Origin of the sequence: Mesorhizobium sp. M0239 (assembly GCF_040321815.1) — a bacterium.
GTDB lineage: Bacteria > Pseudomonadota > Alphaproteobacteria > Rhizobiales > Rhizobiaceae > Mesorhizobium.
In genome coordinates, this window is record NZ_JAMYSG010000010.1 from 166,859 (window position 1) to 213,780 (window position 46,922).

Consider the following 46,922-nt stretch of genomic DNA (forward strand, 5'->3'; position numbering starts at 1 on the left):
TTGTCGCCCTTCTTCACCGTGTAAAAGGTGGGCTCCTTGGCCGGGGCGGCGGCCGTGCCAGACGCTGGCGCGACCTGCAATTCGTCCGCCTGCACCTTGGAGACGCCGAGCGTGTTGCCGACGGCGATGACTGCCTTTTCGAAGATCGATTGATCCTTGACCACGCCCTTCAGCACCGCCGTGTCACCCTTGACGACGACCTCGACGCCATCGGTGCCGAGTTTGTGCGAATCGAGCTCCTTCTTGAGTGTGTCGGCCGAGGGTGCGGCTTCGTCGTCACCGCCGATGCCCAGTTTCTTGCCGACGCTCTTGACGAAATCGAACATGCCCATCCTTGGGTCTCCCTTGCTAATGGCAATGGTTGAACCTTGCATCTGCGGTCCAAAATGGGAAGTCGTTTTGTGCGCGTGCCTAGATCCAAGAGATAGAGCATGATGTCGCCCGAAACCGCTTCACACTTTTCGGCATCATGCTCTGGTGTGGTGCTTAATCGTTCTCCACCCGGCCGCGCAGCTTCTTGATCGTGCCGCGCCCGGCCTTGCTCTTCAGCCGCCGCTCCACGGCGCCCTTCGATGGCCGTGTCTTCTTGCGCGGCGGCGGTGGCGGTTCGGCGGCCTTGGCGACCAATGCCGTCAGCCGTGCCCGCGCATCCGCCCGGTTCTGTTCCTGGGTGCGGAAGCGGCCTGCCTCGATGACGATGACACCGTCCTTGGTGGCACGCTGGCCGGCAAGTTTGATCGTCCGCTCGCGCACGCGCTCCGACAGACCCGTTGCGTTGGCCGCGTCGAAGCGCAGCTGCACCGCCGTCGCCACCTTGTTGACGTTCTGGCCGCCGGGGCCGGACGAGCGGATGAAATCCTCGTGCAGGTCGCCCGGATGGATAACCGCATCGCCTGATATGATGATGTTGTCGTCGCTCGCCATGCCGCAGTCATGGCGCGGCGGATCGAAAAAGAAAAGGCCCGATCGAACCGGGCCTTTCAACGAAAGCTGAACCCTGTGGCGCGATTACTCCGCCGCTTCCTGCATGCGCGGCGCGGCGCCCAGCACCACGGCGTCGACATGGCTTTCGAATTTCTCGAAATTGACGGCGAACATGCCGACCAGCCTTGCCGCCTGCCGGTCATAGCCGGACTTGTCGGCCCAGGTCGCCCGGGGGTCCAGAATCATCGGGTCGAGAATGCCGCTGTCGACGCCCGCGACAGCCACCGGCACCTCGAAACCGAAATGAGGGTCGGTGCGGAACTCGGCCGTCTTCAGCGAGCCGTCAAGTGCGGCGGCAAGCAAGGCGCGCGTCGCCTTGATCGGCATGCGCTTGCCGGTGCCGTAGGCGCCGCCGGTCCAGCCGGTATTGACCAGCCAGCAATCGGCGCCGTGGCCTGCAATCAGCTCGCGCAGCAGATTGCCGTATTCAGAGGGATGGCGCGGCATGAACGGCGCACCGAAACAGGTCGAAAACGTCGCTTCGGGCTCGGTTACCCCCTTTTCGGTTCCGGCCACCTTGGCGGTGTAGCCGGAGAGGAAGTGATACATCGCCTGCGCCGGGGTCAGCCGCGCGATCGGCGGCATCACGCCGAAGGCGTCGGCGGTCAGCATGATGATGTTGTTGGGATGGTTGGCGCGGCCGGTCTTGCTGGCATTGGGGATGAAGTCCAGCGGGTACGCGCAGCGTGTGTTTTCGGTTAGCCTTCCGTCGTTCAAATCCGGCACGCCATCGGCGTCGAGCACGACATTTTCCAGCACCGTGCCGAAGCGCTGCGTGGTGGCGAAGATTTCCGGCTCGGCTTCCGCCGACAGCTTGATCGTCTTGGCGTAGCAGCCGCCTTCGAAATTGAAGATGCCGTGCGGTCCCCAGCCATGCTCGTCGTCGCCGATCAACGTGCGCGAGGGATCGGCCGAGAGCGTCGTCTTGCCGGTGCCCGACAGGCCGAAGAAGATGGCGGCGTCGCCGGCCGCACCCTCATTGGCCGAGCAATGCATCGGCATCACGCCTTTCGCCGGCAGGAGATAGTTGAGCATGGTGAACACCGACTTCTTCATCTCGCCGGCATAGGAGGTGCCGCCGATCAGCACGATCTTGCGCGAAAGATCGACGGCGATCACCGTTTCGGTGCGGCTGCCGTGACGGAGGGGATCGGCGCGGAAGGACGGCAGGTCGATGATCGTCATCTCGGGCACGAACTGCTCGAGTTCGGTGGCACCGGGACGAATGAGCAGATTGCGGATGAACAGCGAGTGCCAGGCAAATTCGGTGATCACCCTGGTCGGCAGCCTCGACTCCGCATCGGCGCCGCCGACCAGATCCTGGACGTATAGATCCTTGTCCGCGGCATGCGCCTGGAAATCGGCGAGCAGCGTGTCGAACTGGGCCGGCGAGATCGCCTTGTTGTTCTCCCACCAGACATGTGGTTCGGTGTCACCGTTGCGGACGACGAACTTGTCCTTGGGCGAGCGGCCGGTGTGCTGGCCGGTCTCGGCGACCAGCGCGCCATGGGCGGTCAAGCGGGCCTCGCCGCGCCGGATCGATTCCTCATAAAGGGTAGCCGCACCGAAATTATAGTGCACCACGCCGGTGGTTTTCAGGCCGATATGATCGATCGCGCAGGCGGAATTGCGTTTGCCGACTTCCGACATCGAGTGTCCCTCTTGGATTTGCCGCATCTTTGCCGGCACGTTTCCAGCACGCCCACTACGCGGGCTGAGATGGTCAGAACCAGAAAAGGCAAATGATATCAAATCATTAATCGATTTAAATATTTTGAAAGTTGTTTAAATCGTTTATATGTGCAAAAAGTTTCGCGGTTGCCCAAAGGATTGGCGATGTACGTTCGTCCAACCCATGTCGAGGTAGGATTGTGGCCGCCGGCATGCCGCGCGTGACAGCGGACAAGGCCTATGCCACATTTTGTACCTAATTTGTCCTGCAAAAGCCCCTTCTCTACGACAGAAGGGACAGCTCATGAGGGAGCCGCTTGAAATGGCAACAATCGCGCTTGTCGATGACGACCGCAACATTCTGACATCGGTGTCGATCGCCTTGGAATCCGAGGGGTATCGCGTCGAGACCTACACGGATGGTGCGTCGGCGCTGGAAGGCCTGGCGGCACGCCCGCCGAACCTTGCCATCCTCGACATCAAGATGCCGCGCATGGACGGCATGGAACTGCTGCGCCGGATGCGCCAGAAGTCCGACCTGCCGGTGATCTTCCTGACCTCCAAGGACGATGAGATCGACGAGTTGTTCGGTCTCAAGATGGGCGCCGACGACTTCATCCGCAAACCCTTCTCGCAGCGCCTGCTGGTCGAGCGCGTGCGCGCCGTGCTGCGCCGCGCCAGTGCCCGCGAGGCTGCCGCCAAGACGCCAAGCCAGCAGGCCCGCTCGCTCGAGCGCGGCCAGCTCGTCATGGACCAGGAGCGCCACACTTGCACCTGGAAAGGCGAGCCGGTGACGCTCACCGTCACCGAGTTCCTGATCCTGCATTCGCTGGCGCAGCGTCCAGGCGTCGTAAAAAGCCGTGATGCGCTGATGGATTCGGCCTATGATGAACAGGTCTATGTCGACGACCGCACCATCGACAGCCACATCAAGCGGCTGCGCAAGAAGTTCAAGGCCGTCGACGACGACTTCGAGATGATCGAAACCCTTTACGGAGTCGGATACCGGTTCCGCGAAGCGTAAGTAGCAGGGCCTGCTATTCGATGGCAGTGGAAGCACAGCGAACAAGACCGGCGGGCGCCTCCAGGCGGCCGTCGCGGATCATGCCGTCCTTCGTCTCGAAGATCACGGTGCCGATGCGCCGCTTCCTTGGTCATCATATCTTTTCCAGCCTGACGCGGCGTATCCTGTTCCTCAACCTTGCCGGCCTCGCCGTCCTGGTGACCGGCATCCTCTATCTCAACACCTTCCGCGACGGACTGATCGACGCCCGCGTCGAAAGCCTGATGACCCAGGGCGAGATCATCGCCGGCGCCATTGCCGCGTCGGCGACCGTCGAGACGGATTCGATCAGCATCGACCCGGAAAAGCTGCTTGAGCTGCAGGCCGGCGAAAGCCTGGGACCCGGCTCCGACCAGCTCGACAATCTCGACTTCCCGATCAACCCGGAGCGGGTCGCGCCGGTGCTGAGAAGGCTGATCTCGCCGACCAGGACCCGCGCACGCATCTATGACCGCGACGCCAATCTGCTGCTCGATTCGCGCCACCTCTATTCGCGCGGCCAGATCCTGCGCTACGATCTGCCGCCGGTTGAAGAGGAAGAGCCCGATCTTGTCGAGCGCATCCAGAAATTCGTCTTCGACTTCTTCCGCAACACCGAGCTGCCGGTCTATCACGAGCAGCCGGGCGGCAATGGCGCCGCTTTCCCGGAAGTGGTCAAGGCTCTCACCGGCAGTCCGTCGACCATCGTGCGCGTCAGCGAGCAAGGCGAGCAGATCGTTTCGGTGGCGGTGCCGATCCAGCGCTTTCGTGCCGTCCTGGGCGTGCTGATGCTGTCGACCGAAGGCGGCGACATCGACAAGATCGTCGCCGCCGAGCGCAAGGCGATCCTGCGCGTCTTCGGTATCGCGGCCCTTGTCACCGCCATCCTGTCGATGCTGCTTGCCTCCACCATCGCCAATCCGCTGCGCCGGCTGTCGGCGGCGGCGGTGCGGGTGCGGCGCGGCGTCAAGAGTCGTGAAGAGATCCCCGACTTTTCCGACCGTCAGGACGAGATCGGCAATCTGTCGATCGCCATACGCGACATGACCAACGCGCTCTACGCCCGCATCGAGGCGATCGAAAGCTTCGCGGCCGATGTCTCGCACGAGTTGAAGAACCCGCTGACGTCGCTGCGCAGCGCGGTGGAAACCTTGCCGCTGGCCAAGAACGACGATTCGCGCGGCCGGCTGATGGATATCATCCAGCACGATGTCAGGCGGCTGGACCGGCTCATCACCGATATTTCCGACGCATCGCGCCTGGACGCGGAGCTCGCGCGTGAAGATGCCGGGACGGTCGACCTGAAGAAATTCATCACCGATCTCGTCGCCGTTTCGCGCGAAGCGACGCGTAACAAGAAGGCGGTCGAGATCGAGTTCAAGGCCGCCAAACTGCCGCAAGGCGTCAAAGGCTACGTCGTCGTCGGGCATGATCTGCGCATCGGCCAGGTCATCACCAATTTGATCGAGAACGCCCGTTCCTTCGTTCCCGAGGACCATGGCCACATCAGCCTCTCGCTGGCGCGTGCCGGCAAGTTCAACATCGTCACCGTCGACGACAATGGCCCCGGCATCCGGGCCGACAACATCGACCGCATCTTCGAACGCTTCTACACGGATCGGCCGGCCGGCGAGGCATTCGGCCAGAATTCGGGCCTTGGCCTGTCGATATCCAGGCAAATCGTCGAGGCCCATGGCGGCACGCTGACCGCCGAGAACATCCCCGGCACCAAACCCGGCGAGATCAAGGGCGCACGCTTTGTGGTGACATTGCCGGCCGAAGGCTGAGAGCATGAATTCCAACCACGCTTGGTCCAGCCGTGCAGCCTGAAAACATTCACGCGACAATGGTTTTGATCGGCGAGCGCGGCATTCTCGTCACCGGAGCATCCGGCTCGGGCAAGACGACGCTGGCACTGGCGCTCATCGACCATTGTCGCCATCGCGGCCTGTTCTCGCGGCTCGTTGGCGACGATCAGCTCTTCGTCGAGGCGCATGCCGGGCGGCTGCTGTGCCGCGCTCCCGCCGCCATAGAAGGCCTCGCCGAGGTGCCGGGGCTCGGCCCCCGACCTCTGCCATTCGAGCCGGCAGGCCTCGTCGACCTCCATGTCCGCCTGGTGCCGGCCGGCGAAGCGGTGCGCTTCCAGGAGGATACCGCAAGCAGCATTGCGGGCTGTCTGGTGCCGCGGGTCGACGTGGTCGAACGCAATGTCCCAGCGGTCTTGCCGGTCGTGATGGCGCGGCTGTCGATCGCGCCTTTTCTATGATCCGTTCCGGGTTTTTTGCTGCAATGCGTCAAAATGGCATGTGCCTGCGCAATTTTGGGCTTGTCAACGGGCCGTGCGTCGACAAGATAGCGCTCCCGCCGCCTGGATTGGCTGGCGAGCATAAAATGCGCCTGTGAAGCGGCGATGACGGGAGCCACCAAAGAATGATCGGACTCGTGCTTGTAACGCACGGTCAACTGGCCACCGAGTTCCGACATGCCGTCGAACATGTCGTCGGGCCACAAGACAATTTCGAAACCGTGGCGATCGGTGCCGACGACGATATGGAGCAGCGTCGCCGCGACATCGTCGACGCTGTTGCCCGTGTCGATACCGGGGCGGGCGTCATCGTGCTGACCGACATGTTCGGCGGCACGCCCTCCAACCTTGCCATTTCGGTGATGGAATCCGGCCGCACCGAGGTGATCGCCGGCATGAACCTGCCGATGCTGATCAAGCTCTCCTCGATCCGCAAGGGCGACAATATGGCCGCCGCGCTCGATGAGGCTCAGGCCGCCGGTCGCAAATACATCAACGTCGCCAGCCAGCTCCTGAGCAGCAAATGAACGCCCTGTCCCCGGAAAAAGATCAGATTGTCCGGGACTTTCCCATCATCAACCAGCGTGGCCTTCATGCCCGCGCTTCGGCGAAGTTCGTCCAGCTGGCCAGCGGCTTCGATGCCTCGGTGCATGTCGAGAAGGATGGCGTCAAGGTCGGCGGCACCTCGATCATGGGCCTGATGATGCTGGCGGCAAGCCCCGGCTATTCGATCCGCGTCACCGCCAGCGGGCCGGAGGCCCGGCAGGTCATCGACGCCCTGGAGCAGCTGGTGGCGTCCCGCTTTGGCGAGGAATGCTGAGTGCAGATGCGCGCCTGAGAGACATGCAGGGATAAAGATTTCTTTATATCCCATTGTCGACCCTGCTCCGATCTGCTAGTCAGGCCGGCAATTCGCGCCCTTCGACGCGCCGACCGGCGCGGGCGTGTCCGCAACAAATTCGCAAGCACAACATTCGCATCGGAGTACTGCCATGACGGGTAGCAAGGACTATGTGGTCGCCGACATCTCGCTTGCCGGCTGGGGCCGCAAGGAACTCGAGATCGCCGAAACCGAAATGCCGGGCCTGATGGCCTGCCGTGAGGAATTCGGTCCCAAGCAGCCGCTCAAGGGCGCGCGCATCACCGGTTCGCTGCACATGACGATCCAGACGGCGGTGCTGATCGAGACGCTGAAGGAGTTGGGCGCCGATATCCGCTGGGCCTCCTGCAACATCTTCTCGACCCAGGACCATGCGGCCGCGGCCATCGCCGAAGCCGGCATCCCGGTGTTCGCCGTCAAGGGCGAGTCGCTCGAGGAGTATTGGGACTACACCGACAAGATCTTCCAGTGGGCCGACGGCGGCCTCTCCAACATGATCCTCGATGATGGCGGCGACGCCACCATGTACATCCTGATCGGCGCCCGCGCCGAGGCCGGCGAGGATGTGCTGTCCAACCCGCAGAGCGAGGAAGAGGAATACTTCTACGCCCAGGTCAAGAAGCGCCTGAAGGCTTCGCCCGGCTTCTTCACCAAGCAGAAGGCGGCGATCCGCGGCGTCACCGAAGAGACGACCACCGGCGTCAACCGGCTCTACCAACTGCAGAAGAAGGGCCTGCTGCCCTTCCCCGCCATCAACGTCAACGACTCGGTCACCAAGTCGAAGTTCGACAACAAATATGGCTGCAAGGAATCGCTGGTCGACGGCATCCGCCGCGGCACCGACACGATGATGGCCGGCAAGGTCGCTGTCGTGTGCGGTTATGGCGACGTCGGCAAGGGCTCGTCGGCCTCGCTCAAGGGCGCCGGCGCCCGCGTCAAGGTCACCGAGGTCGATCCGATATGCGCCCTGCAGGCGGCGATGGACGGTTTTGAAGTCGTCACGCTGGAAGATGCGGCCCCCACCGCCGACATCGTCATCACCACCACCGGCAACAAGGATGTCGTCACCCTCGACCATATGCGCTCGATGAAGGACATGGTCATCGTCGGCAACATCGGCCACTTCGACAATGAGATCCAGGTCGCCGCGCTGCGCAATTTGAAATGGACAAACGTCAAGCCGCAGGTCGACATGATCACCTTCGCGGACGGCAAGCGGATGATCCTTTTGTCGGAAGGGCGGCTGCTCAATCTCGGCAACGCCACCGGCCACCCGAGCTTCGTCATGTCGGCATCCTTCACCAACCAGGTGCTGGCCCAGATCGAGCTCTACACCAAGCCCGGCCAGTACGAGAACCAGGTCTATGTCCTGCCCAAGCATCTCGACGAAAAGGTCGCGCGCCTGCATCTCGACAAGCTCGGCGCCCGTCTGACCGAACTGTCCGGTGAACAAGCCGCCTATATCGGCGTCACGCCGCAGGGTCCGTTCAAGCCGGAACACTACCGCTATTAACCAAAGCTAAAATTACTACCAGATATTGAGGCCGGGCGATTGACTTTTCGCCCGGCCATATTTTTGCGCGCCATCAGCCTTCACGGCGATTCGGCGAGGGGTTATTGTCAGGTGATTCGGCGATGCTTCCAGCCCAAGAGGGTCAAGAGAAGCACGCATCAGGGCGGTCTTGCATTCAGGCGGCGGAGAGGACCAAGACATGCCGGGGCAACACCCGCACAGAGCGGGACGGGCCGTTTCCGGCGGCCATGACGATTCGGGGATTGCTGGCTCCGCCCTGGAAGGCGGGAGCCTGTCCTGGCGCGCCCGCGCGTCGACATTTCTTGCCACCTCCGCGCTCACGGTCCCCTTGGCTGGCGCCGTCGCGCATGCCGAAACCGCTGCTGCCAGCGTGGCTGGACTGTCGCTGAGCGCCATCGAGGTCATGCAGCTTGCCGTGTTCGTCGGCGTGACTGGTGCCGCGCTGATATCGGCCATCGTTCTCATCCGCGAAAGAGCCCGCACCTCGGCGGAGAATGTCGAACTCAGGAGCCGCTTGGCCGACATCAACGCGGCGCTCCGCCGTTCGGAGGCGCTGCTCAATCTGCGCGACCAGCGCGTCGTCGTCTGGGCCGCGGAAAACAAGAAGCCCGAGCTCATCGGCACATTGCCCGTCGAAAGCGGCGCTCCCGAGGATAGGGCCGCTTTTCTTGCTTTCGGCCGCTGGCTGATGCCGCGTTCGGCGGCGGCACTCGAACATGCCGTCGCGGGATTGCGCGAAAAGGCCAGACCCTTCGACCTCGTCATCGAATCGCAGGCCGGCGCGCCGCTCGAAGTGCATGGCCGCAAGAGTGCCGCGCATGTGCTCGTGCGTTTTGTCTCGCTCTCGGAGACGCAGCGCAGCCAGGCCAGGCTGAAGATCGAGAACCAGCGGCTGGCCGCCGACCACGACACGATGATCGGCCTGCTCGACGCGCTGAACATGCCGGCATGGCTCCGCGGCGAGGATGGCGGGTTGAAGTGGGTCAACCGCGCCTATGCCGATGCCGTCGAAGCCGAAAATGCCGAAGCCGCGGTTCGGGAGAAAAAGGAGTTCCTCGGCGGCCAGGCGCGCGATGCTATTGCCGCCCAGCACAAGACGCATCCGGTTTTCGAGCAGTCGCTGTCCACCGTGATCGAAGGTGACCGCCGTGTGTTCGCGGTCACCGATTTCGCCGGCAGCGATGGCTCGGCCGGCCTTGCCTGCGACACCAGTGCCATCGAGACCGTTCGCGGCGAATACGAACGGACCGTGCGAAGCCACGCCGACACGCTCGACCAGCTCAACACGGCGGTCGCCATTTTCGACACCGACGAGAAGCTGCGGTTCTTCAATCAGGCCTTCCAGAAGCTTTGGGGGCTGGACGCCGGCTTCTTGCACAGCGCACCCGACAATGCCTTGCTGCTCGACCGGCTGCGCAGCGAGGGCAAGATCGCCGAACAGCCTGAATGGCGCCGCTGGAAGGAAGGCCTGCTCGGCGCCTATCGCGCCGTCGAATCCCAGGAACATTGGTGGCATCTGCCGGATGGCAAGACCATTCGCGTCGTCGCCAATCCGCAGCCCAAGGGCGGCGTGACCTGGGTGTTCGAGAACCTGACCGAGAAGATGGACCTCGAAAGCCGCTACCAGACAGCGGTGCGGGTTCAGGGCGAGACGCTCGACAATCTTGCCGAAGGCGTGGCGGTGTTCGGACCCGACGGCAGGCTCCGGCTGTCGAATCCTGCCTTTGCCACTCTCTGGGGATTGAGCGGTGAAGCGGCCAAGCCCAGCGTCCATGTGTCGGCGATACGTGACCTCTGCGACCGGCAGGCCGCGGACAGCCCCTGGCCCAGCTTCGTTGCCGCCATCACCGGCTTTGACGACGAGCGCCGCGACCGCCACGGACAGACCGAGCTCAACAATGGCAATGTGCTGAGTTACGCCATGATCCCGCTGCCCAACGGGCAGGTGATGATGACCTTCGTCGACGTTACCGACAGCGTCCATGTCGAGCGGGCGCTGAAGGACAAGAACGAGGCGCTGCAAAAATCCGACCAGCTCAAGAACGAATTCGTCCAGCACGTCTCCTATGAACTGCGCTCGCCGCTGACCAACATCATCGGCTTCACCGAACTCCTGTCGCAGCCCACGACCGGTCCGCTGACGCAGAAGCAGCGCGAATATGTCGAGCATGTCAGCTCGTCCTCCTCGGTCCTGCTCACCATCGTCAACGATATCCTCGACTTGGCGACGGTGGACGCCGGCATCATGCAGCTCGACATTTCCGAGGTGCAGGTCGATCGCACCATCGCCGCTGCGGCCGAGTTGGTGGCCGACCGGCTGGAAGAGCATTCGATCAGTCTCCAGGTCGACGCCGTCGCGGCGCCGAAGACGTTCCATGGCGATGAGGTCCGCGTCCGCCAGATCCTCTACAATCTGCTCAGCAACGCCGCCAATTACGCCCCGGAAGCCAGCATCATCCGGCTCACTTGCCGCCATCTGGCGGATGGGGTGGAATTCTCGGTTCATGACGACGGCCCCGGCATGCCGCCGGATGTGCTTGATTCGGTGTTCCGCCGTTTCGAGCCGCGCGCCAATGGCGGCCGCCGGCGCGGCGCCGGCCTCGGCCTGTCGATCGTCAAGAGCTTCGTCGAGCTGCATGGCGGCAGCGTTCGCATCGAAACCGGCAAGGACAAGGGCACGACCGTCATCTGCACCTTTCCAGACATGCCGGGCATCCGCGCCGCGGCCGAGTAGCGCGTTCGATGACCGGACTGGTGCTGGAGCGATTACTCGCCGACGAGACCCACACAGCGCGGCTGGGCGAAGATCTGGCGCTGTCGCTGCGCCCGGGCGACGTGATCGCCCTCAAGGGCGATCTGGGCGCCGGCAAGTCGACGCTGGCGCGGGCCTTGATCAGGACCCTGGCCGACGATGCCGGCCTCGACGTTCCGAGTCCGACCTTCACATTGGTGCAGAGCTACGACACCCGCATTCCGGTCCATCATTTCGATCTCTACCGCCTGTCCTCGGCGGACGAGCTCGATGAGCTTGGGTTCGACGAAGCCCTGGCGCAGGGTGCTGCTTTGGTCGAATGGCCGGAACGGGCGGAAGCCCATCTGCCGAAAACCACGATCCTGATAGAGCTCGTCCAGCATGGCGACGGCCGGCTGGCGCGATTGTCAGGGCAGGGTGATGCCTTCGATCGGGCGGCACGGTCGCTGGCCATGCGCGACTTTCTCGTGAACGCCGGCTGGGGGGAAGCGCAGCGCCGCCATTTCATCGGCGATGCCTCGGCCCGCTCCTATGAGATCGTTTCGCTGCCGGACCGAAAGCCGCAAGTGCTGATGAACTCACCACGGCTGGTGCTCGGCCCGCCGGTTCGCGACGGCAAGCCCTATGCAGAGATCGCGCACACCGCCCAGTCGGTCTCCGCCTTCGTAGCCATCGACCGCGCCTTGAAAGCGGGTGGGGTCAGCGTTCCGGAAATCCATGCCGAGGACCAGGAGCAGGGATTTTTGCTGCTCGAACATCTCGGTTCCGAGGGGTTTCTCGGCGGCGATGGCCAGCCGGTGGCCGAGCGCTACATGGCGGCGGCCGAGCTGCTGGCCATGATGCATGGCAGGACCTGGCCGCAGCGCCTGGAAACAGGACACGGCGGCTTCCACGACGTGCCACCCTTCGACCGCGATGCCATGATGATCGAAGCCGATCTGCTGGTCGACTGGTATGTACCGGCGATATCGGGCGACCCGGCAAGTGACAGCTTGCGCGCCGGTTACCACAAGCAATGGAACGCGCTCCTCGACCGGCTGCAAGGCCGCGAGTACACGCTGATGCTGCGCGATTTCCATTCACCCAACATCATCTGGCGCGGTGATCGTTCCGGCCATGACCGGCTGGGCATCGTCGATTTCCAGGATGCGCTGATCGGCCCGTCCGCCTATGACGTCGCTTCGCTTGCCATGGACGCTCGTGTTACGATGTCGCCCGAGCTCGAGAGAGCGGCGCTCGACGCCTATGTCGCCGCGCGCCACGCAGCCGGTGCTTTCGACGAAGCAAGCTTCCTCGAAACCTACGCCGTCATGGCGGCGCAGCGGAATTCCAAGATCCTCGGCATCTTCGTCCGTCTCGAAAAGCGCGACGGCAAGCCCTATTATCTGAAACACCTGCCGCGCATTCGCGATTATCTGCGCCGGGCCTTGTCTCATCCGGCGCTGGCAAGCCTGCGCGAGTTCTACGACGCCCACGGTTTGCTGGAGGAGCGAGCGCTGTGACAGCAGGACCCGACACCGCCATCGTACTCGCAGCCGGCCTTGGCAAACGCATGCGGCCGATTACCGACACCATCCCCAAGCCGCTGGTCAGGATAGCCGGCAAGACGTTGCTCGACTGGAGCCTCGACAGCCTGGCCGCCGCCGGCGTCGGCAAGGCGGTCGTCAACGTCCACTACTTTCCCGAACAGATCGTCGCCCATGTCGCCGCGCGCCGCGCGCCAAACATCGTCATTTCCGACGAGAGCGAACAACTGCTCGATTCCGCCGGCGGCATCGTCAAGGCGTTGCGGGAACTGGGCGATCAGCCCTTCTACATCCTCAACGCCGACACGTTTTGGATCGATGACGGTCCTCTCAATCTCCAGCGCCTCGCCCTTGCATGGGACGCGGCGAAAATGGATATTCTGCTGATGCTGGCGGATCTCCAACAGGCGACCGGACACTGCGGCAGCACCGATTTCCTGGTGGCGCCGGATGGCGGCTTGCGGCGTTCGAAAGGCGACCCGGCGGGGCTGATCTATGCCGGGGCGGCGATCGTCCATCCGCGCCTGTTCGAGGGTGCACCGGCCGGGCCGCACTCGCTCAACGCCTATTTCGATTCCGCCATCGCGGCCGGCCGCCTGTTCGGCATGCCCATGCATGGCCACTGGATCACCGTCGGCACGCCCGATGCCGTACCGCTCGCGGAAGCGGCGGTCGCCGGTGCGCTCATCGAGTCGCAATGAGCGGCTCCAGCCGCGTTTTCTCAATCCCCCCCGGAGCGCCGTTTCTGCCGACGCTTGCCGAGGCGTTGCTTGCCGGCCGTCTTGTTCCGGGGTTTCGATTTGACGGAGACCCGCTCGCTTTGGCCGATGTCACCATCTATGTGCCGACACGCCGTGCCGCGCGCGCTCTGCGGGGTGTCTTCGTCGACAGCCTGGCGGCACGCGGCGGCGGCGGCTCGGCGATCCTGCCGGTCATCCGGCCACTGGGCGAGTTCGACGAGGATGAGGCTGCATTCGAGACCGAGGCATCGGCGGCCATCGATCTCGCGCCGCCGATTTCGGCAACCGAACGCCTGTTGCTGCTGACGCCGCTGGTCCGGGCCTGGAAACGCCGGCTGCCGGCGCATGTCGCCGCCCTTTTCGCCGAGGAGATCGTCATCCCGGCTTCCACCGCCGACGCAATCTGGCTGGCGCGCGATCTCGCCCGGCTGATGGACGAGATCGAGACGGAAGGAACGGACTGGGCCAAGCTCACCGATCTGGTGACCGGCAACCTTGCCGGGTGGTGGCAGGTGACCCTCGAATTCCTCGGCATCGTCACCGAAGCCTGGCCGAAATTCCTCGCGGAAAGCGACCGCTCCAATCCGGCCGCGCATCGCAGTGCGCTGATCCGCGCCGAGGCGGCGCGGCTGCTGCGCAATCCGCCCGCTGGCCCCGTTATCGCCGCGGGCTCGACCGGCTCGATACCCGCCACGGCCGAACTGCTTGCCGCGATCGCGCGCTTGCCCGGCGGCGCCATCGTGCTGCCGGGCCTCGACCGGACGCTGGACGAAGCGTCGTTCCAGGCGATTGCCGCGCCTGGCGCGCGTCCAGCCGTACTCGGCCACCCGCAATATGGCTTGGCCAGGCTGATCGGCAAGATCGGCGTATTGCGCGGCGACGTCGAGGAGATTGGCGTGGCCGAACCGCGACTTGCGCTTCGCGCCGCCCTTGTCGGCGAAGCGCTGCGGCCGGCCGAAACCACCGAACTCTGGGCCGAGACACGTGCCGGTTTCCCGGCGTCCGACATTGCCGGCGCCTTCGCCGAGGTGACCTTGCTCGAAGCTGCCAGCGAACGCGATGAAGCTGTCGCCATCGCCGTCGCGCTCAAGCGCGCGGTCGAACAGCCCGGCCAAAGGGCGGCTCTCGTCACCGGCGACCGCGCGCTGGCGCGGCGCGTCTCGATCGAGCTCCAGCGCTTCGGCGTCGCGGCCGACGATTCCGGTGGCACGCCGCTCGCCAACACCCCCGCGGCCAGCCTGCTCAGGCTGGCGCTCGAGGCATTATTCAGGCCAGGCGATCCGGTCGGCCTGCTGTCGCTGCTCAAGCATCCGCTGCTTGGCCTTGGCCTCGAACGGGCCGATGTGCGCCACGCGGCGGAACTGGTCGAGCTGGTGGCGCTGCGCGGCGGCACCGGCCGCCCCGACATCGTTTCGCTGCCGGAACTGTTTGAGGCCCGCCTCACCGGCCTGGGCGGCGGCAGCCGGCAGCCCTTCTGGTTTTCCCGGCTGACCGTGCGCTCCATCGAAACCGCCCGGAATTTGCTTGAACGTCTCAAGCCGGCGCTGGCGCCGCTCGCAGCCTTCCGCGGCCGGGACGATGCCGACCTTGCCGCGCTTGTCAGGGCCAGTGTCGCCATCCTCGAAAATCTCGGCCGCACCGTCGATGGCGGCCTTGCCGAACTCTATGCCGGTGACGCCGGCGAGAAGCTTGCCGAACTGCTGCGCGGGCTGGTCGCGGCTTCGGCTTCGCTATCCTTCGCGGCGACCGAGTGGCCCGATATCATGGCGGCGCTGATCGCGCCTGAAACGGTCAAGCCGGCACACGGCACCGACCGGAACATCGCCATCTGGGGCGCGCTGGAAGCGCGCTTGCAGACTGTCGATACGCTGGTCATCGGCGGGCTCAACGAGGGCGTGTGGCCGCGCAAGCCAGAGAGCGACCGCTTCATGTCGCGGCTGATGAAGACCGGCATCGACCTCGAACCGCCGGAACGGCGCATCGGCCTTGCCGCGCATGATTTCCAGATGGCCATGGGGGCTGGGAAGGTCGTGCTGTCCCGCTCGGCGCGTGCCGGCGACGCACCCGCCGTGCCATCACGCTGGCTGCAGCGGCTGTTGACCTTCATCGGCAACGATCAGGCAGCAGAGTTGCGCCGGCGTGGCGACGAACTGCTCGCCTGGGCGCGCGCGCTGGATACAGGCCCAAGGCAGGATTTCGCGCCACGGCCGCAGCCGAAGCCGCCCTTGTCGGTGCGCCCGACGCATTTCTCGGTCACCGAGATCGAGACCCTGCGCCGTGACCCCTACGCCGTCTATGCAAGACGCATCCTCGGCCTGATGCCGCTCGATCCGGTCATTCGCGATCCTGGTGCGGCCGAGCGCGGCACGCTGTTTCACGCCATCCTGCACCTGTTCTCAGGCAGCGTCGCCGATCCGCGCGCCCCCGATGCGCTTGCCGGCCTTATCGCAGCCGGCCGCGTCTGTTTCGTCGAAGCCGACCTTCCGGCGGATGTCGAGGCCGTGTGGTGGCCACGTTTCGAGAAACTCGCCGCAAACATCATCGAGTGGGAGCGCACGCGCGCCGATGCAGTGACAAGGCGCCATGCCGAGGAGCGCGCCGGAAAGACCGTCGTCGGCCAATCCGGCGTGACTCTGTCCGGCTACGCCGACCGCGTTGACCTTTTGGCCGGCGGCATGGCCGACATACTGGATTACAAGACGGGGTCCTCGCCGTCCAAGGCGCAGGCGCACACACTGCTTGCGCCGCAACTGGCGTTGGAGGGCGCGCTGCTCAGGCGCGGCGCCTTCAAGGATTTGGGCGCGCGCGAGCCCTCTCAACTGGCCTTCATCAGGCTGAAGCCGAATGGCGAGGTGTTCGAGGAATCCATCCTCGAACACAATCGCCAGCCGCGGACCGCGACCGACCTTGCCGAAGAGGCCTGGGCGCGGCTGGAAAAGCTGTTGATCCACTATGCCGATCCTGCGACGGGTTATCTGTCGCGCGCGCTGCCGTTCCGCGAAGGCGAGACCGATGGCGACTACGACCATCTTGCCCGCGTGCTCGAATGGTCGGCAGGCGGCGATGCCGGTGACGAGGGAGGGGAGGCATGAAAAAGGCCTATCCGATCCCCAGCGACACCGCGACCAGCCAGGCCCGCGCCGCCGATCCCGGCAATTCCGCCTGGGTGTCGGCGAATGCCGGATCCGGCAAGACCCATGTGCTGGCCCAGCGCGTCATCCGGCTGCTGCTGCGCGGCACCGATCCGTCGAAGATCCTGTGCCTGACCTATACGCGTGCCGCCGCCGCCAACATGTCGAACCGGGTGTTCTCGACGCTGTCGGAGTGGACGACGCTTGGTGACGCGGACCTTGCGGCAAAGGTCGAGGCGCTGGAGGGCCGCCGGCCCGATCTCGAGACCATGCGCCGGGCGCGGCGCCTGTTCGCCGAGGCGCTGGAAACACCCGGTGGGCTGAAGATCCAGACCATCCATGCCTTCTGCGAATCGGTGCTGCACCAGTTCCCGCTGGAAGCCAATATCCCGGCCCATTTCGAGATGCTCGACGGCCAGATGGAGGCCTCGCTGTTTGCCGCGGCTCGCCGCGAGATGATTTCGGGCACATCCGCCGGTGACAAGAATCTGGCTGAGGCTTTTGCCGCCATTCTCGATCTGGGCGGCGAAGCCGGGCTAGACGCCTTGCTGGGTGAGATCGTGCGCAAGCGCGACGGCTTGCGCAATTTCATCGACGCCGTCGGGCGTGACGGCACGCGCTTCCAGGCCCTGTTCGACGAATTCCATTTCCATCCAGGCCAGACGGCCGAGGGCATAGCCGCTTCGGTATGGCCGTTGCCGGGTTTCCTGCCCGACTATTTTGCCGGCTTCGCCCACGCAGCCGAGGCCACCGACGCCAGATCGGTGCTGAACAACATCCTGCCCTATGCGCGGCAGGCTTTCGCCGAGGGCGATCCCATTCGGCGCCTGCAACTGCTCGCGCGAGCCTTCCTCAAGACCGATGGCGACGCCTACGACCCGGCAAAGGCCTTCAAGAAGGCCCTGGTCGACCGGCTGCCGGATCTGGCGGAGCGCTATCTCTCGGCCGCCAACGTCATCGTCGAAACCACCGACCGGCTGGCCCTGTTCCGGATGCTGGAGGGTACAAGAGCGGCGCTGACCATCGCCGACTGGCTGATCGCCCGCTACGAAATGCTGAAGCGCAGCCGCGGCTTTCTCGATTTCAACGACCTGATCACCCGCACCGTCAACCTGCTGGCGCGACCAGACGCCGGCCCCTGGGTGCAGTACAAGCTCGACCAGGGCATCGACCATATCCTGCTCGATGAAGCGCAGGACACCAGTCCGGACCAATGGGAAGTGGTGAAACGGCTGGCGGAAGAATTCTTTGCCGGCTTGGGCGCGCGCGACAGGGTCCATCGCACGGTCTTCGCCGTCGGCGACGAGAAGCAGTCGATCTATTCGTTCCAGGGGGCTGCCCCGGACTCCTTCGCCGACAGCCGGCTGTTGTTCGCCGGACGAGTGCGTGACGCCGAGGCGTCCTTTGCCGACCTCAAGCTGACCTGGTCGTTCCGCTCGACCGACGATGTTCTGACCGCGGTCGACCGCGTCTTTGCCGACGCGAGCGTGCGGCGCGGCATCAGCCATGATCCCGATCCGCTGCGCCACCAGGCGATCCGCACCGACGCACCGGGCTATGTCGAGGTGTGGCCGTCAGTCGGCGCCGATGTCGTCGATGAGCCCGACGACTGGACGCAAGCCATCGACCATGCGCACGCGCCGGCGGTGCGCGTGGCCGAGAACGTCGCCGCCACCATAGCCGGCTGGATCGGCACCGGTGAGATCATCGAGGGTCGCGGCAAGCGGCTGCGGCCGGGCGATGTGCTTGTGCTGGTGCGCAAACGCGATCGCTTCGTCCATGCGCTGACCCGCGCACTCAAACGCCGCGACATTCCGGTCGCCGGCGCCGACCGGCTGAGCCTGCCCGGGCACATCGCGGTCAAGGACCTGATTGCGCTCGGTCACCTCCTCATCCAGCCGCAGGACGACCTGTCGCTCGCCGCGGTGCTGCGCAGCCCGATCTTCGATCTGCCGGAAGAGACGCTTTTCACGCTCGCCGCGCAGAGGCCGGCTGGCCTGTCGTTGATCGCATCGCTGCGCCAGCACGCCGGCGAAAGCGAGAGAATGGCGAAGATCGTCGCTCAGGTCGACATCTGGACGAACGAGGCCGCCTTCAAACCGGTGTTCGAGTTTTACGCTTGCCTGCTGGCGCGCGATGGCGTGCGCCGCAAGATGATCGCGCGGCTTGGGCCCGAAGCCGGCGACATTCTCGACGAGTTCCTGAGCTTCTGCCTTGCCGAGGAGCGAACCGGCCTGCCGGGGCTGGAAGCCTTCCTGTCGACGCTGGAAAACGCCGGTCCCGAGATCAAGCGGGAGATGGACCAGACCCGCGACGAGGTCCGGGTCATGACCGTGCACGCTGCCAAGGGGCTGGAAGCGCCGGTCGTGTTCCTGGTCGATGGCGGTTCCGCCCCGTTCAGCGACCAGCATTTGCCGCGCCTGATGCCCTTCGACGGCTCCGGCGCGAATTGGGACGGCAAGGGCTATCTCTGGCGCTCGGCCAGCGACGTCGCCAACGGCTTTTCCAAAGCAGCGGCAGCGCGGGCACGGGAACTCGCCGACGACGAATACCGCCGGCTGCTCTATGTCGGCATGACCCGTGCCGAGGACCGGCTGATCGTCTGCGGCTATCACGGCAAGCGGGCGCCGAACGCCGGCACCTGGCACTCGATCGTCAGCCGCGCGCTGATCGGCGCGCCGGAAAGCGAACAGCGTGCGCATCCCGCCGGCGGCGAGCCGGTGCATCGTTTCCATGTCACCAAGCTGCCGCCGGTCGCCCAGGCTTCCAGCGAGCAGGCGCGGCGGACGGATGCTTTCGGACCTTTGCCGGCGACTTTGTTCCGGCCCTTGCCGCCCTTCGAGGATCTGCCGCGTCCGCTGTCGCCATCCGGTGCCTCGGCGCTGATAGACGAAGGCAAGGAAGCTGTGGTCGACAAGACGTCTCCGGTGCTGGACGCCGATGCCGAGCCGGGCTTTGCGGTGCTGCGCGGGCTTGCCCTGCACAAACTGCTGCAGATGCTGCCCGGCATTGCCGAGCCCGAACGCACGGGCGCGGCGCGGCGCTATCTCGCAAGAACGGGCGCGGACTGGCCGCCGTCAGAGCGCGAAAAAGCCCTGGCGTCGGTCACATCAATCCTTGCCGACGTCGGCTTCGGTCAGTTGTTTGCGCCATCGTCGCGTGCCGAAGTCGCGATCATGGGCAGCCTGGAGGTCAAGGGCAAGAAGCGCTCGATTTCCGGCAAGATCGACCGGTTGGCGGTGACATCGGACAGTGTGTCGATCGTCGACTACAAGACCAATCGGCCGGCGCCCGGCTCTCTGGCCGAGGTTACGCCGGCCTATGTCCTGCAGCTCGCGCTCTATCGCGCCTTGCTGCAACCGCTCTATCCCGGCCGCACGGTCAAGGCGGCCTTGCTGTTCACCGAGGCGCCACGGCTGATCGAACTGCCGGCCAGCGCCATGGACGACGCTCTTGCTCGACTCACGCGAGCGTGACACAACACCTGCTTGAAGAAGGGCGCGATCGCCACCACATTTGGTGGTACAAAAACTTTCAAAAGGATTTTTCCATATGGCAACCGTGAAGGTCGACAAGAGCAACTTCCAGGCTGACGTGCTTGACGCCAACGTACCGGTCGTCGTCGATTTCTGGGCGGAATGGTGCGGCCCCTGCAAGCAGATCGCTCCGGCGCTCGAAGACATCGCCACCGAACTCGGCGCCAAGGTCAAGATCGCCAAGCTGAACATCGACGAGAATCCCGAGCTTGCCGCCCAGTTCGGCGTGCGCTCGATCCCGACGCTGATGATCTTCAAGGGCGGCGAAATGGCCGACATGAAGGTGGGTGCGGCGCCGAAGACCGCGCTGTCGCACTGGATCAATGGCAACCTCGCCTGACCTGTCTGAAATTCCTGATATCAAGCCCGGCCTCGCGCCGGGCTTTTTGTTGGCGTCATTGGTAACAGGCTCTGGCCCTCACATCCGGGCGATCCATGTCTTCTGTTGGCAGCGCAAGCAGGGAGAAATGATATGACCGGATCCGCCAAGGCCACCGTCTTCATCGACAATGAGCGCGTCATCGTCACCGAATACCGCTTCCAGCCGGGCGACAATACCGGCTGGCATCGCCATGGCCATGACTATGTCGTGGTGCCGCTGATGGACGGCAAGGTGAAGCTGGTGACCAAGGATGGCGAGAACTTCGCCGAGATGAAGAAGGGCGCACCCTATTTCCGCAAGGAAGGCGTCGAGCACGACGTGATCAGCGCCAATGAGGGTGAATACGCCTTCATCGAGATCGAGCTGAAGTGATGGCGTGCCATCATCTGCCATCTTGATGGCAGGGGCAGGAAAGGCTATATCTTTTCAAAAGGGAGTTTGAAATGGCCGAACCCCAGCTTTCCGTCCGCAGCGCAAAAGCACGTGATCTTGCGCATCGACTCGCTCGTCGCGAAAACCGCTCAATAGCTGATATCGTCGAACGCGCGCTTGAATCCTATGAGATTCGCGAGGCCGGGCGAGAACCGGCATCCGCCTTCTACTCCCGCCTGACGGCAAGCGTTGGCGTCGACATCGATCTGGAAAAAATCATCCGGGAAAACCGCAAGGTCCATACAGGGCCGGAGCTTTGATTTTCGTCGACACCAATGTGATTTCTGAGAGCCTTGGAAAGGCGCCTGACGCGGCTGTCATGGCTTGGCTGGTTCGCAACGATACCGAACTGGCGCTTCCCACGGTGGCGATTGCCGAAATCGCTTTCGGTATCCAAAAGATACGACCTGACGAGCGTGCCGATCGCCTGGAGCAAGGTCTCTCCCAATGGCGCCATCGCTTTGCCGGTCGCATTTTTGGGCTGACGGAGGAGGCGGCTCTGGCTTATGGCGAGATTATGGGAACGGCGACGCGCAAGGGCCGGGGCATGTCGGCACCCGATGGCATGATTGCAGCGATAGCGCGCGTGAATGGCGGTCGGCTGGCAACGCGTAACCTGAACGACTTCGGCCCGGCCAACCTCGAGCTGATCTCACCTTGGGATTTCTAATGCATGTCGCCCAAAAGTGATCTCTGTTTTGGGAAGACGACATGCATAAAAACAATGGCCTAAAGCGGGTCACCTGAATCCGTTCAGACGCGACACGCGTTAGGGCGTTTCACCGTTTCACGGAAAAGGAGGAATGCTCTACCAATCGGCGATGCGGTCGCCGCCGGCGAACTGTGCGCTTTTGCCGGTGTATTCGAACAGCTCGATCTTCACGCCGTTGGGATCGCGGATCCACGCCTGGAAAGTGTCGTCGCAGGCGTGCTTCTTGGCCGTGACGTCGATGCCCTTCGATTTGATGTGATCGATCGCAGCATCGATGTTTTCCACCTCGAGGCAGAAATGGTTGATCTGGTTCTGCTCGGTGTAGGCCGTGCCGTCCTTCTGGAACACCTCGATGTGGCTGCGCCCGCCGCAATTGAGGTAGAACCCGAAAATCTTGCCGTCGCGCAGGAAATTGAACTGCGTATCCAGGCCCAGCACGTCGCGATAGAAGCTTCGCGTTGCCTCCAGGTCATGCGCGAAGATGCAGACGTGAGCGAGCTGCTTGACCTTGATCATGACGGGTTCCTCGCAACTCCGACCTCAGGTCGGCGGAGTGCCGTTCTCGGCCAGCACCGCGCCGGTCAGATACAACGAACCGCTGATCAGGATGCGTGGCGCCGGGCCGTCCCAGGTGTCGCGCAGCAGCATCAGCGCGCTGGCGACGGAACTCACCGGCTCGGCGGTCAGCCCGGCTTCCGTTGCGCGGATCGCCAGTTCGTCGTTAGGCACGCCGGCCTCGCTGAGGCTCACCGGCACCGTGTAGACATGCCGGGCGAGGCCCTTGAAGGCACGGAAATAGCCGCTCTGGTCCTTGGTGTTGATCATGCCCGAGATGAGGAACAGCGGACGCGGGTTCTTCTCTTCCTGCTCGGCCAACGCTTCGGCAACCACCACGCCGGCGCCCGGATTGTGGCCACCGTCGAGCCAGATGTCGGCGCCCTTGGGTGCCAGTTCGGCCAGCCGGCCCTGCATCAGCTTCTGCATGCGGCCGGGCCAGGCGACATTGATCATCGCCTTTTCGGCGGCGCGATGGCTGATCTCGAAACCGGCCGCCTTGACCGCGGCGATCGCCGCCGCCGCATTGGCGAACTGGTGGCGTCCGGGCAGCCTGGGCGGCGGCAGGTCCATCAAGCCGTCTTCGTCCTGGTAGACCATGCGGCCGTTTTCCTCGAAGGCAAGGAAATCCTGGCCGTAGACGAAGGTGGGGCATTCAAGCCGCTCGGCGGTTTCGATCAGCACCTGCAGCGCCGTCTCGCTCTCCTGCGCGCCGATGACCACCGGACAGCCGGGCTTGATGATGCCGGCCTTTTCGGCCGCGATCAGTTCGACACGGTCGCCGAGATAGGCCTCGTGGTCGAGCGACACCGGCATGATCACCGACACAGCGGGCTCCTTGACGACATTGGTCGCGTCGAAGCGGCCGCCGAGCCCGACCTCGATGATGGCGGCGTCGGCCTGGTGTTCGGAAAACAAGAGGAAGGTGACTGCGGTGAGAATCTCGAAGACGGTGATCTTCTCGCCCTCATTGGCCCTGGCGGCACGGGCAATAGCATCGGCGAAAACCCTGTCTTCGACCAGCCTGCCGCCGCCATCGGCGGCCAGCCGGTAACGCTCATGCCAGTTGACCAGATGCGGCGAGGTATGGACATGGACGCGGTAGTCCGCGGCCTCGAGCAGGGCGCGCGAAAAGGCGGCGCACGAGCCTTTGCCGTTGGTGCCGGCGATGTGGATGACCGGGGGCAGCCGATCCTGCGGATTGTCAAGCCGCTCCAGCAGCCGCGAAATGCGGTCGAGCGAAAGGTCGAAGCCTTTCGGATGAAGTGCCATCAGGGCTTCGATTTCGCGGTCGGCGGCAAGCGTCGTCATGGGTAGAATCCTAGCGCATGAGCCTGAAAACCAGAATCGTTTCGGATGGCCATGGCAATCAAAAGCTACAGCGCGCCGAAGCCCTCGTGCAATCGCGGTCGCGGCGCCTCGTGTCGCTTCAGGCTTGCGGCCGAGCTTCCGCGGCGACCGCCGCCGGCGGCAGGATTTCCGGCTCCAGCGGCTTTTGCTCCTCCGGCAGCTTGAGCAGCATCTTGAGCAGCCGCGATATGGTTTCGCGCAGCTCCAGCCGCGACACCACCATGTCGACCATGCCGTGCTCCATCAGATATTCGGAGCGCTGGAAGCCGTCGGGCAATTTCTCGCGGATCGTCTGTTCGATGACGCGCGGTCCGGCAAAGCCGATCAGCGCGCCGGGCTCGGCAATGTGCACGTCGCCCAGCATGGCGTAGGAGGCGGTCACGCCGCCCGTGGTCGGGTTGGTCAAAACGACGATATAGGGCAGGCCGGCTTCCTTCAGCCGGTCGACACCGATCGTTGTCCGCGGCAATTGCATCAGGGACAAAATACCTTCCTGCATGCGGGCGCCGCCGGAAGCGGCGAACAGGATCAGCGGCCGCTTGCGCTGCAGGGCCACTTCGAAGCCATGCACGATGGCGTCGCCGGCAGCCATGCCGAGCGAGCCGCCCATGAAGGCGAAGTCCTGCACCGTGACCACCACCGGCAGACCCTCGACGGTGCCCAGCGCATTGATGATCGCGTCCTCAAGGCCGGTCTTGGCCTTGGCGTCCTTCAACCGGTCGACATAGCGCTTCTCGTCGCGGAATTTCAGCGGATCCTGCATCACCTTGGGGTTGTCCAGGGTCTCGTATTTGCCGCCATCGAAGAAGAATCTCAGCCGCTCCTTGGCCGAAATCTTCATATGATGGCCGGACGAGGGAATGACGAACTGGTTGGATTCCAGGTCCTTGTGGAACACCATCTCGCCGGTCTCCGGATCCTTGATCCAGAGGTTCTCGGGCATGTCGGTGCGCCGGCCGAGCATCGAATTGATCTTCGGGCGAACGTAATTGGTGATCCAGTTCATCGCTTCGGCTCCTGTCCTGACGAAGAGTTAGTGCATGTCGCCTAAAAGTGGAAACCGGTTTTGGGATAACGACATGCGCAAAAGCTGAGGTAGGAGAACTATTCGGCAGCAGCAAGGCGGGCCGAACGCACGCCTTGCGCAAGGCCGCTGACCAGCGTGGCGACGGCTTCGGCCGGATCGGCGGTCTTTTCGCCCTTCGGTCCCAGCACATTGGCTACCGCATTGACGATCGCGGTGCCGACGACCACGCCGTCGGCATTGGCGCCGATCACCCGGGCCTGCTCGGCGGTCTTGACGCCGAAGCCGACGCAGACCGGCAGGTCGGTATGGCCCTTGATGCGCTTGACCGCCGCCGCCACCTTGCCGGTGTCGGCCAGCGCCGAGCCGGTGATGCCGGTCATCGAGACGTAATAGACGAAGCCCGACGTGTTCTGCAGCACCTTGGGCAGGCGCTTGTCGTCGGTGGTGGGTGTGGCCAGCCGGATGAAATTGATGCCGGCTTTCAGCGCCGGAATGCACAGTTCCTCGTCCATCTCCGGAGGCAGGTCGACGACGATCAGCCCGTCGATGCCGCTGGCGATCGCGTCCTTGAGGAAGCGGTCGACGCCATAGATGTAGATCGGATTGTAGTAGCCCATCAGCACGATCGGCGTCTCATTGTCGCCGGTCCGGAAGTCGGCTGCCATCTTCAGCGTCTTGACCAGCGTCTGGCCGCCTTTCAGCGCCCTGAGACCCGCCGCCTGGATTGCCGGGCCGTCGGCCATCGGATCGGAGAACGGCATGCCGAGCTCGATGATGTCGGCGCCAGCCTTGGGCAGTGCCTTCATGATCGACAAAGAGGTGTCGTAGTCCGGGTCGCCGCCCATGAAATAGGTGACGAGCGCCGGGCGGCCTTCGGCTTTCAGTTTTGCCATGCGGCGGTCGATGCGGGTCACCATGATCAGATCTCCATGCCCAGCATCGAAGCCACCGTGTGCACGTCCTTGTCGCCACGGCCGGACAGGTTGACGATGACGATCTGGTCCTTGTCCATGGCGGGCACGATCTTCACCGCATGCGCAATGGCATGCGCGGATTCCAGCGCCGGGATGATGCCTTCGACGCGCGTCGTCAGCTTGAAGGCCTCCAGCGCTTCGTCATCGAGGATCGGCACGTATTCAACGCGGCCTGAATCGCGCAGCCAGGAATGCTCCGGCCCGACGCCGGGATAGTCGAGGCCGGCCGAGATCGAATGCCCGTCCATGATCTGGCCGTCGGCGTTCTGCAGGAGATAGGTGCGGTTGCCATGCAGCACGCCCGGCGCGCCGGCATTCATCGAGGCGCAATGCTCGATGCCGTCGAGACCGCGTCCCCCGGCCTCGATGCCGATGATGCGAACCTCCTTGTCGTCGAGGAAAGGATGGAACAGGCCGATGGCGTTCGAACCGCCGCCGACAGCAGCGATGATGGTGTCGGGCAGCCGGCCTTCCTGCTCGAGGATCTGCGCCCGCGCTTCGATGCCGATCACCGATTGGAAGTCGCGCACCAGCTCCGGATAGGGATGCGGGCCGGCGGCGGTGCCGATCAGGTAATAGGTGTCCTCGACATTGGTCACCCAGTCGCGCAACGCCTCGTTCATGGCGTCCTTCAGCGTGCCGTGACCAGCGGTCACCGGCCGCACTTCGGCGCCCAGCAGCTTCATGCGGAAGACATTGGGGCTTTGCCGGACGACGTCGGTGGCGCCCATATAGACGACGCAGGGAAAGCCGAATCGGGCCGCAACCGTGGCTGAGGCCACGCCATGCTGGCCGGCACCGGTCTCGGCGATGATGCGCTTCTTGCCCATGCGCTTGGCCAGCAGGATCTGGCCGAGGCAATTGTTGATCTTGTGCGAACCGGTGTGGTTCAGATCCTCGCGCTTGAAATAGACCTTTGCGCCGCCCCCGATGCCCTTCGCCGAGGAAACCTCACGAAGATGCCTGGTCAGCCCCTCGGCGAAATAAAGCTTCGACGGCCGTCCGGCATAGTGGGTCGACAGGTCAGTCAGCTCGGCCCTGAAATCCGCATCGTTCTTGACCTCGTTCCAGTGCCGCTCCAGATCGAGGATCAGCGGCATCAGCGTTTCGGCAACGAAACGACCGCCGAAAATGCCGAACATGCCCTGTTCGTCGGGCCCAGTGCGGAAGGAATTGGGTGTCGCCGGCTTGTTCATCGCCGATCTCCTGGCTTGTCGTTTACAGCACGCTCAGGCTGCGCAGGTGTTCCGCGCGGCCCTGACGGCCCGGAAAAACTGTTCGATCAGCGCCGGATCCTTGATGCCCGGCGCGCTTTCCACGCCTGAGGAAATGTCTATTCCGGGCGGGTCGGCAAGCCGAAGGGCATCGCCGATATTGGCGGCGTTGAGCCCACCGGAAAGCATGTAATCGACGCTGCCGTCAAGGCCGGCGAGGATGTGCCAGTCGAAGGCCACACCATTGCCGCCCGGCAGCTCTGAGCCTTTCGGCGGCTTGGCGTCGAACAGGAACCGGTCGGCTATGCCGATGAACGGCTTTATCCGTTCGAGATCGGCGGCCTCGCTGAGCGGCAGCGCCTTCATCACCGGCAGGCCATAGCGGGCTTTGACCTCGGCGACGCGCTCGGGCGTTTCCGCACCATGCAGCTGCAGCATGTCAGGCTGCATTTTAGCAACGATTTCATCAAGGAAGGCGTCGCTGGTATCGACGGCGACGGCAACCGCCATCGCCTTGCCGCGCGCAGTCTCGCGCAGACGGCCAGCCTCGGCAGGTTCGACATAGCGCGGGCTTTTGGCGAAGAAGATAAACCCGACATGGCTGGCGCCGCCGGCCAGCGCCGCGGCCATTGCCCCGTCGGTCTTCAAGCCGCAGATCTTGATGTCGAGTGCCATGGCGCGGGAATTGGCATGAAAAGCGAAAAGAGTCGAGAAAAAGCGTGCTGTTTGCCGGCACGGCCAAAGGCGCTACCTATGGATGGACAGGAGCAAGGCGGGGAGAGCACGATCATGACCGACAGGACAATTGCCGAACTCAGGCAGAAGATAGCGCAGGCGCGCGAGGTCATCGCGCACCTGCTCGGCAAGGCTGCCTTCAATGGCGCCGAAGCGCACCGGGCGCTCGATTATTTCGGCGGCGATGAATTCGACGGCAATTTCCTGCCGTGGCCGCATCATGGCGATGAGGGGTTGCGGCCGGAAGAGCTTAATGCGGCGAATGACGACTGAATTTCGTCATCCTAGGGCGGAGCGACGCGAAGCGGAGCGCAGACCCTAGGATCCATGCCGTGACATCCACCGAAGGATGCGGCGGTGGAGAATGAACGCGTTGCTGAAAAGGTCGTTTTGTTCTGGCGGATATCCGAGACCTGCACCGTTGCGGCGCTCGTGCGTCACGGCATGGATCCCAGGGTCTGCGCCGCGTCGCTTCGCTCCTTGCTCCGCCCTAGGATGACGACGTTGGAGATAGCTTCGCCAATCTCCAACGGTCGCGCGAGTAGCCTACTGCGCTCGACGTGCCGCTCGGCTGCCGCCTACTCGAACATGATCGCCTGCAGCGCACCGCCATTGCGCTTCAGCCAGTCCTTGCAGCGATCGGTGTCGGGGCAGAGCTTTTCGCACAATTTCCAGAATTTCGGACCATGGTTCATCTCCTTGAGATGCGCCACTTCATGCGCCACAAGGTAGTTGATGACCGGCGACGGCGCCATCATGATGCGCCAGGAGAAGGACAGATTGCCTTCGGAGGTGCAGGAGCCCCAGCGGCTCGACGTGTCCTTGAAGCGGACGGCCTTGGCGCGTTTGCCCAACGCCTGGGTGTGCTTGAGCACCAGCTTCTCGATGTCCTTCTTGGCCTCGCGCTTGAGGAAGTCGGCGATGCGGCGCGGTAGGTGTATGCGATCGCCGTGCACGATCAGCAGCGGGCCGCGCTCATCGCTCGACACCGTCACGGTCCCGCGCTTTGATGGTTCATGGACGATGCGGTGCGCCACGCCGCGCACCGGGATCCTGATACCTGGCCGCACCTGCGGCCGCGTCGGCACCTTGGCCAGTCGCTGCTCCAGCCAGTCCTGGTGCCGCTCGAGGAACCTGTCCACCTCGCCGCGGCGCAGGCCTGGCGGCACGGTGATGCGCAGACCCTGGCCGCCTGAATCGATGCGCAGCGTCATTCGGCGCGCCCTGGCGCTCTCGACGATTTTGAGCGGCAGCGTGCGGCCGGCGACGCAATATTCGCGTTCCACGACAGGCGTGGGCTTGGGCTTTGTCAGATTGCGAAAGAAGCCGAGAGTCATGGCGGGACGATACGCGATTCGAGAAAAACGACTAGAACAAAAAAGAAACGGCGCCGCTCGCGCGACGCCGTCGTCATACCTTGGCCTGTCCTACAGCGCCGCGCGACCTCTGGGACGCGCAAAGGACGCTGTAGCACTCTAAGTTGGCGCATGATCCTTTCCGAAAACCGGTTCCGGTTTTCGGGGTCATGCGTCGGGCGTCAGTCGTCAAGCAGGTTCGAACCCTTGCCACGCTTGGTGGTCGTCGTTCCGGCGCCCGGATCGGCCTTCGTCGGAGCCGTCGACTTGTTGCGGTTGGCCATGAACCGGTCGAACTCGTCCTGGTCCTTGGCGCGGCGCAATTCGCGGGCATACTCGTCGAACTGGGTCAGCATCTCGTCGAGCTTGCGACGCTCTTCGTTCAGGCGCTCCAGTTCCTTTTCGCGCCAGTCGTCGAAAGCGACGTTGCCGGTGCGGGCGGAGCCATTGCCCCAGCGCGCGGCCTTGTCGGAACCGCGGCGGCATCCGGCGAAGATGCCGTCGGTCGCGCGGTTGACGTCACGCTTGAAGCCATCGAGGCGGTCGCCCCAAATGATGTAGGCGAGCATGGCGAAGCCGAGTGGCCAGAACACCATGAAACCCACAACCATCAACGCGATGGTTGCCGGCGTCCAGGCCGGACGGATCAATGCGGATGTGTTCATTTTCTCCCATTCCTTCGGTTGGAGACAGCCAAACCCGGCTGCGTGGAATCGAAATGGGAAGAGAAAAACGGCGATTCAAGACAATGTCCGCCAAATCCGGACAAGCATCTGAAATGATTATCGCTTTTTGATCATATCGAGGGAAAGCACGACCAACCCGGCAATCAGGCCCCAGAATGCGGCGCCAACGCCGAACAGCGTCAGGCCCGACGCGGTGACGACAAAGGTGACGGTGGCGGCCATGCGATCCGCCTCTTCCTTCAGCGCGATAGACAGCGCGTTGGCGAGCGACGCCATCAGCGCCAGGCCTGCCACCAGCACGATCAGGCTCTGCGGCAGCACCGCGAAGATCGCCACCAGCGAAGCGCCGAAAATAGCAAAGATGAGATAGGCGAGCGCATAGAACGGCCCGGTCTTCCAGCGCTCGGCGGGATCGGGGTGGACGTCCGGTCCGGTGCAGATCGCCGCCGAGATCGCCGCCAGATTGGTCGTCGAGCCGCCGAACGGCGCCGAGAGCAGCGAAAACAGGCCCGTGACACCGATCAGCGGGCCGGGCTCCGGGTGATAGCCGGCGGCGCGCAGCACGGCGAGGCCGGACAGGTTTTGCGACGCCATGGTGACGAGATAGAGCGGCAGTGCCAGGCCGATCACCGCCTTGGTGGTGAAGTCAGGCGCAATCAGCGTCAGCGTCGACAGTTCCGGTGTCGGCAGGCCACCGACACGGCCGGTGAGGAAAGCGGCGAGGCCACCGCCGATCAGAACCGCCAGCACCGACAGCGCCGGGTTGAACAGCCTGATAACGAAGAAGACGGCGATCAGCGGCAGGATCAGCCACGGGTCGATCGGAATGGTCTTCACCGCATTGAGCGCGAAGGTGACGACGATGCCGGCCAGCATGCCCGAGGCGACGGAGGGCGGTATCCTCGAGATCAGCTTGGTCAGGGGCCGAAACAGCCCTGTGGCGATCAGAAGGACGCCGGTGACGATGAAGGCGGCGACGGCCTCGCTCATCGAAAAGCCGCTCGATGCCGCGATCAGCGCCAGGCCCGGCGTCGACCAGGCGGTGATGACAGGCATTTTCGTGCGCCATGACAGCCACAGGCTCTCGATCGCCATGGCCAGGCAGATCGTCGTCACCCAGCTTGCCGTCTCGATCTGCGTCGCACCGACTGCGGTGGCGGCTGCGATGACGATGGCCAGCGTGCCGCCGAAGCCGACGATCGCCGCGACGAAGGCGGATATCGGGATGGAAAGGCGCATCAGTTTCCCCTCTGCGCCATCGCATCGACGGCCCGCACCAGCATGTCGAGATCTTGGGGTCGCGACAAGCGATGGTCGCCGTCGGGGATCAATGACAGTGTCACGTCGTCGGCGGGCAGCAAGCTGACCAGCTTCAGTGCGTGGCTTGCAGGCACGTCCGCATCGGCCAGGCCCTGCAGGATGTGCACCGGGCAATGGGTGTCGATCGGGCCTGTCATAACCCGGTTGTAGCGCCCGTCCTCGATCAGGGCGCGGGTGTAGATGTAGGGTTCCGTGGAATAGTCCGACGGCTCTTCGAAGAAACCTTTTTTGGCGAGATCGCGCTTCTGCGCCTTGGTCAGCACCGGTTCGACCAGGTCGGCGGTGAAATCCGGGGCTGGCGCCAGCAGCACCATGCCGGCGACGTTGCTATCGCCTGCCTTGCGCAATTCCTGCACCATGCGCAGCGCGATCCAGGCGCCCATCGAGGAGCCGACCAGGATCTGGCTGCCCCGGGTGAAATGCCGGAACACGGCAAGGCTCTGCGCAAGCCATGTCGAAATCGTGCCGTCGGCAAAGGCGCCGCCGGATTCGCCATGGCCAGAATAATCGTGGCGCAGGAAGGCGCGGCCTTCTTTCGCCGCCCAGTCCGTCAGCGTCTGCGCCTTCGTGCCCAGCATGTCCGACTTGTAGCCGCCGAGCCAGACGATGCCTGGCGCAGAGCCAGCAGTATGGCGCACCGCGATGCGCGATCCATCTACATCCAGAAAGATTGGGGGCGTAGCAGTCATGGCTTTTCCTCAACGCGGGTCTTGTGACACAGCCGGTGGCGTGGCGAAAAGTGCTCACGATGTTGTTTGTTTGGTGCAGAGCAGCGATCAGGGTGATTTTCTGTCAATGCTGTGCTATTGACTCCGCCCGCGCGCTCACCACATTGCGCGTCCACGCATCAACACTGACGAACCTGAACGAAACGGCCAAGGAGACCACGACCATTCGCAGACCTTTCAAAGCAGCGGCGCCGACCAAGGATGGCCCGCGCTCCAACCGTGACATCCGGGTTCCCCGGGTCCAGCTTATCGACGCCGATGGCCAGAACCGCGGCGATATTTCCATCAACGATGCGTTGCTGCTCGCCGAAGAGGCTGGGCTCGATCTCGTCGAGATATCGCCCAATGCGGTGCCCCCCGTCGTCAAGATCCTCGATCTCGGCAAGTTGAAATACGCCAACCAGAAGAAGGCGGCCGAGGCGCGCAAGAACCAGAAGGTCATCGAGATCAAGGAGATCAAGATGCGCCCGAACATCGACAGCCATGACTACGAGACCAAGATGAAGGCGGTTCGCCGCTTCTTCGAGGAAGGCGACAAGGTCAAGCTGACGCTGCGCTTCCGTGGCCGCGAGATGGCGCATATGGAACTCGGCATGCAGCTTCTGAACAAGGTCCGCGAGGAAGTGGCGACGATTGCCAAGGTCGAAGCGGAACCGAAGCTCGAAGGCCGCCAGATGATGATGGTGCTGTCGCCGCGCTAGAGCGATCCCCGTCAAAAGCAAAGGCCGCTTCGGCGGCTTTTGTTTTGTTTTGCCTCCGCCATGATTTCTCCGCAAGTTGCTTCGACAAGGATTCTGGTTGCCGGTCCTCGCGGCGAAAGGATTCTCCCATGACCGCTGCGGCACGTTCTACAAGTGAAATGGGTCGCTATCAGCGGCGCCGGCGCGTCCTGCTGGCGCTGCTAATCGGCGCTTTTTGCGCTTTGCTGATCTTCGGCGGCTCCCCGCACGATGAACTGACCCACGAACGCATAGAGGCGCACGGGATCGCCCTGATACTGATCGGAATCGGCGGCCGGCTCTGGTCGATCCTCTATATCGGCGGCCGCAAGTCGGCCGAAGTGGTTGCAACCGGCCCATATTCGGTGATGCGCAACCCGCTATATTTTTTCTCCACCGTAGCGGCCGTCGGCATTGGCACCCAGACCGGCAGCGCGATCGTCGCGGTAGCGTCGGCGGTTTTGTGCGCGGCCGCGTTCCACATCGTCACGCTGCGCGAGGAACGGCATTTGACGACCGTGCTCGGGGCGCCGTACAAGGACTACGTTGCACGGGTGCCGCGTTTTTTTCCCAATCCCCGGCTTTATCGCGATCAGGCCGAGGTCACCTTCACACCGCGCATCTTCAATCACACGCTGCGCGACGGCTTGATGTTTCTGGTTTCCATACCGTTTTTCGAACTCATCGAGTCCGGACAGGAAAGCGGTGTAATTCCCGTCCTCTTCTGGCTGTATTGAGCTGCGGTAGGCAGTCAAAAGAGGCGACATGCATTAAATCCGCCTGAATTATCCTGCAAGCCGTCCCAACGATCGGCGGGGCCCTGTTTTCTTGGCCAGAAGCTGCGATCGCCGGCAAGTTTTTCGACGATCGGATTCCGCCATGGTCAATGAAATCAAGTCTGCGCCCGTCGAGGCACACGGGCTGGGCAACTACCAGCATATGCGCCGCATGGTGCTTGCGGTGCTGGTGGTGGTGCTGTTTCTGGCACTGCTGTTCGGCCAATCGACGTTTCCGCCTGAAACCTGGGTGCATGAGTCGATCGAAATGTTCGGCGTGCTGCTGATTTTCCTCGGCATCGTCGGGCGCCTTTGGGCGACGCTCTACATAGGCGGGCGCAAATCTTCCGAGGTGGTGACCGGCGGGCCTTACTCGATCACCCGCAACCCACTTTATGTGTTCTCGACCGTGGCCGCGGCGGGCGTCGGCGCCCAGATCGGCTCGTTCTCCGGCATCATCCTCTTTGCGCTGCTGTGCGCGGGTGCCTTCCACATCGTCATCCTGCGCGAAGAGAAGTTCCTCAAGGAAGCGCTCGGCGCGCCGTACCAGGCCTATCTGGAGAAGGTGCCGCGCTTCTTCCCGAAGCTGTCGCTCTACCAGGAGGGCGATACGGGCAGCTTCAAGCCCCGCCTGTTGCTGACCACGCTGCTCGACGGCCTGGTCTTCCTCGTCGCCCTGCCGGCCTTCGAGCTGATAGACGGAGCCCAGCTGTCAGGCATGTTGCCGGTCTGGTTCACGCTGCCCTGACCAAGGACACAGCGCCGCATCTCCACAGGTGTTGCACGCGGGCCGTCTTTGACGTATAGCACCGCCGTTCAAGAAAACCGCCCGGCAGGGCATGCCGTGGCGGTTTCATTTGCTTTTCGGGCTTTGGTCGGCCCGAAGCGAACAAGAAGCGCGATAGTGCGCCAACAATACGGAGTAGCAAAATGCCCAAGATGAAGACCAAATCGGCCGCCAAGAAGCGGTTCAAGATCACAGGTACGGGTAAAGTCCTGTCGGCTGCGGCCGGCAAGCGTCACGGCATGATCAAGCGTTCCAACAAGTTCATTCGAAATGCCCGCGGCACGATGGTTCTGGCTGAACCGGATGGCAAGAAGGTCATCAAGAATTTTCTGCCGAACGGTCTCTAGGGAATGATGCCAAAAAGTTGCAGACTTTTTGGAAAACATCATTCGCCAAAATAAGATCATTCGGTCCGGACACGCATTTGTTTTACGCAATTCCGAACGGAAAACCGCAAGGCACTTTTCCTGGAATTGCTTTTAAGGAGATCATGACATGGCACGCGTAAAAAGAGGCGTCACTTCGCACGCCAAGCACAAGAAGGTCCTGAAAGCCGCCAAAGGCTTCTACGGCCGCCGCAAGAACACCATCCGCATCGCCAAGCAGGCGGTGGAAAAGTCGATGCAGTACGCGTATCGCGACCGCAAGAACCGCAAGCGCTCGTTCCGCGCGCTGTGGATCCAGCGCATCAACGCCGCGACGCACGAGCATGGCCTGACCTATGGCCGCTTCATCGACGGCCTCAACAAGTCGGGCATCGAGATCGACCGCAAGATCCTGTCGGACATGGCCATCCATGAGCCGCAGGCTTTCGCAGCCCTGGTCGCCAAGGCCAAGGTGGCGCTCGAATATCTGAAGAACACCACGCCGAACGCTTTTGAAAGCGCTGTCGCCTAAGACCAGCGCTTCCCAAGCATTCGCAATTCTGATTTGGGGAACCCGCGCTGGCACGGCTGGCGCGGGTTTTTCTTTTGCCTGAACTTTCAACTTAAAAGTGACTTTCACTTTGAGCTGATTTCCAACGTAGCGAGTTTGACCGTGAACGACGCAACCACTGGCCTGGATACGCTTGAAAACTCACTTCTGGCCGAAATCGCCTCGGCCGCCGATGAGCCGGCCATCGAGGCCGTGCGCATCGCTGCTTTCGGCAAGAAGGGCGCCGTGTCCGAGATGCTGAAGACCCTTGGCGCCATGACCGCTGAGGAGCGTCAGGTCAAAGGCCCCGCAATCAACGGGCTCAAGAACCGCGTCACAGATGCGCTGACGGTGCGCAAGGCCGAGTTGAAAGATGTGGCGATCACCGCCCGCCTCGCCGCCGAAAGGGTCGATGTGACGCTGCCGGTGCGGCAGTCGCCGGCCGAGCGCGGCCGTATCCACCCGATCAGCCAGGTCATCGATGAGATCGCGGCGATCTTCGGCGACCTCGGGTTTTCCATCGCGGAAGGTCCCGATATCGAGACCGATTACTACAATTTCACTGCGCTGAATTTCCCCGAAGGCCATCCGGCGCGCGAGATGCACGACACCTTCTTCTTCCAGCCGGACGAGAAGGGCGAGCGCAAGCTTTTGCGCACGCACACTTCGCCGGTGCAGATCCGCACCATGGAGACGAAGAAGCCGCCGATCCGCATCGTCATTCCGGGCAAGACCTACCGCCAGGATTCGGACGCCACTCACTCGCCGATGTTCCATCAGGTCGAGGGGCTGGTGATCGACAAGACGGCCAACGTCGCCAACATGAAGTGGGTGCTGGAGGAGTTCTGCAAGGCCTTCTTCGAGGTGCCGCAGGTCAAGATGCGCTTCCGGCCGTCCTTCTTCCCGTTCACCGAGCCGAGCCTCGAGGTCGACATCCAGTGCGACCGCTCGCGGCCGGGCGAAGTGCGCTTCGGCGAAGGCTCCGACTGGATGGAGATCCTCGGCTGCGGCATGGTCCATCCCAACGTGCTGCGCCATGGCGGGCTCGATCCGGACGAATATCAGGGCTTTGCCTGGGGCATGGGCATCGACCGCATCGCCATGCTGAAATACGGCATGCCGGACCTGCGCGCCTTCTTCGATGCCGACGTGCGCTGGCTGTCGCATTACGGGTTCAGGCCGCTCGACATGCCGACGCTGTTTGGGGGCCTGAGCGCATGACAGCGCCCTACGCCGGCGGCTGTCGCTGCGGCGCCGTGCGGTTCGAGGCATCGGCCGAACCGCACCACGTCAGCTATTGCCATTGCGGCGATTGCCGGCGGGCCAGCGGCGCGCCGGTATCGGCCTTTGTCGGCTTCCCGGCCGGTCAGGTCGCGTTCACCGGCAAGGCGCTGAAGATGTTCGAGAACGGCCCGGTGACGCGCTCGTTCTGCGGCACTTGCGGCTCACCCATCGCCTATGTCGACGAGCGGCTGGAAGACGACATCTACTTCATGCTCGGCACCATGGACATGCCAGCCGATTTTGAACCCACGCTGCATGCCTATGTCGGCGAGCAGCTGCCCTACCTGCATATGTCCGACGACCTGCCGAGACATCTGAAATCAAGCGTCAAAAGACCAGACGGAACAGCCCCATGAAATTCACCCTCTCCTGGCTCAAGGACCACCTAGAGACCGACGCTACGCTCGACGAGATCGTCGAGCGGCTGACCTCGATCGGCCTCGAAGTCGAGCATGTCGACGACAAGTCAAGCCTGAAGCCCTTCGTCATCGCCAGGGTGCTGACGGCGGTCCAGCATCCCGATGCCGACCGGCTGCGCGTGCTGACCGTCGATACGGGCGACGGCAAGCCAACCGTGCAGGTCGTCTGCGGCGCGCCAAACGCCCGCGCTGGCCTGATCGGCGCCTTTGCCGCGCCCGGCACCTATGTGCCCGGCATCGACGTGACGCTGGCGGTCGGCAAGATCAGGGGGGTCGAAAGCCACGGCATGATGTGTTCCGAGCGCGAGCTGGAACTGTCAGACGAACACAACGGCATCATCGACCTGCCCGAGGATGCGCCGGTCGGCACCAGCTTCGCCGCCTATGCGCATATCGACGATCCGGTCATCGAGATCAATTTGACGCCGAACCGGCCGGATGCCACCAGCGTCTATGGCATCGCCAGGGATCTGGCGGCGAGCGGGCTTGGCCGCCTCGTTGGCGGCGCCATCATGCCGCATGTCGGCAATGGCATGTGTCCGGTCAAGGTGACGATCGAAGCGCCGGAGCTTTGCCCCGGCTTCGCGCTCAACCTGGTCAAGGGCGTCAAGAATGGGCCGTCGCCAAAATGGCTGCAGCAGCGGCTGATCGCCATTGGCCTGAGACCCATCAGCGCGCTGGTCGACATCACCAACTACGTCACCTTCGACCGCGGCCGCCCGCTGCATGTGTTCGACGCCAGCAAGGTTGCCGGCAATCTCGTCGTGCGCCGCGCGCGCGATGGTGAAAAGGTGCAGGCGCTCGACGGCCGCGAATACACGCTGACGCCGGAAATGTGTGTCATCGCTGATGACAATGGCGTCGAGTCCATCGCCGGCATCATGGGCGGCGAGCATTCGGGCTGCGACGAGAACACGACCGACGTGCTGATCGAATCCGCCCTTTGGGATCCGATCACCACGGCGCGCACCGGCCGCACGCTCGGCATCATCACCGACGCGCGCTACCGCTTCGAGCGCGGCGTGGACCCCGAATTCATGGTTCCCGGCGTCGAGTTGGCAACGAAACTGGTGCTCGATTTCTGCGGCGGCACGCCGACCGAAATGGAAGTCGTCGGTTATGCCGACTATCAGCCGAAGATCGTTTCCTTCCCGCTGGCGGAAGTGAAGCGGCTGACCGGCATCGAGGTCGACGAGGATGAGAGCCTATCTATCCTTGAGCGCCTGGGTTTCAGTGCAGAGCCAACCTATCGACCCCATGCCAACTATGTTGCTCCGCCGCCCGGCACACGAGATTTCTCGTCTCAAGAAAAGATATCGGGCGTCTTCGACGTCGCCGTGCCGTCCTGGCGCCCCGACGTCGATGGCAAGGCAGATCTGGTCGAGGAAGTCATGCGCATCCACGGCGTCGACAACATCGCGCCGCAGCCGCTCGGTGCGCATGACGCGGTCAACGCCAGGATACTCACCACGCTGCAGGTCCGTACCCGCACCGCCAAGCGCGCGCTTGCCGTGCGCGGCATGATGGAAGCCGTCACCTGGTCGTTCATTCCGGCCAAGCATGCCGAGCTGTTCGGCGGTGGCCAGACCGCGCTGAAGCTCGCCAACCCGATCGCCGCCGACATGTCCGACATGCGGCCGTCGCTGCTGCCCGGGCTGATCGCCGCTGCACAGCGCAATGCCGACAAGGGTATTGGCGACGTGGCGCTGTTCGAAGTGTCGGGCACCTATGAGGGCGACGGCGCCGACCAACAGCGGCGCGTCGCCGCCGGTGTGCGTCGCGGCACCGCCAAGCTCGACGGCTCCGGCCGCAACTGGGCCGGCAATTCGGGTGCGGTCGGCGTGTTCGACGCCAAGGCCGACGCGATCGCCGCGCTCGAAGCCTGCGGTGCGCCGGTCGAGCGGCTGCAGATCGAGGCCGGCGGTCCAGCCTGGTACCATCCCGGCCGTTCCGGCACCATCAAGCTCGGCCCGAAAACCGTGCTCGGCACCTTTGGCGAATTCCACCCGAAGACGCTGGAGGGGCTCGATGTTTCCGGGCCGCTGTGCGGCTTCGAGGTGTTCGTCGATGCGGTGCCCGAACCGAAGGCCAAGCCGACGAAAACCAAGCCGAAACTGGAACTGTCCCCCTTCCAGGCGGTCAAGCGCGACTTCGCTTTCGTCGTTGACAAGTCGGTCGAGGCCGGCACGCTGGTCCGCGCGGCGCTCGCCGCCGACAAGAAGCTCATCACGGGCGTTTCGGTCTTCGACATCTTCGAAGGCGCTTCGCTCGGCGAGGGCAGGAAGTCTATTGCCATCGAAGTGTCGATCCAGCCGGTCGAAAAGACGCTGACCGACGAGGATTTCGAGGCACTGGCCAAGCGTATCGTCGAGAATGTCGGCAAGCAGACGGGCGGCGTTCTGCGCGGCTAAGACTTGCGAGCAGATGGCGAATCGCCCTCCAAAGGGCGATGGACCATCTGCGGTATTCCGGACTTCCTTTCGAAGAACAGCGCGCGGCGTTTCTCGCCATCGTGCCTGCCGACCCGCTGGTCCGCGACGCGCTGGCGCGGGCTCGCACGCTCGACCTGCCGGGCTGGCTGGTGGTGTCCGGCGCGCTCTACAACAGTGTCTGGAACCACCTGACCGGCAAGCCTTCGGGTTACGGCATCAAGGACGTTGATCTCTTCTACTTCGATGACAGCGACCTGTCCTACGAGGCCGAGGACGCGGTGATCCGCCGGGCGGCGCGGCATTTCGAGGGGCTAGCGTTGCCGGTCGAGGTGCGCAACCAGGCGCGGGTGCATCTATGGTATCCGCAGAAGTTCTGCCAACCCTGCCCGCGCTATTCGAGCGCCAGCGAATCCGTCAGCTATTTTGCGTCGAAGACCCATGCGGTGGGTGTGCGATACGATGCGGATGGGCAGCTCGAGATCGTGGCTCCATTTGGTCTTGACGATATTTTTTCGTTCCGCATCACACCGAACCGGGTGATGGACAATCAGCGCACGCATGAGGTGAAGGGCAGACGCGCCCAGGAGTATTGGCCGGAGACCACTGTCGTGCCTTGGTAGGGAGTTGCCGGAATGTTGGCGCGAGGCACCCCCCTCTGGCCTGCCGGCCATCTCCCCCGCAAGGAGGGAGATTGGCAACTTCATCGGCGGCACCCTTCTTGCAACGTTGGTGATTGGCGAAAGCCGGCGTGACATCCGATCTCCCCCCTTGCGGGGGAGATGTCCGGCAGGACAGAGGGGGGTGCCTCGCGCCAACGTCACGCAACCTTCTGCACCATCGCGCATGAAAAGGGGCGCCGAAGCACCCCTTCCGCTTACTCACCAGCTTTCACCCATTCACCAGCGCCAACTCCTTCTGCGCATAGCGCCTACCGACCACCTTGTCGGGCGACAGCGCATCGCCAATCGCCTGCACCTCGACAGCGCTAAGTGCAATGTCCGCCGCCGCCGTGTTCTGCTCGAGATGGCGGATTTTGCGCGCACCGGGGATCGGTACGATGAAATCGCCCTGGTGCAGCACCCAGGCCAGCGCCAGCTGCGCCGAGGTTGCGCCCTTTTCAGCCGCCAGCTTTTCCAGCGTGGCGATGACGGCGGCATTGGCTTCCATCGCCTCGGCCTGGAAGCGCGGCAAGGTCCGGCGCCAGTCGTCGTCGCTCAAGGCCTCGGGCTTGCCGATCGTGCCGGTCAGCAGCCCACGGCCGAGCGGGCTATAGGGAACGAAGCCGATGCCGAGCTCGCGGCAGACGGCGAACACCTCGTCTTCCGGGTCGCGGCTCCACAGCGAATACTCGCTCTGCACGGCCGATATCGGATGAACGGCATGGGCCCGGCGGATGGTCGCGGCACTCGCCTCGGACAGGCCAAGCGCGCGCACCTTGCCCTCGCGCACCAGTTCGGCCATGGCGCCGACCGTATCCTCGATCGGCACGTTGGGGTCGACACGGTGCTGATAGTAGAGGTCGATCACATCGGTGCCCAGCCGTTTCAGCGAGGCCTCGGCGACCGCCTTGACGTGCTCGGGGCGGCTGTCGACGCCCGCCATGCGGTCGAGGCCTGTACCTTCCTCCAAAATCTTGAAGCCGAATTTTGTCGCGATCGTCACCTTGTCACGCACCGACTTCAGCGCCTTGCCGAGCAGGATCTCGTTCTCGTAAGGGCCATAGACTTCCGCCGTGTCGAAGAAATTGACGCCGATGTCGACGGCGCGGTGCAGCGTGGCGATCGCATCGGCTTCCGCTTGGCCGCCATAGGCGAAGCTCATGCCCATGCAGCCGAGGCCGACCGGGTAGACGTTCAATTCAGTTCCTAGCTTGCGGGTTTGCATAACGCGTCTCCTTGTTGCGATGTGGGAGAAATAGCGCCTTGCCTTGTGTTCGATAATCGGTTTTCATCCGCACGGGCTGTACTAAAAGATAGATCAATGAATCGAGCGCATCTTTCACAACTGGCGGTGCTGGCGACTGTCGCTCAATGCGGCAGCTTTCGCGGCGCTGCCAGGGAATTGGCCATCGCGCCTTCGGCGGTTAGCCACGCGGTATCCAGCCTCGAAGCCCGGCTTGGCGTGCGCCTGTTGGCACGCAGCACGCGCAGCGTTGCCCCGACCGAGGAGGGCGCGCAACTGCTCGAGCGATTGCGGCCGGCGCTTTCCGAGATCGACCTGGCGCTGGAGACGGCAATCGAAGCGCGCGACCGGCCGGCCGGCAATCTGCGGCTGACCGTGCCGCGCACGGCGGCCCATTTGGCGCTGACGCCACGGCTGGGCGCCTTTGCGTCGGCCTATCCCGACATCGTGCTGGAGATCGTCATCGAGGACCGCTTCACCGACGTGGTGGAAGGCGGCTTCGATGCTGGAGTCAGGCTAGGCGAGAGCCTGCAGCGCGACATGATCGCGGTGCGCATCGGGCCGGACCTTCGCGGCGCGGTGGTCGGCGCCCCGGTCTATTTCGAGGTGAGCCCCAAGCCGCTCCACCCGCGCGACCTAGCCGGCCACCGCTGCATCCGCTTCCGCTTCTCCAGCGGCATCCTCTACCGCTGGGAATTCGAGAAAGGCCGCGAGAGGATCGAGATGGCGGTGGAGGGACCGCTGATCCTCGACGAGGACCATCTGATCGCCCAGGCGGCGGTCGACGGCGCCGGGCTTGCCTTCGTCTTTGAGGATTATGTCCGCGCACCGCTCGCCGACGGCAGGCTGATCCGCGTGCTGGAGGACTGGTGCCCGCCCTTCGACGGCTTCTTTGTCTATTATCCGAGCCGCCGTCAGATGCGGCCAGCGCTTAGGGCGTTTGTCGATTTCTTCAAGGTGAGTGGATAGAGCGGGCTCGCCCCTCCCCCTAGTGGAAGAAAACCGGCATCGCGGTCGTTCACCAACGATGCAAACATCGATCACCAATAGCACGACCCGCTATGGCTGGGGCGCGATCATTCTCCACTGGCTGATTGCGCTGATCTTCATCGGTCAGTTCGGGCTCGGCTTCGTCATGGTTCGGCTGACCAGTCAGCGCACCGCCTTCGAACTGATCCAACTGCACAAATCCTTCGGCTTTCTGCTGCTCGGTCTGGTGGTGCTGCGCGTCGCCTGGCGCCTCGGCAATGCAACGCCGCCGCTGCCGCGCTCGGTCGGAACCCTGGAGCGTCGGGCCGCCCCGCTGGTCCATTTTGCGCTCTACGCGTTCCAGCTTGCCTTGCCCTTGTCCGGCTGGGCGCTGGTGTCGGTGTCGATGCTGGAGATCCCCAGCCTGCCGTTCAACCTGTTCGTCATGCCGAACCTGCCGCTGGCTGAATCGGATGGCGCCGAAAGCTTCTGGGCGGCAACGCATTGGTATCTCGCCTATGCCGGCATGGCGCTGGTCGCTCTCCATGTCCTGGCGGCGCTGCGTCATCATTTCCAGCTCAGGGATGGCGTGCTTACGCGCATGATCACGCCTTCGTCAGATGCGGAATAGATCGGACGGCTCATTCGTTGACGGGGCGAGGACGCACACAGCGCCGCCTCCAAAAAGGAACACCTCCATGTACACGCGCATCCTCGGATTTGCGGCGGTCGCCGCTTGCCTTGCCATGCCTGTTTCAGCGGCCGTCGCGCTTGGTGACGCCGCCGGCAGCTATTCGATCAGCCCGGCCAACTCCAGCATCCGCTTTTCCATCGGCAAGGTCGGCGGCGGCGGCCTTGATGGCGCCTTCGCCCGCTTCAAGGGCTCGATCCGCATCGACAACAGCGATGTCGCGCGCTCGCAGGTCAATTTCACCATCTTTCCCGAAAGCGTCAGCACCGGCCAAGGCCGTATCGATGCCTTCCTGCGCTCCGACGCGGTGTTCGATGCCGCCAAGAACCCGGAAATCCAGTTCCGCTCGACCAGCGTGACCCGAACCAGCGACACCACGGCCCTCGTCAGCGGCCGGCTGACGGCGCGCGGCAAGACGTTCCCGGAAAAATTCACGGCCGAGCTTGGCGGTCTCAAGGCTGGCACCATAAAATTCCATGTCACCGGCAAGGTGTTGAGGTCACGCTACGGCATGGATGTCGGCACGCCGATCTATTCCAACATCGTCGACTTCGACATGACGCTGACCGGCAAAAGGGGCTGACCTTGTCATTGGCTTTTCCGGCGATTTCGGGCAAACCTCGTCGCCTGTAATCGAGAGGAGAAGCCTGATGTTCCGATGGGGTGTGTTGTCGACGGCCAAGATCGGCCGCGAGCATTTGTTGCCGGCCATGGTCGAGGCGGAGAATGGCGTGCTGTCGGCGATCGCCAGCCGCGACCTGTCGAAGGCCAAGGCGCTCGCCGACCGCTTCGGCGCGCGGCATGCCTTCGGCTCCTATGAGGAACTGCTCGCCTCGAAAGAAGTAGACGGCGTCTACATCCCGCTGCCGACTTCGCAGCATGTCGAATGGACGGCAAAGGCCATCGAAGCCGGCAAGCACGTGCTGGTCGAAAAGCCGCTGGCGCTCGACGCCAACGACATTCTTCCGCTGATCAAGCTGCGCGACCAGAAAAAGGTGCTGGTCTGCGAGGCCTTCATGGTCATCTACCACCCGCAATGGATCAAGGTACGCGACCTGATCGCCAGCGGCGCCATCGGCCGGCTGCGCCATGTGCAGGGTGCCTTCTCCTACTACAATGTCGACCCCAGCAACATGCGCAACCAGCTCGACCTCGGCGGCGGCGCGCTGCCCGACATCGGCGTCTACCCGACCGTGTCGACGCGCTTTTCGACCGGCAAGGAGCCGCTGCGCGTGCAGGCGACGATCGAGCGCGACCAGAAATTCGGCACCGACATCTACTCCTCGATCCGCGCCGATTTCGGTGACTTCGAACTGTCCTTCTACCTGTCGACGCAGATGGCGGCGCGCCAGGTCATGGTGTTCCACGGTGAGAAGGGTTTCATCGAGTTGTTCTCGCCTTTCAATGCCGGGCTCTACGACCACCACCGCGTCGAACTGCACAACCAGAACCACTCCGAGGCGCAGGTGTTCCGCTTTCCCGGCACGCAGCAGTACCGGCTGGAGGTCGAGACCTTCGCGCGTGCGGCACAGGGCGGCAAGGAGCGCGTCTTCACGCTGGAGGAATCTGTGCTCAATCAGAAAGTCATCGATGCCATCTTCCGCGCCGGCGGCAAAGAAGGCTGGGAGGCCGTCTGACCCCTTGCGTTGAATTAGCCGGCTAATTCTGGGAGGAAAGATGGCTGACGATGCGGACGTGATCATTGTCGGCGCTGGCCTTGCAGGGCTGGTTGCCGCCGCCGAGCTTGCCGAGGCCGGCAAGAAAATCATCATCGTCGACCAGGAGCCGGAGCAGTCGCTCGGCGGCCAGGCGTTCTGGTCGTTCGGCGGCCTTTTCCTCGTCGATTCGCCCGAGCAGCGGCGCATGCGCATCCGCGATTCGCATGACCTGGCGCTGGAAGACTGGCTGGGCACCGCGGCTTTCGATCGGCCCGAGGATTTCTGGCCGCGCAGATGGGCGGAAGCCTATGTCGGCTTCGCCGCCGGCGAAAAACGCTCCTGGCTGATGCAGCGCGGCCTGAAATTCTTTCCGGTGGTCGGCTGGGCCGAGCGCGGCGGCGGCAATGCCATCGGCCACGGCAATTCGGTGCCGCGCTTCCACATCACCTGGGGCACCGGCCCCGGCGTTCTCGAACCGTTCGTGCAGCGCGTGCGCGAGGCACAAAAACGCGGATTGATAAGCTTCAAGTTCCGTCATCGGGTCAATGAACTGACGCGGACGGGTGCTGTTGTGACCGGTGTGCGTGGCGACATCCTGCAGCCCAGCGCTGTCGAGCGCGGCCACAAGAGTTCGCGCGAAATATCAGGTGATTTCGAGCTTCACGCCCAAGCGGTGATCGTCGCCTCCGGCGGCATCGGCGCCAACCATCAACTGGTGCGGGAGAATTGGCCCAAGCGGCTTGGCACGGCGCCCAAGCGCATGATCACCGGTGTGCCCGACCATGTCGACGGCCGCATGCTGGCGATCACCGAACGGGCCGGCGGCTCGATCGTCAACCGCGACCGCATGTGGCACTATGTCGAGGGCATCAAGAACTGGGCGCCGATCTGGACCGACCATGCGATACGCATCCTGCCCGGCCCGTCATCGCTGTGGCTCGATGCGCGCGGCAAGCGCTTGCCGGTGCCGCTCTATCCCGGTTTCGACACGCTGGGCACGCTCTCCCACATCATGAGCACCGGCTTCGACTATTCCTGGTTCATCCTGACCAAAAAGATCATCCAGAAGGAGTTCGCGCTGTCGGGCTCCGAGCAGAACCCCGATTTGACCGGCAAGAGCTGGCGCCAAGTGCTCGGCCGCGCCACATCTGGCATTCCGGGTCCGGTCAAGGCGTTCATGGAGAAGGGCGAGGATTTCATCGTCGAGGCCGATTTGCCGACGCTGGTCGCCCGCATGAACGCGCTGGCCGGCGGCGAGCCGCTGCTCGACGTCGCCCAGGTAGAGCGGGAAATCCGCGCCCGCGACAGGCAGCTCGACAACCCGTTCTCCAAGGACATGCAAATCAGCGCCCTGCGCGGGGCGCGCGCCTATCTCGGCGACCGCCTGATCCGCACGGCCAAGCCGCACAAGATGCTCGATCCGGCAAACGGCCCGCTGATCGCGGTGCGCCTCAACATCCTGACCCGCAAGACGCTGGGCGGCCTGCAGACCGATCTCGACAGCCGCGTGCTGGGTGCCGATGGCCAGCCGGTTGCGGGGCTCTACGCTGTCGGTGAAGCCGCCGGTTTCGGCGGCGGCGGCGTGCATGGCTACGCGGCGCTTGAGGGTACCTTCCTCGGCGGCTGCATCTTTTCCGGCCGCAGCGCCGGCCGGGCGGCGGCGGCGGCCGTGCAATAAGGCCCAAACCGCGAGACGATAAAACCGCTCACCAGAGCCAGGCGCCCTGTCCAAGGGCGGCCACCGCATCGACGATCCGGGTAAAACTCGCTCGGGCGCGGCCCACCGTGTGCCGGGCTCTGAGATAGCCATGCACCAGCCCTGGTTCCTCGAACCAATATGCCCGTCCGCCGGCCGCGACGATGCGGTCGCGATAGGCTTCGCCGTCGGACGACAGGGGATCGCATTGCGCGGTGATCAGCACGGTCGGCGGCAGGTTGGCGAAATCGGCGTCGGCAAGCGGCGACTGCGTGATGTCGCCGGTGCCGTCTTGCCCGCCGGTGCGGATGTTCTTGTAGAATTCGAGATCGCGCGTGGTCAGCATCGGCGCTTCGGCATGCGTTATGTACGATCCTTGCGACCGGTCGCCGCCGAGGCCGGGATAGATCAGAACCTGGCCGATCGGCCTTTTCGAATGGCCGCGCGTTGCATGGCTGACGGCGGCGCAGAGATTGCCGCCGGCGCTGTCGCCGCACAGCAGGATCGGGTGCGAACGGGTCGCGGCGGCCCATGCGAAAGCGCTCATCAAATCGTCGAAGGCGGCCGGATGAAGATGTTCCGGCGCCAGCCGGTAATCGACCGAGACCACCTCATGGCCGGTGCGTGCACAGAGCTCGGCGCAGACATCGTCATGGCTGTCCAGTCCGCCGAGGATGAAACCGCCGCCATGGGCATAAAGCACCGTCACGGCTGCCTGGAGTGGGCTTCGGTAGATGCGGATCGGGATATCGTGCATGGGCGTCGCAATGGCTGAGGTTTCGACAGCGACGCCTTCGGGATAGAAGGCAAAGAATTCGCGGCACATGCGGTCATAAATCCCGCGCTGCTGCGCGATCGTGTAGTCGATCGTGTCGGGCGGATAATAGGAGTTGGTCCGCTCGATGAAGGCCCAGGTCTCGGCGTCGATGAGGGTCTTGTAGTCGGTCATGAGTGAGGCTGCCGAAGTCGAACCTGGGCACCCCCCTCTGGCCTGCCGGCCATCTCCCCCGCAAGGGGGTGTTTGGACCGGAGACATCGCGAACAGGTGTGCGAGGACATCGCGAACAGTTTTGTCACTTATCGTCTGCAGAGGTTGAGGTCGA

The 46,922-nt window shown here is 63.7% G+C and carries 45 protein-coding genes (1 of these 45 cut by a window edge); 30 read left to right on the plus strand and 15 right to left on the minus strand.

What is annotated here, in order from left to right; translation table 11 throughout:
* The 3 genes from lysM to NKI99_RS13000 all read right to left on the minus strand — a co-directional run.
* Positions 1–332, minus strand: the 5' portion of a protein-coding gene (gene lysM, locus NKI99_RS12990) for a peptidoglycan-binding protein LysM (protein ID WP_352611031.1). Its footprint begins 142 nt before the window's first position; 332 of the gene's 474 nt are visible here — the first part of the coding sequence; it begins with the start codon at positions 330–332; its stop codon lies beyond the left edge, outside the window.
* 154 nt (positions 333–486) lie between these two features.
* Positions 487–924 (minus strand): alternative ribosome rescue aminoacyl-tRNA hydrolase ArfB, encoded by a 438-nt coding sequence (arfB, locus tag NKI99_RS12995; RefSeq protein ID WP_023810634.1) that lies wholly within the window; start codon positions 922–924, stop codon positions 487–489.
* Between the two features lie 84 nt (positions 925–1,008).
* Positions 1,009–2,634, minus strand: a complete 1,626-nt coding sequence (locus NKI99_RS13000; protein WP_352611033.1) for a phosphoenolpyruvate carboxykinase — start codon at positions 2,632–2,634, stop codon at positions 1,009–1,011.
* A 343-nt stretch (positions 2,635–2,977) separates the two neighbouring features.
* On the opposite strand from NKI99_RS13000, the gene NKI99_RS13005 reads away from it, so the two are divergent.
* The 15 genes from NKI99_RS13005 (at position 2,978) to NKI99_RS13075 (ending at position 21,585) form a co-directional block, all read left to right on the plus strand.
* Positions 2,978–3,679, plus strand: a complete 702-nt coding sequence (locus NKI99_RS13005) for a response regulator transcription factor (RefSeq protein ID WP_013528337.1) — start codon at positions 2,978–2,980, stop codon at positions 3,677–3,679.
* A gap of 20 nt (positions 3,680–3,699) precedes the next feature.
* On the plus strand, positions 3,700–5,484 hold the full coding sequence (locus NKI99_RS13010) for a sensor histidine kinase (protein ID WP_013528336.1): 1,785 nt from the start codon (positions 3,700–3,702) through the stop codon (positions 5,482–5,484).
* A gap of 32 nt (positions 5,485–5,516) precedes the next feature.
* Positions 5,517–5,963, plus strand: a complete 447-nt coding sequence (locus tag NKI99_RS13015; RefSeq protein ID WP_023810631.1) for an HPr kinase/phosphorylase — start codon at positions 5,517–5,519, stop codon at positions 5,961–5,963.
* Positions 5,964–6,127: 164 nt separating this feature from the next.
* Entirely contained in the window at positions 6,128–6,529 is a 402-nt protein-coding gene (locus tag NKI99_RS13020) for a PTS sugar transporter subunit IIA (RefSeq protein WP_010912939.1), read from the plus strand.
* The gene (locus tag NKI99_RS13025) at positions 6,526–6,822 is read left to right on the plus strand and encodes an HPr family phosphocarrier protein (RefSeq protein WP_023810630.1); all 297 of its coding nucleotides are present in this window, start codon (positions 6,526–6,528) and stop codon (positions 6,820–6,822) included. The genes NKI99_RS13020 and NKI99_RS13025 overlap by 4 nt, the downstream gene beginning before the upstream one ends.
* 172 nt (positions 6,823–6,994) lie before the next feature.
* On the plus strand, positions 6,995–8,395 hold the full coding sequence (ahcY, locus tag NKI99_RS13030; protein ID WP_023810629.1) for an adenosylhomocysteinase: 1,401 nt from the start codon (positions 6,995–6,997) through the stop codon (positions 8,393–8,395).
* 199 nt (positions 8,396–8,594) lie between these two features.
* Positions 8,595–11,150, plus strand: a complete 2,556-nt coding sequence (locus NKI99_RS13035) for a sensor histidine kinase (RefSeq protein ID WP_352554643.1) — start codon at positions 8,595–8,597, stop codon at positions 11,148–11,150.
* An 8-nt stretch (positions 11,151–11,158) separates the two neighbouring features.
* Positions 11,159–12,670: a tRNA (adenosine(37)-N6)-threonylcarbamoyltransferase complex ATPase subunit type 1 TsaE gene (gene tsaE / locus NKI99_RS13040; RefSeq protein WP_023810627.1), complete on the plus strand. Its 1,512-nt coding sequence runs from the start codon at positions 11,159–11,161 to the stop codon at positions 12,668–12,670.
* On the plus strand, positions 12,667–13,395 hold the full coding sequence (locus NKI99_RS13045; RefSeq protein WP_352611034.1) for a nucleotidyltransferase family protein: 729 nt from the start codon (positions 12,667–12,669) through the stop codon (positions 13,393–13,395). The genes tsaE and NKI99_RS13045 overlap by 4 nt, the downstream gene beginning before the upstream one ends.
* Positions 13,392–16,526 (plus strand): double-strand break repair protein AddB, encoded by a 3,135-nt coding sequence (gene addB, locus NKI99_RS13050; protein ID WP_352611035.1) that lies wholly within the window; start codon positions 13,392–13,394, stop codon positions 16,524–16,526. The genes NKI99_RS13045 and addB overlap by 4 nt, the downstream gene beginning before the upstream one ends.
* Positions 16,523–20,041 carry a double-strand break repair helicase AddA gene (addA, locus tag NKI99_RS13055; protein WP_352611036.1) on the plus strand — a complete coding sequence of 1,173 codons (3,519 nt, stop codon included), beginning with the start codon at positions 16,523–16,525 and terminating at the stop codon, positions 20,039–20,041. Before addB ends, addA begins: the two co-directional genes overlap by 4 nt.
* Before the next feature lie 76 nt (positions 20,042–20,117).
* On the plus strand, positions 20,118–20,441 hold the full coding sequence (trxA, locus tag NKI99_RS13060) for a thioredoxin (protein WP_023810623.1): 324 nt from the start codon (positions 20,118–20,120) through the stop codon (positions 20,439–20,441).
* Positions 20,442–20,573: 132 nt separating this feature from the next.
* Positions 20,574–20,855 carry a cupin domain-containing protein gene (locus NKI99_RS13065; protein WP_023810622.1) on the plus strand — a complete coding sequence of 94 codons (282 nt, stop codon included), beginning with the start codon at positions 20,574–20,576 and terminating at the stop codon, positions 20,853–20,855.
* A 71-nt stretch (positions 20,856–20,926) separates the two neighbouring features.
* Entirely contained in the window at positions 20,927–21,175 is a 249-nt protein-coding gene (locus tag NKI99_RS13070; protein WP_352440513.1) for a plasmid stabilization protein, read from the plus strand.
* Positions 21,172–21,585 (plus strand): type II toxin-antitoxin system VapC family toxin, encoded by a 414-nt coding sequence (locus NKI99_RS13075; RefSeq protein WP_352440512.1) that lies wholly within the window; start codon positions 21,172–21,174, stop codon positions 21,583–21,585. The genes NKI99_RS13070 and NKI99_RS13075 overlap by 4 nt, the downstream gene beginning before the upstream one ends.
* Positions 21,586–21,723: 138 nt before the next feature.
* Here NKI99_RS13075 and NKI99_RS13080 read toward each other — a convergent pair whose 3' ends face one another.
* The 6 genes from NKI99_RS13080 to NKI99_RS13105 all read right to left on the minus strand — a co-directional run bounded on the left by NKI99_RS13080 (position 21,724) and on the right by NKI99_RS13105 (position 27,422).
* The gene (locus NKI99_RS13080; RefSeq protein ID WP_023810619.1) at positions 21,724–22,143 is read right to left on the minus strand and encodes a VOC family protein; all 420 of its coding nucleotides are present in this window, start codon (positions 22,141–22,143) and stop codon (positions 21,724–21,726) included.
* 24 nt (positions 22,144–22,167) lie between these two features.
* Positions 22,168–23,493, minus strand: a complete 1,326-nt coding sequence (locus NKI99_RS13085) for a bifunctional folylpolyglutamate synthase/dihydrofolate synthase (RefSeq protein WP_352440510.1) — start codon at positions 23,491–23,493, stop codon at positions 22,168–22,170.
* 118 nt (positions 23,494–23,611) lie between these two features.
* A complete protein-coding gene (gene accD, locus NKI99_RS13090) occupies positions 23,612–24,538 on the minus strand; it encodes an acetyl-CoA carboxylase, carboxyltransferase subunit beta (protein ID WP_023810617.1) in 927 nt (308 codons plus the stop codon).
* Between the two features lie 98 nt (positions 24,539–24,636).
* Positions 24,637–25,476, minus strand: coding sequence for a tryptophan synthase subunit alpha (trpA, locus tag NKI99_RS13095; RefSeq protein WP_352611037.1), 840 nt, complete (start codon positions 25,474–25,476; stop codon positions 24,637–24,639).
* A gap of 2 nt (positions 25,477–25,478) precedes the next feature.
* Complete coding sequence (trpB, locus tag NKI99_RS13100; protein ID WP_352611038.1) at positions 25,479–26,729, minus strand: tryptophan synthase subunit beta; 1,251 nt, start codon at positions 26,727–26,729, stop codon at positions 25,479–25,481.
* A gap of 33 nt (positions 26,730–26,762) precedes the next feature.
* The gene (locus NKI99_RS13105; protein ID WP_352611039.1) at positions 26,763–27,422 is read right to left on the minus strand and encodes a phosphoribosylanthranilate isomerase; all 660 of its coding nucleotides are present in this window, start codon (positions 27,420–27,422) and stop codon (positions 26,763–26,765) included.
* A gap of 114 nt (positions 27,423–27,536) precedes the next feature.
* Here NKI99_RS13105 and NKI99_RS13110 point away from each other — a divergent pair, with 114 nt between their 5' ends.
* A complete protein-coding gene (locus NKI99_RS13110; protein ID WP_352611040.1) occupies positions 27,537–27,755 on the plus strand; it encodes a hypothetical protein in 219 nt (72 codons plus the stop codon).
* 305 nt (positions 27,756–28,060) lie between these two features.
* Here NKI99_RS13110 and NKI99_RS13115 read toward each other — a convergent pair whose 3' ends face one another.
* The 4 genes from NKI99_RS13115 to NKI99_RS13130 all read right to left on the minus strand — a co-directional run bounded on the left by NKI99_RS13115 (position 28,061) and on the right by NKI99_RS13130 (position 31,532).
* Entirely contained in the window at positions 28,061–28,819 is a 759-nt protein-coding gene (locus NKI99_RS13115) for a M48 family metallopeptidase (RefSeq protein ID WP_352611041.1), read from the minus strand.
* 200 nt (positions 28,820–29,019) lie between these two features.
* A complete protein-coding gene (locus NKI99_RS13120; RefSeq protein WP_352440507.1) occupies positions 29,020–29,502 on the minus strand; it encodes a DUF2852 domain-containing protein in 483 nt (160 codons plus the stop codon).
* Positions 29,503–29,619: 117 nt separating this feature from the next.
* Positions 29,620–30,762, minus strand: coding sequence for a benzoate/H(+) symporter BenE family transporter (locus tag NKI99_RS13125; protein WP_023810610.1), 1,143 nt, complete (start codon positions 30,760–30,762; stop codon positions 29,620–29,622).
* A complete protein-coding gene (locus tag NKI99_RS13130) occupies positions 30,762–31,532 on the minus strand; it encodes an alpha/beta hydrolase (protein ID WP_023810609.1) in 771 nt (256 codons plus the stop codon). Before NKI99_RS13130 ends, NKI99_RS13125 begins: the two co-directional genes overlap by 1 nt.
* Positions 31,533–31,735: 203 nt before the next feature.
* Between NKI99_RS13130 and infC the strand changes: the two genes are divergently transcribed.
* The 9 genes from infC (at position 31,736) to NKI99_RS13175 (ending at position 39,523) form a co-directional block, all read left to right on the plus strand.
* Positions 31,736–32,272 carry a translation initiation factor IF-3 gene (gene infC, locus NKI99_RS13135; protein ID WP_023810608.1) on the plus strand — a complete coding sequence of 179 codons (537 nt, stop codon included), beginning with the start codon at positions 31,736–31,738 and terminating at the stop codon, positions 32,270–32,272.
* A 128-nt stretch (positions 32,273–32,400) separates the two neighbouring features.
* Positions 32,401–33,027, plus strand: a complete 627-nt coding sequence (locus NKI99_RS13140; RefSeq protein ID WP_023810607.1) for a methyltransferase family protein — start codon at positions 32,401–32,403, stop codon at positions 33,025–33,027.
* Positions 33,028–33,169: 142 nt separating this feature from the next.
* Positions 33,170–33,814 (plus strand): methyltransferase family protein, encoded by a 645-nt coding sequence (locus NKI99_RS13145; protein ID WP_023810606.1) that lies wholly within the window; start codon positions 33,170–33,172, stop codon positions 33,812–33,814.
* 182 nt (positions 33,815–33,996) lie between these two features.
* The gene (gene rpmI / locus NKI99_RS13150) at positions 33,997–34,200 is read left to right on the plus strand and encodes a 50S ribosomal protein L35 (protein WP_006201248.1); all 204 of its coding nucleotides are present in this window, start codon (positions 33,997–33,999) and stop codon (positions 34,198–34,200) included.
* Positions 34,201–34,348: 148 nt separating this feature from the next.
* On the plus strand, positions 34,349–34,750 hold the full coding sequence (rplT, locus tag NKI99_RS13155) for a 50S ribosomal protein L20 (protein WP_023672281.1): 402 nt from the start codon (positions 34,349–34,351) through the stop codon (positions 34,748–34,750).
* Positions 34,751–34,891: 141 nt separating this feature from the next.
* Positions 34,892–35,989 carry a phenylalanine--tRNA ligase subunit alpha gene (gene pheS, locus NKI99_RS13160; RefSeq protein WP_352554632.1) on the plus strand — a complete coding sequence of 366 codons (1,098 nt, stop codon included), beginning with the start codon at positions 34,892–34,894 and terminating at the stop codon, positions 35,987–35,989.
* On the plus strand, positions 35,986–36,408 hold the full coding sequence (locus NKI99_RS13165) for a GFA family protein (protein ID WP_352611042.1): 423 nt from the start codon (positions 35,986–35,988) through the stop codon (positions 36,406–36,408). The genes pheS and NKI99_RS13165 overlap by 4 nt, the downstream gene beginning before the upstream one ends.
* Entirely contained in the window at positions 36,405–38,882 is a 2,478-nt protein-coding gene (gene pheT / locus NKI99_RS13170) for a phenylalanine--tRNA ligase subunit beta (RefSeq protein WP_352611043.1), read from the plus strand. Before NKI99_RS13165 ends, pheT begins: the two co-directional genes overlap by 4 nt.
* 38 nt (positions 38,883–38,920) lie before the next feature.
* Positions 38,921–39,523, plus strand: coding sequence for a nucleotidyltransferase family protein (locus NKI99_RS13175; RefSeq protein WP_352611044.1), 603 nt, complete (start codon positions 38,921–38,923; stop codon positions 39,521–39,523).
* Positions 39,524–39,791: 268 nt separating this feature from the next.
* On the opposite strand, the gene NKI99_RS13180 is transcribed toward NKI99_RS13175, so the two are convergent.
* Positions 39,792–40,787 (minus strand): aldo/keto reductase, encoded by a 996-nt coding sequence (locus NKI99_RS13180; RefSeq protein ID WP_352611045.1) that lies wholly within the window; start codon positions 40,785–40,787, stop codon positions 39,792–39,794.
* 96 nt (positions 40,788–40,883) lie between these two features.
* On the opposite strand from NKI99_RS13180, the gene NKI99_RS13185 reads away from it, so the two are divergent.
* From NKI99_RS13185 to NKI99_RS13205, 5 genes are all read left to right on the plus strand, one after another.
* A complete protein-coding gene (locus tag NKI99_RS13185) occupies positions 40,884–41,774 on the plus strand; it encodes a LysR family transcriptional regulator (RefSeq protein WP_352440498.1) in 891 nt (296 codons plus the stop codon).
* Positions 41,775–41,832: 58 nt separating this feature from the next.
* Positions 41,833–42,405, plus strand: coding sequence for a cytochrome b (locus NKI99_RS13190; protein ID WP_352440497.1), 573 nt, complete (start codon positions 41,833–41,835; stop codon positions 42,403–42,405).
* Between the two features lie 67 nt (positions 42,406–42,472).
* On the plus strand, positions 42,473–43,048 hold the full coding sequence (locus NKI99_RS13195; RefSeq protein WP_352440496.1) for a YceI family protein: 576 nt from the start codon (positions 42,473–42,475) through the stop codon (positions 43,046–43,048).
* A 67-nt stretch (positions 43,049–43,115) separates the two neighbouring features.
* A complete protein-coding gene (locus NKI99_RS13200) occupies positions 43,116–44,102 on the plus strand; it encodes a Gfo/Idh/MocA family protein (protein ID WP_352440495.1) in 987 nt (328 codons plus the stop codon).
* Between the two features lie 40 nt (positions 44,103–44,142).
* The gene (locus NKI99_RS13205) at positions 44,143–45,801 is read left to right on the plus strand and encodes an FAD-binding dehydrogenase (RefSeq protein ID WP_352611046.1); all 1,659 of its coding nucleotides are present in this window, start codon (positions 44,143–44,145) and stop codon (positions 45,799–45,801) included.
* Positions 45,802–45,829: 28 nt separating this feature from the next.
* Here NKI99_RS13205 and NKI99_RS13210 read toward each other — a convergent pair whose 3' ends face one another.
* Positions 45,830–46,768, minus strand: coding sequence for an alpha/beta hydrolase (locus NKI99_RS13210; RefSeq protein ID WP_352611047.1), 939 nt, complete (start codon positions 46,766–46,768; stop codon positions 45,830–45,832).
* Positions 46,769–46,922 lie beyond the last annotated feature (154 nt).

Coding starts and splice junctions, on each gene's coding strand:
- addB (WP_352611035.1), top strand. CDS start 13,392: ATGAGCGGCTCCAGCCGCGTTTTCTCAATCCCCCCCGGAGCGCCGTTT.
- accD (WP_023810617.1), bottom strand. CDS start 24,538: ATGAACTGGATCACCAATTACGTTCGCCCGAAGATCAATTCGATGCTC.
- NKI99_RS13125 (WP_023810610.1), bottom strand. CDS start 30,762: ATGCGCCTTTCCATCCCGATATCCGCCTTCGTCGCGGCGATCGTCGGC.
- NKI99_RS13035 (WP_352554643.1), top strand. CDS start 8,595: ATGCCGGGGCAACACCCGCACAGAGCGGGACGGGCCGTTTCCGGCGGC.
- NKI99_RS13120 (WP_352440507.1), bottom strand. CDS start 29,502: ATGAACACATCCGCATTGATCCGTCCGGCCTGGACGCCGGCAACCATC.
- ahcY (WP_023810629.1), top strand. CDS start 6,995: ATGACGGGTAGCAAGGACTATGTGGTCGCCGACATCTCGCTTGCCGGC.
- pheT (WP_352611043.1), top strand. CDS start 36,405: ATGAAATTCACCCTCTCCTGGCTCAAGGACCACCTAGAGACCGACGCT.
- NKI99_RS13175 (WP_352611044.1), top strand. CDS start 38,921: ATGGACCATCTGCGGTATTCCGGACTTCCTTTCGAAGAACAGCGCGCG.
- arfB (WP_023810634.1), bottom strand. CDS start 924: ATGGCGAGCGACGACAACATCATCATATCAGGCGATGCGGTTATCCAT.
- NKI99_RS13105 (WP_352611039.1), bottom strand. CDS start 27,422: ATGGCACTCGACATCAAGATCTGCGGCTTGAAGACCGACGGGGCAATG.
- NKI99_RS13195 (WP_352440496.1), top strand. CDS start 42,473: ATGTACACGCGCATCCTCGGATTTGCGGCGGTCGCCGCTTGCCTTGCC.
- addA (WP_352611036.1), top strand. CDS start 16,523: ATGAAAAAGGCCTATCCGATCCCCAGCGACACCGCGACCAGCCAGGCC.
- NKI99_RS13145 (WP_023810606.1), top strand. CDS start 33,170: ATGGTCAATGAAATCAAGTCTGCGCCCGTCGAGGCACACGGGCTGGGC.
- NKI99_RS13085 (WP_352440510.1), bottom strand. CDS start 23,493: ATGACGACGCTTGCCGCCGACCGCGAAATCGAAGCCCTGATGGCACTT.
- NKI99_RS13010 (WP_013528336.1), top strand. CDS start 3,700: ATGGCAGTGGAAGCACAGCGAACAAGACCGGCGGGCGCCTCCAGGCGG.
- NKI99_RS13130 (WP_023810609.1), bottom strand. CDS start 31,532: ATGACTGCTACGCCCCCAATCTTTCTGGATGTAGATGGATCGCGCATC.
- trpB (WP_352611038.1), bottom strand. CDS start 26,729: ATGAACAAGCCGGCGACACCCAATTCCTTCCGCACTGGGCCCGACGAA.
- NKI99_RS13115 (WP_352611041.1), bottom strand. CDS start 28,819: ATGACTCTCGGCTTCTTTCGCAATCTGACAAAGCCCAAGCCCACGCCT.
- NKI99_RS13025 (WP_023810630.1), top strand. CDS start 6,526: ATGAACGCCCTGTCCCCGGAAAAAGATCAGATTGTCCGGGACTTTCCC.
- NKI99_RS13200 (WP_352440495.1), top strand. CDS start 43,116: ATGTTCCGATGGGGTGTGTTGTCGACGGCCAAGATCGGCCGCGAGCAT.
- NKI99_RS13185 (WP_352440498.1), top strand. CDS start 40,884: ATGAATCGAGCGCATCTTTCACAACTGGCGGTGCTGGCGACTGTCGCT.
- trpA (WP_352611037.1), bottom strand. CDS start 25,476: ATGGTGACCCGCATCGACCGCCGCATGGCAAAACTGAAAGCCGAAGGC.
- trxA (WP_023810623.1), top strand. CDS start 20,118: ATGGCAACCGTGAAGGTCGACAAGAGCAACTTCCAGGCTGACGTGCTT.
- NKI99_RS13180 (WP_352611045.1), bottom strand. CDS start 40,787: ATGCAAACCCGCAAGCTAGGAACTGAATTGAACGTCTACCCGGTCGGC.
- NKI99_RS13110 (WP_352611040.1), top strand. CDS start 27,537: ATGACCGACAGGACAATTGCCGAACTCAGGCAGAAGATAGCGCAGGCG.
- NKI99_RS13210 (WP_352611047.1), bottom strand. CDS start 46,768: ATGACCGACTACAAGACCCTCATCGACGCCGAGACCTGGGCCTTCATC.
- NKI99_RS13000 (WP_352611033.1), bottom strand. CDS start 2,634: ATGTCGGAAGTCGGCAAACGCAATTCCGCCTGCGCGATCGATCATATC.
- NKI99_RS13020 (WP_010912939.1), top strand. CDS start 6,128: ATGATCGGACTCGTGCTTGTAACGCACGGTCAACTGGCCACCGAGTTC.
- NKI99_RS13205 (WP_352611046.1), top strand. CDS start 44,143: ATGGCTGACGATGCGGACGTGATCATTGTCGGCGCTGGCCTTGCAGGG.
- rpmI (WP_006201248.1), top strand. CDS start 33,997: ATGCCCAAGATGAAGACCAAATCGGCCGCCAAGAAGCGGTTCAAGATC.
- NKI99_RS13190 (WP_352440497.1), top strand. CDS start 41,833: ATGCAAACATCGATCACCAATAGCACGACCCGCTATGGCTGGGGCGCG.
- rplT (WP_023672281.1), top strand. CDS start 34,349: ATGGCACGCGTAAAAAGAGGCGTCACTTCGCACGCCAAGCACAAGAAG.
- NKI99_RS13070 (WP_352440513.1), top strand. CDS start 20,927: ATGGCCGAACCCCAGCTTTCCGTCCGCAGCGCAAAAGCACGTGATCTT.
- NKI99_RS13140 (WP_023810607.1), top strand. CDS start 32,401: ATGACCGCTGCGGCACGTTCTACAAGTGAAATGGGTCGCTATCAGCGG.
- tsaE (WP_023810627.1), top strand. CDS start 11,159: ATGACCGGACTGGTGCTGGAGCGATTACTCGCCGACGAGACCCACACA.
- NKI99_RS13165 (WP_352611042.1), top strand. CDS start 35,986: ATGACAGCGCCCTACGCCGGCGGCTGTCGCTGCGGCGCCGTGCGGTTC.
- NKI99_RS13065 (WP_023810622.1), top strand. CDS start 20,574: ATGACCGGATCCGCCAAGGCCACCGTCTTCATCGACAATGAGCGCGTC.
- NKI99_RS13005 (WP_013528337.1), top strand. CDS start 2,978: ATGGCAACAATCGCGCTTGTCGATGACGACCGCAACATTCTGACATCG.
- NKI99_RS13080 (WP_023810619.1), bottom strand. CDS start 22,143: ATGATCAAGGTCAAGCAGCTCGCTCACGTCTGCATCTTCGCGCATGAC.